Annotated in this window: 55 protein-coding genes (2 of these 55 cut by a window edge); 33 read left to right on the plus strand and 22 right to left on the minus strand. The window is 71.5% G+C overall.

Going from position 1 to position 56,266, the window contains the following annotated elements; genetic code table 11:
* The 3 genes in view from exaC to OVA21_RS17830 are tightly spaced (at most 46 nt apart) and all read left to right on the plus strand, a layout consistent with a single transcriptional unit that may run on beyond the window.
* Positions 1-602 carry the final stretch of an acetaldehyde dehydrogenase ExaC gene (exaC, locus tag OVA21_RS17820; RefSeq protein WP_268092986.1) on the plus strand. 922 nt of this gene lie to the left of the window's left edge, so the window shows 602 of its 1,524 coding nt (coding positions 923-1,524); its start codon lies beyond the left edge, outside the window; the stop codon is at positions 600-602.
* Entirely contained in the window at positions 602-1,084 is a 483-nt protein-coding gene (locus tag OVA21_RS17825; protein WP_268092987.1) for a DUF779 domain-containing protein, read from the plus strand. Before exaC ends, OVA21_RS17825 begins: the two co-directional genes overlap by 1 nt.
* A 46-nt stretch (positions 1,085-1,130) precedes the next feature.
* Positions 1,131-1,766: an HD domain-containing protein gene (locus OVA21_RS17830; protein ID WP_268092988.1), complete on the plus strand. Its 636-nt coding sequence runs from the start codon at positions 1,131-1,133 to the stop codon at positions 1,764-1,766.
* On the opposite strand, the gene OVA21_RS17835 is transcribed toward OVA21_RS17830, so the two are convergent.
* Positions 1,763-3,337: an FMN-binding glutamate synthase family protein gene (locus OVA21_RS17835; protein ID WP_268092989.1), complete on the minus strand. Its 1,575-nt coding sequence runs from the start codon at positions 3,335-3,337 to the stop codon at positions 1,763-1,765. The two genes, OVA21_RS17830 and OVA21_RS17835, sit on opposite strands and share 4 nt — an antisense overlap.
* Positions 3,338-3,441: 104 nt before the next feature.
* Between OVA21_RS17835 and OVA21_RS17840 the strand changes: the two genes are divergently transcribed.
* Positions 3,442-4,086 carry a maleylpyruvate isomerase family mycothiol-dependent enzyme gene (locus OVA21_RS17840; protein WP_268092990.1) on the plus strand — a complete coding sequence of 215 codons (645 nt, stop codon included), beginning with the start codon at positions 3,442-3,444 and terminating at the stop codon, positions 4,084-4,086.
* A 25-nt stretch (positions 4,087-4,111) separates the two neighbouring features.
* Here the strand turns inward: OVA21_RS17840 and OVA21_RS17845 are convergent, their stop codons facing one another.
* Both OVA21_RS17845 and OVA21_RS17850 read right to left on the minus strand, forming a co-directional pair.
* Positions 4,112-5,233, minus strand: coding sequence for a glycerate kinase (locus OVA21_RS17845; protein WP_268092991.1), 1,122 nt, complete (start codon positions 5,231-5,233; stop codon positions 4,112-4,114).
* A 106-nt stretch (positions 5,234-5,339) separates the two neighbouring features.
* Positions 5,340-5,963 carry a hypothetical protein gene (locus tag OVA21_RS17850; RefSeq protein ID WP_268092992.1) on the minus strand — a complete coding sequence of 208 codons (624 nt, stop codon included), beginning with the start codon at positions 5,961-5,963 and terminating at the stop codon, positions 5,340-5,342.
* A gap of 224 nt (positions 5,964-6,187) precedes the next feature.
* Between OVA21_RS17850 and OVA21_RS17855 the strand changes: the two genes are divergently transcribed.
* A complete protein-coding gene (locus OVA21_RS17855; protein WP_268092993.1) occupies positions 6,188-7,702 on the plus strand; it encodes a bifunctional aminoglycoside phosphotransferase/ATP-binding protein in 1,515 nt (504 codons plus the stop codon).
* Between the two features lie 34 nt (positions 7,703-7,736).
* Here OVA21_RS17855 and OVA21_RS17860 read toward each other — a convergent pair whose 3' ends face one another.
* A complete protein-coding gene (locus OVA21_RS17860) occupies positions 7,737-8,888 on the minus strand; it encodes a DUF4185 domain-containing protein (protein ID WP_268092995.1) in 1,152 nt (383 codons plus the stop codon).
* A 110-nt stretch (positions 8,889-8,998) separates the two neighbouring features.
* On the opposite strand from OVA21_RS17860, the gene OVA21_RS17865 reads away from it, so the two are divergent.
* Entirely contained in the window at positions 8,999-9,562 is a 564-nt protein-coding gene (locus tag OVA21_RS17865) for a hypothetical protein (RefSeq protein WP_268092996.1), read from the plus strand.
* 49 nt (positions 9,563-9,611) lie between these two features.
* Here the strand turns inward: OVA21_RS17865 and OVA21_RS17870 are convergent, their stop codons facing one another.
* Entirely contained in the window at positions 9,612-10,898 is a 1,287-nt protein-coding gene (locus OVA21_RS17870) for a DUF4921 family protein (RefSeq protein WP_268093185.1), read from the minus strand.
* 235 nt (positions 10,899-11,133) lie between these two features.
* Here OVA21_RS17870 and OVA21_RS17875 point away from each other — a divergent pair, with 235 nt between their 5' ends.
* The 7 genes from OVA21_RS17875 (at position 11,134) to OVA21_RS17905 (ending at position 20,719) form a co-directional block, all read left to right on the plus strand.
* Positions 11,134-12,552, plus strand: coding sequence for a hypothetical protein (locus OVA21_RS17875; protein WP_268092997.1), 1,419 nt, complete (start codon positions 11,134-11,136; stop codon positions 12,550-12,552).
* Positions 12,553-12,814: 262 nt separating this feature from the next.
* The gene (gltB, locus tag OVA21_RS17880; RefSeq protein WP_268092998.1) at positions 12,815-17,416 is read left to right on the plus strand and encodes a glutamate synthase large subunit; all 4,602 of its coding nucleotides are present in this window, start codon (positions 12,815-12,817) and stop codon (positions 17,414-17,416) included.
* Entirely contained in the window at positions 17,409-18,881 is a 1,473-nt protein-coding gene (locus OVA21_RS17885; protein WP_268092999.1) for a glutamate synthase subunit beta, read from the plus strand. The genes gltB and OVA21_RS17885 overlap by 8 nt, the downstream gene beginning before the upstream one ends.
* 89 nt (positions 18,882-18,970) lie before the next feature.
* The gene (locus tag OVA21_RS17890) at positions 18,971-19,318 is read left to right on the plus strand and encodes a hypothetical protein (protein ID WP_268093000.1); all 348 of its coding nucleotides are present in this window, start codon (positions 18,971-18,973) and stop codon (positions 19,316-19,318) included.
* A 25-nt stretch (positions 19,319-19,343) separates the two neighbouring features.
* Positions 19,344-19,643, plus strand: coding sequence for an RNA-binding S4 domain-containing protein (locus OVA21_RS17895; protein ID WP_268093001.1), 300 nt, complete (start codon positions 19,344-19,346; stop codon positions 19,641-19,643).
* Positions 19,643-20,197 (plus strand): hypothetical protein, encoded by a 555-nt coding sequence (locus tag OVA21_RS17900; RefSeq protein WP_268093002.1) that lies wholly within the window; start codon positions 19,643-19,645, stop codon positions 20,195-20,197. Before OVA21_RS17895 ends, OVA21_RS17900 begins: the two co-directional genes overlap by 1 nt.
* Before the next feature lie 111 nt (positions 20,198-20,308).
* On the plus strand, positions 20,309-20,719 hold the full coding sequence (locus tag OVA21_RS17905) for a hypothetical protein (protein ID WP_268093003.1): 411 nt from the start codon (positions 20,309-20,311) through the stop codon (positions 20,717-20,719).
* A 64-nt stretch (positions 20,720-20,783) separates the two neighbouring features.
* On the opposite strand, the gene rraA is transcribed toward OVA21_RS17905, so the two are convergent.
* Positions 20,784-21,266 carry a ribonuclease E activity regulator RraA gene (gene rraA / locus OVA21_RS17910; protein ID WP_268093005.1) on the minus strand — a complete coding sequence of 161 codons (483 nt, stop codon included), beginning with the start codon at positions 21,264-21,266 and terminating at the stop codon, positions 20,784-20,786.
* Between the two features lie 134 nt (positions 21,267-21,400).
* Here rraA and OVA21_RS17915 point away from each other — a divergent pair, with 134 nt between their 5' ends.
* The 3 genes from OVA21_RS17915 (at position 21,401) to OVA21_RS17925 (ending at position 25,281) form a co-directional block, all read left to right on the plus strand.
* Positions 21,401-22,567, plus strand: coding sequence for an amidohydrolase family protein (locus tag OVA21_RS17915; RefSeq protein WP_268093006.1), 1,167 nt, complete (start codon positions 21,401-21,403; stop codon positions 22,565-22,567).
* Positions 22,564-24,081, plus strand: coding sequence for a phospholipase D-like domain-containing protein (locus OVA21_RS17920; RefSeq protein ID WP_268093007.1), 1,518 nt, complete (start codon positions 22,564-22,566; stop codon positions 24,079-24,081). The genes OVA21_RS17915 and OVA21_RS17920 overlap by 4 nt, the downstream gene beginning before the upstream one ends.
* Before the next feature lie 123 nt (positions 24,082-24,204).
* Positions 24,205-25,281, plus strand: coding sequence for a hypothetical protein (locus OVA21_RS17925; RefSeq protein WP_268093008.1), 1,077 nt, complete (start codon positions 24,205-24,207; stop codon positions 25,279-25,281).
* Positions 25,282-25,414: 133 nt separating this feature from the next.
* On the opposite strand, the gene OVA21_RS17930 is transcribed toward OVA21_RS17925, so the two are convergent.
* Positions 25,415-26,302, minus strand: coding sequence for an oxidoreductase (locus tag OVA21_RS17930; RefSeq protein WP_268093009.1), 888 nt, complete (start codon positions 26,300-26,302; stop codon positions 25,415-25,417).
* 55 nt (positions 26,303-26,357) lie between these two features.
* Entirely contained in the window at positions 26,358-27,152 is a 795-nt protein-coding gene (locus tag OVA21_RS17935) for a MerR family transcriptional regulator (RefSeq protein ID WP_268093010.1), read from the minus strand.
* A gap of 114 nt (positions 27,153-27,266) precedes the next feature.
* Between OVA21_RS17935 and OVA21_RS17940 the strand changes: the two genes are divergently transcribed.
* The 3 genes from OVA21_RS17940 to OVA21_RS17950 all read left to right on the plus strand — a co-directional run bounded on the left by OVA21_RS17940 (position 27,267) and on the right by OVA21_RS17950 (position 30,353).
* Positions 27,267-28,832 carry a succinic semialdehyde dehydrogenase gene (locus tag OVA21_RS17940; protein WP_268093011.1) on the plus strand — a complete coding sequence of 522 codons (1,566 nt, stop codon included), beginning with the start codon at positions 27,267-27,269 and terminating at the stop codon, positions 28,830-28,832.
* Positions 28,833-28,950: 118 nt separating this feature from the next.
* On the plus strand, positions 28,951-29,337 hold the full coding sequence (locus OVA21_RS17945; protein ID WP_268093012.1) for a hypothetical protein: 387 nt from the start codon (positions 28,951-28,953) through the stop codon (positions 29,335-29,337).
* A 14-nt stretch (positions 29,338-29,351) separates the two neighbouring features.
* Positions 29,352-30,353 carry an IS3 family transposase gene (locus OVA21_RS17950; protein WP_268093186.1) on the plus strand — a complete coding sequence of 334 codons (1,002 nt, stop codon included), beginning with the start codon at positions 29,352-29,354 and terminating at the stop codon, positions 30,351-30,353.
* A 116-nt stretch (positions 30,354-30,469) separates the two neighbouring features.
* Here OVA21_RS17950 and OVA21_RS17955 read toward each other — a convergent pair whose 3' ends face one another.
* Entirely contained in the window at positions 30,470-31,150 is a 681-nt protein-coding gene (locus OVA21_RS17955) for a copper resistance CopC family protein (RefSeq protein WP_268093013.1), read from the minus strand.
* Entirely contained in the window at positions 31,147-31,992 is an 846-nt protein-coding gene (locus tag OVA21_RS17960; RefSeq protein WP_268093015.1) for a DUF6474 family protein, read from the minus strand. The genes OVA21_RS17955 and OVA21_RS17960 overlap by 4 nt, the downstream gene beginning before the upstream one ends.
* A gap of 111 nt (positions 31,993-32,103) precedes the next feature.
* On the opposite strand from OVA21_RS17960, the gene OVA21_RS17965 reads away from it, so the two are divergent.
* Positions 32,104-33,783 carry a TM0106 family RecB-like putative nuclease gene (locus OVA21_RS17965; protein ID WP_268093016.1) on the plus strand — a complete coding sequence of 560 codons (1,680 nt, stop codon included), beginning with the start codon at positions 32,104-32,106 and terminating at the stop codon, positions 33,781-33,783.
* Positions 33,784-34,398: 615 nt separating this feature from the next.
* Here the strand turns inward: OVA21_RS17965 and OVA21_RS17970 are convergent.
* From OVA21_RS17970 to OVA21_RS17980, 3 genes are all read right to left on the minus strand, one after another.
* The gene (locus OVA21_RS17970) at positions 34,399-35,166 is read right to left on the minus strand and encodes an SDR family NAD(P)-dependent oxidoreductase (protein WP_268093017.1); all 768 of its coding nucleotides are present in this window, start codon (positions 35,164-35,166) and stop codon (positions 34,399-34,401) included.
* A 77-nt stretch (positions 35,167-35,243) separates the two neighbouring features.
* Positions 35,244-37,292 carry a neutral/alkaline non-lysosomal ceramidase N-terminal domain-containing protein gene (locus OVA21_RS17975; RefSeq protein WP_268093018.1) on the minus strand — a complete coding sequence of 683 codons (2,049 nt, stop codon included), beginning with the start codon at positions 37,290-37,292 and terminating at the stop codon, positions 35,244-35,246.
* Positions 37,293-37,552: 260 nt separating this feature from the next.
* A complete protein-coding gene (locus OVA21_RS17980; RefSeq protein ID WP_067714888.1) occupies positions 37,553-38,155 on the minus strand; it encodes a superoxide dismutase in 603 nt (200 codons plus the stop codon).
* 158 nt (positions 38,156-38,313) lie between these two features.
* On the opposite strand from OVA21_RS17980, the gene OVA21_RS17985 reads away from it, so the two are divergent.
* The gene (locus OVA21_RS17985) at positions 38,314-38,757 is read left to right on the plus strand and encodes an NUDIX hydrolase (protein ID WP_268093019.1); all 444 of its coding nucleotides are present in this window, start codon (positions 38,314-38,316) and stop codon (positions 38,755-38,757) included.
* A gap of 13 nt (positions 38,758-38,770) precedes the next feature.
* Here the strand turns inward: OVA21_RS17985 and OVA21_RS17990 are convergent, their stop codons facing one another.
* Entirely contained in the window at positions 38,771-38,944 is a 174-nt protein-coding gene (locus OVA21_RS17990; protein ID WP_268093020.1) for a hypothetical protein, read from the minus strand.
* A 104-nt stretch (positions 38,945-39,048) separates the two neighbouring features.
* On the opposite strand from OVA21_RS17990, the gene msrA reads away from it, so the two are divergent.
* A complete protein-coding gene (gene msrA, locus OVA21_RS17995) occupies positions 39,049-39,726 on the plus strand; it encodes a peptide-methionine (S)-S-oxide reductase MsrA (RefSeq protein ID WP_268093021.1) in 678 nt (225 codons plus the stop codon).
* 150 nt (positions 39,727-39,876) lie between these two features.
* Here msrA and OVA21_RS18000 read toward each other — a convergent pair whose 3' ends face one another.
* Positions 39,877-40,080: a cold-shock protein gene (locus OVA21_RS18000; RefSeq protein ID WP_268093022.1), complete on the minus strand. Its 204-nt coding sequence runs from the start codon at positions 40,078-40,080 to the stop codon at positions 39,877-39,879.
* A 306-nt stretch (positions 40,081-40,386) separates the two neighbouring features.
* Between OVA21_RS18000 and OVA21_RS18005 the strand changes: the two genes are divergently transcribed.
* The 4 genes from OVA21_RS18005 (at position 40,387) to OVA21_RS18020 (ending at position 44,148) form a co-directional block, all read left to right on the plus strand.
* Complete coding sequence (locus tag OVA21_RS18005) at positions 40,387-41,229, plus strand: DUF4328 domain-containing protein (protein ID WP_268093023.1); 843 nt, start codon at positions 40,387-40,389, stop codon at positions 41,227-41,229.
* A 3-nt stretch (positions 41,230-41,232) separates the two neighbouring features.
* Positions 41,233-42,063 carry a glycerophosphodiester phosphodiesterase family protein gene (locus tag OVA21_RS18010; RefSeq protein WP_268093024.1) on the plus strand — a complete coding sequence of 277 codons (831 nt, stop codon included), beginning with the start codon at positions 41,233-41,235 and terminating at the stop codon, positions 42,061-42,063.
* Positions 42,064-42,173: 110 nt separating this feature from the next.
* Positions 42,174-43,085, plus strand: a complete 912-nt coding sequence (locus OVA21_RS18015) for a DUF5926 family protein (RefSeq protein WP_442778963.1) — start codon at positions 42,174-42,176, stop codon at positions 43,083-43,085.
* A 166-nt stretch (positions 43,086-43,251) separates the two neighbouring features.
* The gene (locus tag OVA21_RS18020) at positions 43,252-44,148 is read left to right on the plus strand and encodes a hypothetical protein (RefSeq protein WP_268093026.1); all 897 of its coding nucleotides are present in this window, start codon (positions 43,252-43,254) and stop codon (positions 44,146-44,148) included.
* A gap of 10 nt (positions 44,149-44,158) precedes the next feature.
* On the opposite strand, the gene OVA21_RS18025 is transcribed toward OVA21_RS18020, so the two are convergent.
* The 3 genes from OVA21_RS18025 to OVA21_RS18035 form a co-directional block, all read right to left on the minus strand.
* Positions 44,159-45,628: an LCP family protein gene (locus OVA21_RS18025; protein WP_268093027.1), complete on the minus strand. Its 1,470-nt coding sequence runs from the start codon at positions 45,626-45,628 to the stop codon at positions 44,159-44,161.
* A gap of 223 nt (positions 45,629-45,851) precedes the next feature.
* The gene (locus tag OVA21_RS18030; RefSeq protein WP_069389643.1) at positions 45,852-46,691 is read right to left on the minus strand and encodes a CPBP family intramembrane glutamic endopeptidase; all 840 of its coding nucleotides are present in this window, start codon (positions 46,689-46,691) and stop codon (positions 45,852-45,854) included.
* 22 nt (positions 46,692-46,713) lie between these two features.
* Positions 46,714-47,406: an APA family fibronectin-binding glycoprotein gene (locus tag OVA21_RS18035; protein WP_442778942.1), complete on the minus strand. Its 693-nt coding sequence runs from the start codon at positions 47,404-47,406 to the stop codon at positions 46,714-46,716.
* Positions 47,407-47,473: 67 nt separating this feature from the next.
* On the opposite strand from OVA21_RS18035, the gene OVA21_RS18040 reads away from it, so the two are divergent.
* From OVA21_RS18040 to OVA21_RS18050, 3 genes are read left to right on the plus strand one after another with little or no spacing between them, the layout of a single operon-like run.
* Positions 47,474-48,013 (plus strand): hypothetical protein, encoded by a 540-nt coding sequence (locus OVA21_RS18040; protein WP_096906249.1) that lies wholly within the window; start codon positions 47,474-47,476, stop codon positions 48,011-48,013.
* Positions 48,014-48,033: 20 nt separating this feature from the next.
* Complete coding sequence (gene pheA / locus OVA21_RS18045; RefSeq protein ID WP_132062207.1) at positions 48,034-48,966, plus strand: prephenate dehydratase; 933 nt, start codon at positions 48,034-48,036, stop codon at positions 48,964-48,966.
* Complete coding sequence (locus OVA21_RS18050) at positions 48,963-49,595, plus strand: histidine phosphatase family protein (RefSeq protein WP_069388730.1); 633 nt, start codon at positions 48,963-48,965, stop codon at positions 49,593-49,595. The genes pheA and OVA21_RS18050 overlap by 4 nt, the downstream gene beginning before the upstream one ends.
* 43 nt (positions 49,596-49,638) lie before the next feature.
* On the opposite strand, the gene OVA21_RS18055 is transcribed toward OVA21_RS18050, so the two are convergent.
* Both OVA21_RS18055 and OVA21_RS18060 read right to left on the minus strand, forming a co-directional pair.
* The gene (locus tag OVA21_RS18055; protein WP_067714854.1) at positions 49,639-49,989 is read right to left on the minus strand and encodes a metallopeptidase family protein; all 351 of its coding nucleotides are present in this window, start codon (positions 49,987-49,989) and stop codon (positions 49,639-49,641) included.
* A complete protein-coding gene (locus OVA21_RS18060) occupies positions 49,986-51,104 on the minus strand; it encodes a septum formation family protein (protein ID WP_256820814.1) in 1,119 nt (372 codons plus the stop codon). Before OVA21_RS18060 ends, OVA21_RS18055 begins: the two co-directional genes overlap by 4 nt.
* Positions 51,105-51,151: 47 nt before the next feature.
* Here OVA21_RS18060 and OVA21_RS18065 point away from each other — a divergent pair, with 47 nt between their 5' ends.
* Both OVA21_RS18065 and serS read left to right on the plus strand, forming a co-directional pair.
* Complete coding sequence (locus tag OVA21_RS18065) at positions 51,152-51,595, plus strand: ankyrin repeat domain-containing protein (protein WP_067714851.1); 444 nt, start codon at positions 51,152-51,154, stop codon at positions 51,593-51,595.
* Between the two features lie 60 nt (positions 51,596-51,655).
* A complete protein-coding gene (serS, locus tag OVA21_RS18070; RefSeq protein ID WP_096906247.1) occupies positions 51,656-52,918 on the plus strand; it encodes a serine--tRNA ligase in 1,263 nt (420 codons plus the stop codon).
* Positions 52,919-52,996: 78 nt separating this feature from the next.
* Here the strand turns inward: serS and OVA21_RS18075 are convergent, their stop codons facing one another.
* Positions 52,997-53,512 carry a PaaI family thioesterase gene (locus tag OVA21_RS18075; protein ID WP_069388726.1) on the minus strand — a complete coding sequence of 172 codons (516 nt, stop codon included), beginning with the start codon at positions 53,510-53,512 and terminating at the stop codon, positions 52,997-52,999.
* A 62-nt stretch (positions 53,513-53,574) separates the two neighbouring features.
* On the opposite strand from OVA21_RS18075, the gene OVA21_RS18080 reads away from it, so the two are divergent.
* Positions 53,575-54,396, plus strand: a complete 822-nt coding sequence (locus OVA21_RS18080) for a lysophospholipid acyltransferase family protein (RefSeq protein ID WP_069388731.1) — start codon at positions 53,575-53,577, stop codon at positions 54,394-54,396.
* Positions 54,393-55,226 carry an HAD family hydrolase gene (locus OVA21_RS18085; RefSeq protein WP_069388725.1) on the plus strand — a complete coding sequence of 278 codons (834 nt, stop codon included), beginning with the start codon at positions 54,393-54,395 and terminating at the stop codon, positions 55,224-55,226. The genes OVA21_RS18080 and OVA21_RS18085 overlap by 4 nt, the downstream gene beginning before the upstream one ends.
* A 180-nt stretch (positions 55,227-55,406) precedes the next feature.
* Here the strand turns inward: OVA21_RS18085 and OVA21_RS18090 are convergent, their stop codons facing one another.
* Positions 55,407-56,266, minus strand: partial view of an N-acetylmuramoyl-L-alanine amidase gene (locus OVA21_RS18090; RefSeq protein ID WP_268093031.1) — the end only. 1,345 nt of this gene lie beyond the right edge of the window; 860 of the gene's 2,205 nt are visible here — the last part of the coding sequence; the start codon falls outside the window, past its right edge; its stop codon occupies positions 55,407-55,409.

A 56,266-nucleotide genomic window follows, 5' to 3' on the forward strand; every position in this document is an offset into this window, starting at 1 on the left:
CGCTGGTGCAGAAGTCGATCATCGATGACTTCACCGACCTCGCGATCGAGCGGGTCAGGCAGATCAAGACCGGAAATCCGCTCGACACCGAGACGATGATGGGCGCCCAGGCCTCGACCGACCAGCTCGAGAAGATCCTGTCCTACATCGACATCGGCAAGCAGGAGGGCGCCGACGTGCTCACCGGCGGCGGCCGCGCCGAGCTCGAGGGCGATCTCGCCGGCGGCTTCTACGTGGAGCCGACGGTCTTCCGCGGCCACAACAAGATGCGCCTGTTCCAGGAGGAGATCTTCGGCCCGGTGCTCTCCCTGAGCTCGTTCACCGACTTCGACGACGCTATGATGATCGCCAACGACACCCTCTACGGTCTCGGCGCCGGCGTGTGGTCGCGCAACGGCACCACCGCCTACCGGGCCGGCCGCACCATCCAGGCCGGCCGGGTGTGGACCAACACCTATCACCAGTACCCGGCCCACGCGGCGTTCGGCGGCTACAAGCAGTCCGGCATCGGGCGCGAGAACCACCGGATGATGCTCGACCACTACCAGCAGACCAAGTGCCTGCTCGTGGGCTACTCGGGCAAGCCCCAGGGCTTCTTCTGATGGACGACGTGTGCGGGTTGCCCTCGGGCGGGAGCGTGCGCATCGCCGCGCGGGCGCTCCCCCCGGAGGGCGCGCCCGCCGACCTACCGCCGCGCCTCGTGGCGACCGAGCCGGCCGTCGAGCTCATCCGCGAGCTCGTCGACCGGCACGGCCCGGTGATGTTCCACCAGTCCGGCGGGTGCTGCGACGGCTCGGCGCCCATGTGCTACCCCGACGGCGAGCTCCGCGTGGGGCAGCGCGACGTGTTGGTGGGGGAGCTGGACCTGGCACCCGGGGTCCGCGTGTGGATCTCGGGCTCCCAGTTCGAGACGTGGAAACACACGCAGTTGGTGCTGGACGCGATCCCGGGACGGGGCTCGGGGTTCAGCCTCGAGAACCCCACCGGCAAGCGGTTCCTGTCCAGGGCCCGCACGTTCGACACCGCCGAGCTCGCCGCACTCGAGGAGTTCCCGCCGAGACTGGGCTCGGAGCTGCAGGAGTAACCCGATCCGGCGCGGATCAGCGCAGGTTCGGCGGTAGAGTCCGACCATGGACACGGATCGCACGGCCTCCGCTGACCCGCTCGACGTCCCCGTCGGGTTCCTCACCCCCGAGCTGCGGGCTGACCTGCTGAGACGCTGGAGCGAGCCGCAGCGGCGGTACCACAACGAGACGCACCTTCGGGCCGTGCTCCGGGCCGTGGACGCGCTCGAGGCGGACGGGGAGACCTTCGACGCCACGGCGGTCCGGCTGGCCGCGTGGCTGCACGCCGCGGTGTTCGATCCCGCGGGCGCGGAGAACAACGAGAAGTCGGCGGCGCTGGCCGAGGAACTGCTCGACCCGGCCGCGCCCGTAGAGGAGGTCGCGCGCCTCGTCCGCCTGATGGGCGGGCACCGGGTCGAGCCCGGGGACCTCGACGGGGCCGTCCTCTCGGACGCCGACCTGGCCGTGCTGGGCGCCGACCCGGAGATCTACGACACCTACGCCGCGGACGTGCGGCACGAGTTCGCCCACGTCCCGGGCGACAGGTTCGTCGCCGGGCGGATCGCCGCTCTCGAGGGACTGCTCGAGCGCAGGTCGGTGTTCCTCACGCGCGCGGGTCGCGACATGTGGGAGAAGCAGGCCCACGCCAACCTCAATCGCGAGCTGGGCCTGCTGCGCGCGGGGGCCGCCGGGGGCGACTAGTCCGGTTCGACGCCCGGCGGGGTGATCGCCGCGGTGTGCTCGGCGACGCCGGCGGCGACCATGATCTCGGTGACTGCCCGCGCGTCGTCCGGCCCGGGCAGCCCCCAGCCGTCGCCGTAACCGTAGATCTCGGCGAGCGTGTGCGAGTCCCGGGTGCCGCGGGCGAGTTCGACATCGGTGGGCCCGATCAGGCCGGGGTGGGGGACGCCGACGGCGCCCGCGACCTTGACGAGCTCGCGTCGTAGCGACCGGATGTAATTGGAGCAGCGTTCGGCCATCGCGGTGGGCTCCACCCCGCGCACCAGCCACGGGTTCTGCGTGGCGACACCGGTGGGGCAGCCGCCGGTGTGGCACTTCTGCGCCTGGATGCACCCCACCGACAGCATGGCCTCCCGCGCGACGTTGATCATGTCCACGCCCAGTGCGAGCGCGACCACGGCGTTCTCCGGGATGCCGAGCTTGCCGGCGCCGATGAACACGACGTCATCGGTGAGTCCCGCCTCGGCGAAGATCGAGTACACGCGCGGGAAGCCGAGGCGGAAGGGCAGGGACACCGCGTCGGTGAACACGAGCGGACCGGCGCCGGTGCCGCCCTCCCCGCCGTCGATCGTGATGAAGTCGACGCCGCGGTCGCGCGGGAGCATCGCGGTGGCGAGTTCCTCCCAGAAGGTCATGTCGCCGATGGCCGACTTGATGCCGACGGGCAGGCCGGTGCGGTCGGCGATGTCCTCGACGAGGTCGAGCATCGAGTCGACGTCGCTGAACGCGGTGTGCCGGGAGGGGCTCGCGCAGTCCTCGCCCATCGGGATCCCGCGGATCGCGGCGATCTCCTCGCTGATCTTGGCCGCGGGGAGGAGTCCGCCCAGGCCGGGTTTGGCGCCCTGGGAGAGCTTGATCTCGATCGCCCGGATCGGGTGCTTCTCGGTGAGCGCGACCAGCTTGTCGATGTCGAACCGGCCGCGGTCGTCGCGGACCCCGAAGTAGGCGGTGCCGATCTGGAAGATGAGGTCCGCGCCGTTCTGGTGGTAGGGGCTCAGGCCGCCCTCACCCGTGTTGTGGAGGGCTCCCGAGAGGGCGGCACCCCGACCCAGAGCCTCGACCGCGGGCGCGGAGAGCGAGCCGTAGCTCATCGCCGAGATGTTGACCAAAGAGTCCGGCCGGAACGCGCGAGCCCGGCCGCGGGCGGCGCCGAGCACCTTGGCGGGCGGGAGCGGGAGCTGCTGTCCGGAATGGGGGAGCGCGGACAGGGTGACGTCACTGAAGGTGCGCTGTTTGATGATCGGGTAGCCCTCGAGGAACTCGATATCGTTGTCCGTACCGAACCCGAACGTGGTCCCCCGGGACTCGGCGGACTCGTAGATCCAGTCGCGCTGATCCCGGGTGAACGGCCGTTCCTCGTCGTTGCTGGCGACGATGTACTGCCGCAGCTCGGGTCCGATGGCGGTCAGCGCCATGCGGGCGTGTCCGAGGACGGGGAACGTCCGCAGGATCGGGAACCTGGTCTGCCGCAGGTCCGTGGCCGCGACCGCGGCCAGGGCGGCCAGGGGCGCGCCGAGGAGCCACTTGCGCATGTCGACCTCCAGTCGGGGGCGGGGACGGTTCCATCATGGACCACACCGCCGGGCGGGGCCGCGTGGTTCGATGAGACCACCCCAACCGCGACGGAGGAGTTCTCATGGGCCGCACCCGTGCCGACCGGGACCGACTGTGGGCGGCGATCCACGTGGAACGCGCGGCCCTGGCCGACGAGCTGGGGGCATTGCGCGACGCGGAGTGGCGCACCGGGTCGCTGTGCACCCGGTGGAGCGTGGAGGAGGTCCTCGCCCATCTGACGGCGGTCGCCCGGACGGGCCGGGTCCGGTGGGTCCGCAGCATCGTGGGTGCGGGGTTCGACACCGACAAGCACAACCGGCGGAGGATGCGGGAGCAGCTCCGCGACAGCCCCGGCGGGACGCTGGAGAACTTCGTCGACTCGTCGTCGCTCCGCGTGTCACCCTTCGGGGACCCCGCGGCGTGGCTCGGCGAGACGATCGTGCACGCGGAGGACATCCGCCGGCCCCTCGGCCTGACCCGTGCCTACCCGGTCGATCCCCTGACCGGGGTCGCGCGGTTCTATGCGTCGCGGGATTTCGCGGTGAACAGCGCGAGGCTCGTGAAGGGACTGCACCTACGGGCGACCGACGGGCCGTTCGAGGCCGGCGCCGGTCCGGAGGTGGAGGGGCCGACGCTGGCGCTGGTGATGGCCATGGCGGGCCGGCCGGTGTACCTCAACGAGCTGTCCGGCGCGGGCGTGGACGACCTGCGCGGGCGAATCGGCTGACCGCACCGCCGTTGACAACGCCGCCTCAGGGCAGGATGCGTGAGACGACCTCGGCCGCGACCTCCTCCAGCAGCGGCCCCGCGTTGGCGATGGAGCTGGCGAGGTCGGGTTCCCGTTCGGTGAGTGCGGCTGCCGCCGCGAAGCCGGCCTCGGCGACCCGGTCGGCCTCGAGATCCAGGCGGCCGCACACCGCGACGACCGGGACGGCGTGTGAGCGGCACAGCGCCGCCACACCCATCGGGGTCTTGCCGTGCATGGTCTGGTCGTCGAGTCGGCCCTCGCCCGTGATCACCAGGTCGGCGGCGGACAGGACGTCCTCGAGCCCGGTGAGGGTGCCGAGCACCTCGAAACCCGGGTCGAGGGAGGCCCCGAGCAGTTCGCGGGCGATGAAGCCGACGCCGCCGGCCGCGCCGGAGCCCGGGGCATCCGGGTCGACGTCGAGCCCTTGGGCGCGCAGCACCCGGACCAGGCGGGACAGGCCTGCCTCGAGTGCGTCGAGCTGCTCCGGAGTCGCGCCCTTCTGCGGCCCGTAGACGCGGGCCGCGCCCAGCGGTCCCAGCAGCGGATTGTCCACGTCGCAGGCGACCAGGATCCGGGCTGCGCGGACGGCCGGGTCGAGACCGTCGAGGTCGATCCGGTCGAGGTCCACCAGCGCGCCGCCACCGTCGGGCAGTTCGTCGCCGGAGGCGTCGAGGAAGCGCGCGCCCAGTGCGGCGAGCATCCCGGCGCCGCCGTCGGTGGACGCACTGCCCCCGATGCCCAGGTGGATGTTGCCCCGGCCGGATCTCAGGGCGGCCAGCATCACCTCTCCGACGCCGCGACTCGAGGCCGCCAGGGGGCGGGCGTGGCCACCGGGAAGTCGCAGCAGGCCGCAGGCATCCGCCATCTCGACGAACGCGGTGTCGGGGTCGATGGCGGCGAACGAGGTCTCGACCGGCTCGCCGGTGGGGCCTGACGCCGTGACGGGCACGGTGCGGGCGCCACCGGCGACCATCACCTCGAGGCTGCCGCCCCCGCCGTCGGCGACGGGGCGTTCCAAGACATCGGTGTCGGGGTGTGCCCGACGGGCACCCTCGGCCGCGTGATGGCAGGCCTCGACAGCGGTGAGGGAGCCCTTGAAGGCCCCGCAGGCCACGACGATGGTCACACCTGCATCATCCCCCATGAGTGTCGGCGGACACACGACGGCCCGGGATCGTGAGGGGAGGGTCACGATCCCGGGCCCGGAAGGCGCGTCGTCGACGCGGGGTTGATCAGCCCAGCGAGCCGAAGTCCATCCCGGCGTCCGCGTTCACGTCGGCGGTGACCGTGCCGGTCTGGCCGGTGGTGTCGTCGCCGTCCTCGGCGCCGGAGCTCAGGCCGGCGAGTGAGTCGCTCAGCGAGCCGGTCTCGGCGGCGGTCGCGACGCCGCCGGGGTCCTCAGCGGTCCCGTCGCTACCCAGCGAGCCGAGATCCAGCGAGCCGCTGTCCGCGTCGTCGGCGGTCTCCTCGTCGTTGGCGGAGCCGGTAGCCGACCCGGTCTGGGTGTCCTCCTCGGACCCGCCGGAGCCGGAGTCGCCGTCGATCAGGGCGCTGCCGGTGTTCGGCGAGACGCCGAGGCTGCCGAGCTCGACCGAGCCCGGGTTGGGGGCCTCGGCGTCGAGGTTGAGGTTGAAGGTCAGGCTGCCCAAGTCGAGCGCCAGGTCGGTGTCGAGGGCACCCTCGAGGCTGCCGTCCTCGCCTGCCAGGTCCTCGAGGCTGGCGGTGGGATCGGTGGGGGCCTCGGTCTCCGCGGCGGCCAGGCCTGGGAACGCGATGGCGGCACCGAGTCCGAACGCGCCGACGGCGGCGATCTTCGCGGTGGTGCGGTTGGTGGTCTTCCGGTGAGTGTTCGTCATAGAGCACGTCTCCGATCTAAATCGACCCCGATGTCTCTCATCGCGGGCACCCCGGTCGGAAGCGAGGTGCGTCGGCGACCCTACAAGCGGTCCGGGAGAGCGCAAGGGGTCCGGATCGTGAGGGCGCGTTGATGTAACACTCCGGTCACTCGCGTGTACCCGGGGGGTCGGGCGGGTCCGTCGGCCGCGCCACGGGTGGCGTCGTGCCTGCCTAGGCTGGGTCCATGACCGTGTCCGGAGCATCCGATCCCGCGACGCCGGGCCCGCCGGGCCTCGTGGAGACCCACAGTGCACTCATCATCCTCTGGGGTGACGAGGCTCACAAATTGCGCAAGCCACTGGATCTCGGCTTCCTCGACAACACCACTGTCGAGGCGCGTGCGGAGCAGAGCCGCCGCGAGGTCGAGCTCAACGGCCGACTGGCCCCGGACGTCTACACCGGCGTGCTGGAGGTGAGGGGTCCCGACGGCGAGGTGATCGACCACGTGGTGCGGATGCGTCGCCTCCCGGCGCATCTGAGCCTCGCCGCACTGGTGCGATCCCGGCAGGAGGGCTCGACCGGGGGCGGCGATACGGACATCGTGGCCGGCATCCGCGAGGTGGCCCGGCAGATCGACCACCTCCACGCCGCCAGCCCCCGCTCGGACGAGATCGACGCCGCGGGCTCCCCCGCCGCGGTGGCGCGGTTGTGGGCGGAGTCCCTCGACCACCTGTGCGGACTCGACGTCGGCAGGGACGCCCCGGAGATCGTCGACGACATCGCGGACCTGGCGTCGGGCTACCTGCGGGGGCGGGCCCCGCTCCTGCGGTCCCGCCTGGCGGCCGGCCGGATCGTCGACGGCCACGGGGACCTCCTCGCCGCCGACGTCTACCTCACCGACGACGGACCGCGGGTGATCGACTGCCTCGAGTTCGACGACCGGCTCCGGTTCGGCGACGCGATGCTGGACGTCGGGTTCCTGGCGATGGACCTCGACGCCGCGGGGGCGCGGGACCTCGCCGTCGTACTCCTCGAGGCCTACCGCGACTTCTCCGGCGACGACGCCCCGCCTTCGCTGGTCCACCACTACATCGCCTACCGTGCCCTGGTCCGCTCCAAGGTGACCGCCATCCGCGCCGAGCAGGTCGGCGACGGGGTCGCCGGCGGCGAGGCCCGCCGGGCGCTGGAGTTGGCGGACCGGGCGGTCGACTCTCTGCTGCGGGGCCGCGTCCGTCTGGTGCTGGTGGGCGGGGTGTCCGGGTCCGGTAAGTCTACGCTGGCCGCGCCGCTGGCCGAGGCGCTGTCGGCGGACCTGCTGCGTTCCGACGTGGTCCGCGGGGAGATCGCCGGCGCCGCCGCCGACCGGTATTCGGACTCGGCGATCGACGCGGTCTACACGGAGATGCTCGCCCGCGCCGCCGGGCTGCTCGCGCAGGGGCGAACCGTGGTGCTGGACGCCACCTGGCTGGAGCCACGGCGCCGCGCGGAGGCCGAGACCGTGGCCGTGGACGCGCACGCCGAGCTGGTGGAGATCGCGTGCATCGCGCCCCGCGACGAACTGGTGCGGCGGATCACCGCGCGGGCGACCGCGGGCGCCGACCCGTCCGAGGCCACGGTGGAGGTCCTGGACTTCCAGCTGGTGGCGACGCCGCCGTGGCTGGATGCGATCGAGGTGGACACCGTCGGACTCGACGCGCGCGACCGCTCCGCCGTGCACCGGTGGGCCGAACGCGAGCTGGGGCCACTGCCCTGGGCGTGAGCCGTCGGGGCCCCTGGTCCACCGGGCCCCTGGCTCAGCCGCGCGGCGGGCGCGGGATCGAACCGACGAACTGCATGGACCGGTACGGCCACCCGGCGGGCCCGGCGGCCGAGTCGTGGGTGTTCCACTGGCTCACCACGAAGTGCCACTCCTCCGGCGTGGATCCCGGCACCGGGCAGCCGCAGTAGAGCTGGGCTACCCGCGCGGGCCCGGCCCCGGGGTCGGAACCGTCGGACTCGTCGCCCCACGCACTCCCGCGCAGGAGCGTGGTGTGCGTGGTGACCGAGCGGTCGAGCAGGTCGGCCCCGATGTGCGGGAACGTCAGACAGTCGATGCGGTAGTGCTCGGCATCGAAGTAGGTCAGGGTCCAGAAGCCCTCGCACCGACGCAGGTACATCTCGCCGATCCGGCCGGGCAGCACGATGGTCGTGGGATTGCCCCAGCCCCAGGCGCCCTTCCGGAAGCCCCAGGTCTGCCACCTGCGGACGTCGGGGTCAGCGAGGTGCTCCTCACGCACCCGCATGAGGATGACGCCCTTGTCACGTTGGAACCCGGTGGACAGGACGTAGACGAACCCGTCCCCGCCGAGCTCCCACGTCCACAATTGGCGATGGCCGCCCTCCAGGAGGGGCGAGAACTCCGCCCCGGTGGGCTCCCAGGTCCGGCCGTCGTCGGTCGACCGGTGGATCCGGGTGCGGGTGACCGCGCCCAGGCCGTCGTTGACCATGACGTGCAGGTACATGGTGTCGCCGATGGTGAGCACGTCGCTCGGGAGGACGGTCGAGCAGCCGCGGCCGTGGACGTAGTCGATCAGTTGGGCGGCGTAGTCCCGCGGGCCCGGGCCGGCGGCGTCCGCCCACTCGAGACCCCGGGACGGGTCGGCGGTGTCGGAGAACAACCCGACCGGGGAGCGCCAGTCCGGGTTTTCGGGACCGGGGCGCTCGTCCGTGGTGGGGGCACACTGCTCGATGCCCGGGTGCGGACGCCCCACATGGGGGGCGCCCATCCCGGCGCCGGCGAAGGTGTCGCCGAAGACCGCGAGCAGGCGACCGGACGGGGTCCGGGTCAGGATTCCCAGATCCGTCCCCTCCATCCCGAATGCCGTGGTGATCGCGGGTCCGGTGAGGTCCCGGACCTTGCGGGTGGCCGGCGAGGGGGCCCCGGTGGGCGGAGGCGGATCCGTCATGGGGCCGACGCTACCGCGCAACCGTTCGGGCGGCACCTGACTCGTTGTCAGGTCACAATTCTGGCGAAGCGGACCCCACGTCCCGATCCGCGAAGCGTATGGTCTTCGGCGTGACCCACCCCTTCGCACGGGCCGAGCGGGAGCTCGTCCCCGGCCACTGGCTCGGCCCCGCCGCCGTTCTGGCGCTCGGGTGTGCCACGGCGTGGACCCTCATAGGGTTCGGACACGGCGCACCCCTGGCCGCCGCGGTCCTCGTGACCTCACTGTTGCTGGCCCTGTGGAACTCTCCGCTGCGGGCCTCCGGTCACGAGCCGCTCCGGGCCGTGCGGTCCGTCGCCGACGCGGGTCGCGCCGTGGTGGTGCTGTGGCGGCCGGGATGCCCCTACTCGTCGGCGCTGCGTCGTCGGGCCGCCCGCGAAGGGCTCGAGGTCCACTGGGTCAACATCTGGCGGGACGAGGACGCCTACCAACTGTGCTGCAGGATCAACGGCGGCTCGCAGGAGACCCCCACCGCGATGCTGCTCGACGGGGGCCTCGCCGCCCCGGTGGTGATCCCGGCCTCGGTTCCGGGCATCCGTGAGGCCACCGCCGCCCCCGCGCGAGCCGTCATCCCCACGCGGGTCATCACTCCCGCCTCCGTTCGACCCCGCAGTCTCGGCGTCCGCGGCTACTGATCCGACCGTCCGCCGGCCGGGCAGTGCGACCGCCTCGTCGTCGTCGCCCTCATCGCCCGTACCGCAGTGACCCCCGCACGTCCCCACACTCGGCGCCCACCGCCATGTCGGCGATCCGGCCCTGCGCCCGCAACTCCACCAGGCGCGGTACCACCCGGTCACGCAGGCCCCACGGGTCGATCGTGTTGACGTAGACGCCGGTCGCGCCCTCGAAACCGGCGGGGGTCGAGATGCGCCACTTGAGGACGACCCGCCACGGCATGGCCACCTCGCCCAGCCCGGGCGGACGGGTGTGCCACTCCTCGTTGCACGGCACCAGCCGACCCGTCGCCGCATGGCAGGCGTGCAGCAGGTCCGAGACGCCGCGCAGCTCGGCAGGCGAGTGCTCCCACGGCGCGCTCGCCGCCGACCGCGAGTAGACCACCAGTGCGGGGTAGCGGTGCCCCACGCCCGCCACCGCGACTGCGTGCTCGTTGGACGCCAGTACCAGCTGCTCGGACGCGGCGTGGTCCACGCCAAGCCGGTTGTAGAGGTCGGGGTCGCCGCCCAGCGCGGTCGCCTCCCGGGCGGTCTTGCCGGGGATCTCGTCGATCGCCACCAGCTGTTTGTGCAGGTGCGCGAAGGAGGCTCCCGCCGGCGCGAGCCAGTTCTGGAACACCGACACGTACCGCGCGTGCGGGTTGTCGCGGTACAGGCCCCGCATCGCGTGAACCGTGAAGGCGGTGAACTGCTCGTGCTCGGCGGGGGCCAGGTCGCCCGACGCGGCGTGGCGGTCGGTGGCGGTGGCACCGTCGGTGAGATGACGGCGCGCGACCACCACGTCGTGACAACCGCCGAAGAAGCTCTCCGAGTGCGCGGCCAGCTGGGCCGAGCCCATGGCGTCGACGGCCGACGGGTCGCCCTGTGCTGCGGCGATGCGGGCGCGGACCAGCGCGCGGACGTGCTCGGCGCCGGACGGGGTCGCGAGGTACGCGGCCTGGTGGGCGGCCGCGCGGGCGGGGATGCGGTAGCCGTGCACGGCCTTCCAGTAGTCCAGCGAGACGATCTCGAAGAGATTGCCGAACAGCCGGAACTCCGGGCTCGTGGCGTCGAGCTCGTCGGCGGCCACCTCCTCGAGCACCCGCCAGGTGTCGCCGTCGCGGACCACGCGCGCCTTCTCCGGGGTGGTCTCGCGCATCCGGGTCACACAGAACGCGCAGTGCGCCTCCGCGGCGGACGGGTCCACCGCCGTGACCCGCCCGGGGGAGTGGTCGATGGGCCTGTGCGCCCGGCCGGGCACGGTCCACACCTCGGTGCCGGTGAACGGATTGGTCTGCTTGACCGTGCCGTCCGCCATGCGGCGAAGCGTCGGGACCGGGGATGACAGGGTGTGGGGCGCAGTGGTCACCCATCGAGCCTAGGCGGCACCAATCCGCTGACGTGGTCAAGTATATTTCGTTTCACCGGTAGTAATGTGATCTAGGTAACAGTAATCTGAGTTTTCACGATGTTTAGGACAGGTAAGGGGATCGGTGCCAGCGATCCGCTGCAGCCTCCGGCAGAAGCAAGGGCCACCGAGAGAAGGATCGACTATGTCTTCGACACGCGCACGACACCTGAGGGCGGCGGCGCTCACCAGCGCAGCGCTGCTCGCTGCCGCCGGTTCGCCGGCGATCGCCACTGCCCAGACCGGATCGCTCAACGGGGAGCTCGGTCTGAACCTCGAACTGCTGCTCGGATCGGCCGGGTCGGGTGAGGGCGGCTCGCTCGACGGAGGCATACCGAGCGGCTCGCTGGATCCCGGCTCGCTGGAGTCGTTGTCCGCCGGTTCCGATGCCGGTTCGGATGATCAGTCGGGGCCCGGTTCACTGGACCCCGGTTCGCTGCAGCCGTTGTCCGCGGGATCAGACGCCGGCTCGGACGACGGGTCCACCGAATCGGATGAGCTGCCGGGGCAGGGCTCGTTGGACCCCGGTTCGCTGCAGCCGTTGTCCGCGGGATCAGACGCCGGTTCGGATGATCGGTCGGGACCCGGTTCACTGGACCCCGGTTCCGCCGAGGGCGGATCGCTCGTGGCCGTGACTCTGCTCCTGGCGCTCGGATCGTCCGGATCCGAGGGGGGTAATGGCTCGCTGGCGCCGTTGTCGGCCGGTTCGGATGAGATGGGTTCGGATGGCGGGTCGGATAACGAGCCCGGGGAGGGGTCAGTCGACCTCGGTTCACTCGCGCCCGGGTCCCTTGCTCTGGGCTCCCTGCCCCTCGCATCGGTAGGAGGATCGCTGGCGCCGCTGTCGTCCGGTTCCGATGCCGGGTCGGATAACGAGCCCGGGGAGGGGTCAGTCGACCTCGGTTCACTCGCGCCCGGGTCCCTTGCTCTGGGCTCCCTGCCTCTCGCATCGGTGGGGGGATCGCTGGCGCCGCTGTCGTCCGGTTCCGATGCCGGGTCGGATAACGAGCCAGGGGAGGGTTCGCTCGACGGGTCGTTGGAGGGGTCCCTCAACGGGGGGTCGCTCGCACCGTTGTCGGCCGGGTCCGATGAAGGATCGTTGGAGGAAGGGTCGTCGGAGGGCTCCCTGCCGATGGGATCTCTCGAACCGGGTTCGGCCGCGGGGTCGCTCGCGCCCCTCGGTTCCCTCACGGCATCGCTGGCTCCACTCGGATCGGCGGGTTCGGCTGCGGGGTCACTGCCGCTGCTGCTGCCTGTCGCGCTCATCGGCGGTTCGGTGGCTGCTGCACCGATGATCCTCCAGGTGGGCGCGGACATGGGGATCGCCCTTCCGCCGCTGCCGGGCTTCCCCGCTCCGGTCGCGGCAGCGCCACCGGTGGCCGCGCCGCCGGTGGCGCCCGGGCCCTCCATGCCTAACGGGCGTGGAGGCGAGCCGGGTGTCGCCGGGGCCGGAGGCGCGGCGGTGGGCATCAATGCCGCCATCGTGATGACCGGATCGTTGGGCGACTACGAAGTGGCGCTGCCGGAGGGTGTCACGTTGCCGCCAATGCCGTTCATTCGGTGAACTATCTGAGAGAAGGCCCGCCCCGGGAGCATGCGCCCGGGCGGGCCTTCCGCCATCTCGGGCGGGCGCGAGGCGCGTACCCTGAGAGAAATCTCACAAGGTGGACTCGGCTTCCCATGTCAGGGGCCACAGTTTGACTTTCCCGATTTGTGTGCTGCGCCCCTTCTCCCCATATTATTTCCGAGCCAGAGAACTTCGGTCCTCTGAGTACGGGTGCTCCAGACACCACGGAGTCCGCCCGTCGACAAGCGAAGGCGATTACATGATGACGACTCCCGGCCCCAAGAGCCTGTACCGCCCTGAATACGAACACGACTCGTGTGGCGTCGCGTTCGTTGTGGATATGTACGGACGTCAGTCCCGGGACATCGTCGAGAAGGCGATCGCCGCACTGGTGAACCTCGAGCACCGTGGCGCCGTGGGCGCCGAGGCCAACACCGGTGACGGCACGGGCTTGTTGATCCAGGTACCGGACTTGTTCCTCCGCGAGGTGATGCGTGAGGAGCAGAACGTAGAACTGCCTGAGGCCGGTGCCTATGCCACCGGCCTTTGTTTTCTCCCCCAGTCCCGCATGCTCGCGATGGACGCGATGCGGATGGTGGAGCGGATCGCCGCCGAACAGGGCGTGACCGTGATCGGTTGGCGTGAGGTCCCGGTCGACGACTCCACCGTCGGCGCGATCTCACGCGACGCGCAGCCCAGCATCCACCAGATCTTCGTCAAGGCCGCCGGCTCCGGCGGAGCGCTGCTCACCGACCTGGACCTGGAGCGCAAGTGCTTCGTCGTGCGCAAGCGCTGCGAGCACGAACTCGGTTCGAAGGGGCCCGGCAAGGGGGACCTCGGCTCGGAGACGGTGTATTTCCCGTCCCTGAGCCCCCGGACCTTCGTCTACAAGGGCATGCTCACCGAGAAGCAGCTCCCGGAGTTCTACGTGGATCTCCAGGACGAGCGCGTGGAGTCAGCCCTGGGCATCGTCCACTCCCGCTTCTCCACCAACACGTTCCCGGCATGGCCGCTGGCGCACCCCTTCCGCTACGTCGCCCACAACGGTGAGATCAACACCGCCCGCGGAAACGAGAACTGGATGCGGGCCCGCGAGTCACTCATGTCCAGCGAGCACATCGAGGACCTGCCGGCGGCCCTGCCCATCTGCACCCCGGGCGGCTCCGACACCGCGCGCTTCGACGAAGCGCTGGAACTGCTGACGCTTGCAGGGCGCACCCTGCCCCACGCCGTGCTCATGATGGTCCCCGAGGCGTGGGAGCGCCACGAGACGATGGACCCGGCCAAGCGGGCGTTCTACGAGTACCACGCCTCCCTCATGGAGGCGTGGGACGGACCGGCGTCGATCACGTTCACCGACGGCACCGTTGTCGGCGCCGTGCTCGACCGCAACGGTCTGCGTCCGTCCCGGATCTGGGTCACCGACGACGGGCTCGTCGTCATGGCCTCCGAGGTCGGCGTCCTCGACATCCCCCAGGACAAGGTGGTCACCAAAACCCGCCTGCGCCCGGGCCGGATGTTCCTGGTCGATACCGCCCAGGGGCGGATCATCGACGACGAGGAGATCAAGACCGGTCTGGCCGCCGAGCACCCGTACCAGCAGTGGCTCGATGAGGGCATGATCCGACTCGGGGACCTCCCGCAGGTCGACCACCCATACATGCCGCACGAGCGCGTCGTGCTGAGGCAGCGGGTCTTCGGATTCACGGAGGAAGAACTCCGGATCCTGGTCTCGCCGATGGCCGCGGCCGGTGCCGAGGCGATCGGGTCGATGGGCACCGACACGCCGTTGCCTGTCCTGTCGGAGCGCTCACGGATGCTGTTCGACTACTTCGCGCAGCGTTTCGCCCAGGTCACCAACCCTCCGCTGGACGCGATCCGCGAGGAGCTCGTCACCAGCTACGGCGTGACACTCGGCCCCGAGGGTGATCTCATCCACCCGGGCCCGGAGTCGTGCCGCCAGATCCGCCTGGACAACCCGATCCTCGGCAATGACGAGCTGTCGACGCTGATGGCGGCCGGCGAGACGCGACCCGGTCTGCGATCGGTGGTCGTCCGCGGCCTGTACAACGTCGCACACGGCGGCCGCGGCCTGCGGATCGCTCTCGAACGGATCCGCCGCGAGATCTCCCACGCCATCGAGGACGGCGCCACGATCATCGTGCTGTCGGATCGTGAATCGGATGAGCGCAACGCGCCCATCCCGTCGCTGCTCCTCACCTCCGCCGTGCACCACCACCTCGTCCGCGAGAAGACCCGCACCCGGGTCAGCCTCGTGGTCGAGTCGGGAGACGCACGCGAGGTCCACCACATGGCGGTCCTGTTCGGGTACGGCGCCGAGGCGATCAACCCGTACATGGCGTTCGAGTCCATCGACGAGCTCGTCAAGGCCGGTCACCTCACCGGGGTGGACACCGCCGCGGCGTGCGCCAACTACCGCAAGGCCGCCGCGAAGGGTGTGCTCAAGGTGATGTCCAAGATGGGCATCTCCACCCTTGCCTCGTACACGGGTGCGCAGCTCTTCGACATCACGGGGCTGTCGCAGGAGCTGTGCGACGAGTACTTCACCGGCTCGATCAGCCCCATCGACGGCATCGGGCTCGACGAGATCGCCGAGGACGTGGCCCGTCGCCACCGCTTCGCGTTCCTGCCGCGGCCTGAGGAGGCCGCGCACCGGGAGCTCGAGATCGGCGGGGAGTACCAGTGGCGCCGGGAAGGCGAGTACCACCTGTTCAACCCGGACACGGTGTTCAAGCTCCAGCACTCCACGCGCTCCGGCCGCTACGAGATCTTCAAGGAGTACACCAAGCTCGTCGACGACCAGTCGGAGCGTCTGGCCACCCTCCGAGGATTGTTCGAGCTGAAGGGGACCCGTCCCCCGGTGCCGATCGAGGAGGTGGAGCCGGTCTCGGAGATCGTCAAGCGGTTCTCCACGGGTGCGATGAGCTATGGCTCCATCTCGGCCGAGGCTCACGAGACGCTGGCGATCGCCATGAACCGTCTCCACGCCCGGTCCAACTCGGGCGAGGGCGGCGAGTCGATCGACCGCTTCAGCCCCGACCCCAACGGTGACTGGCGCCGCTCGGCCATCAAGCAGGTGGCCTCTGGCCGATTCGGTGTGACCAGCAACTACCTGGCCAACTGCACTGACATCCAGATCAAGATGGCCCAGGGTGCCAAGCCGGGCGAGGGCGGCCAGCTCCCGCCGGGCAAGGTCTACCCGTGGGTCGCCGAGGTCCGAGGCTCGACCCCGGGCGTCGGGCTGATCTCGCCGCCGCCGCACCACGACATCTACTCGATCGAGGACCTCGCGCAGCTCATCTACGATCTGAAGAACGCCAATCCCGAGGCCCGGATCCACGTCAAGCTCGTGGCCGAGCAGGGTGTGGGCACCGTCGCGACGGGTGTGTCCAAGACGCACGCCGACGTGGTGCTCATCTCCGGCCACGACGGCGGCACCGGCGCTTCTCCGCTGACCTCGCTCAAGCACGCGGGCGGCCCGTGGGAGCTGGGCCTCGCCGAGACCCAGCAGACCCTGCTGGTCAACGGCCTGCGGGATCGAATCGTCGTCCAGGTGGACGGGCAGCTCAAGACCGGACGCGACGTCATCGTCGCGGCGCTGCTCGGCGGCGAGGAGTTCGGATTCGCGACGGCTCCGCTCGTCGTGGCCGGCTGCGTGATGATGCGCGTGTGCCATCTCGACACCTGCCCCGTCGGTGTCGCCACCCAGAACCCGATCCTGCGCGAGCGGTTCAACGGCAAGGCCGAGTACGTGGTGAACTTCATGGAGTTCATCGCCGAGGAGGTGCGCGAGTACCTCGCCGAGCTCGGGTTCCGTTCGCTCGACGAGGCGATCGGACACTCCGAATGCCTCGACAAGTCGCGGGCGTTCGCCCACAACAAGCGGGTCGCGAAGCTCGACCTGGCGCCGATCTTCGCCCAGGCGGAGTCCCCGTTCATGCACCAGGACCTGCGGAACACCAAGTCGCAGGACCACAAGCTCGAGGGCGTCATCGACCGCCGGCTCATCGAGGACTGCCGCACCGTGATCGCCGATCCCTCGACGGGGCCGTTCGCGGGCAGCTACCCGATCTGCAACGTCAACCGTTCGGTGGGCACCATGCTCAGCCACGAGATCTCCAAGGCGCACGGTGGTGCCGGGCTCCCGGAGGGGTCGATCGACCTGAGCTTCACCGGGTCCGCCGGTAACTCGCTCGGGGCGTTCCTCGCCTCCGGTGTGACGGTGCGGGTGTTCGGGGATGCGAATGATTACGTGGGCAAGGGATTGTCCGGGGGACGCATCGTGGTCCGCCCGGCGGAGGACGCCGCGCCCGATTTCGCGGCCGAGAACAACATCATCGCCGGTAACGTTATCTGCTACGGCGCCACTACAGGCGAGGTCTTCCTCCGCGGCATCGTGGGCGAGCGCTTCTGCGTGCGCAACTCGGGCGTCACCGCGGTGGTGGAGGGCGTGGGCGACCACGCCTGCGAGTACATGACGGGTGGACGCGTCGTCGTGCTGGGGGAGACAGGACGCAACGTCGCGGCCGGCATGTCCGGTGGTGTCGCCTACTTCTACGACCCGCAGGACGTCCTGCCCGAAAACCTCAACGTGGAGCTCGTCGACACCGACGAGCTGACCAGCGAGGACGTGGAATTCCTCCGCGGCATCGTGGAGCGTCACGTGGAGGAGACCGATTCGGCCCGGGGCCGAGAGATCCTCGGTGGTTGGGCCCAGAACGTGAATCATTTCGCCAAGGTCATGCCGCGCGACTACAAGCGCGTGCTGCTGGCCATCGAGCAGGCGGAGAAGGACGGACGCAACGTGGACGAGGCGATCATGGAGGCCGCAAATGGCTGACCCGAAGGGCTTTCTCAAGCACACCGAGCGGGAGCTGCCCGAACGCCGCCCTGTCGACCTGCGAATCATGGACTGGAAGGAGGTCTACGAGTCGACGACCCTCCCGGAGGATCACCTGAAGACCCAGGCCTCCCGCTGCATGAGCTGCGGTGTCCCGTTTTGTCACCAGGGGTGCCCGCTGGGCAACATCATCCCCGAGTGGAATGACCTGGTGCACCGCGGGAAGTGGGACGCCGCGGTCGACCGGCTGCACGCGACGAACAACTTCCCGGAGTTCACCGGCCGCCTCTGCCCCGCACCGTGCGAGGGCTCCTGCGTCCTGGGGATCAACCAGCCGCCCGTGACGATCAAGCAGATCGAGGTGGAGATCGCCGAGGCCGCATGGGCCGACGGCGGCATGGCGCCGGTGATCCCGTCGTTCCGCACGGGGCAGACCGTCGCGGTCGTGGGTTCGGGCCCGGCGGGTCTGGCCGCCGCGCAGCAGCTCACGCGCGCCGGTCACTCCGTCACGGTGTTCGAGCGTGACGACCGCATCGGTGGACTGATGCGCTACGGGATCCCCGAGTTCAAGATGGAGAAGGCGGTCCTCGACCGGCGTCTCGCCCAGATGGAAGCCGAGGGAACGGTCTTCCGCCCCGGCGTCGACGTCGGCAAGGACATCACGGCGACGCAGCTGCGGGAGCAGTTCGACGCGGTGGTGCTGAGCGGCGGCGCCACCATGAGGCGGGACCTGCCCGTGCCCGGCCGTGAGCTGGGGGGTATCCATCAGGCCATGGACTACCTTCCGCTGGCCAACAAGGCCGCGGTCGGCGACCCGGTGGTGGATTCCGACGGGTTGCCCGCGATCCATGCGCGGGACAAGCACGTCATCATCATCGGTGGCGGTGACACCGGTGCGGACTGCCTCGGCACGGCGACCCGCCAGGGGGCCAAGTCGGTCAAGAGTTTCGAGATCATGCCCCGCCCGCCGGCCACGCGTGCGGCCTCGACCCCGTGGCCGATGTACCCGCTGATGTTCCGCACGGCCTCGGCCCACGAGGAGAACGGTGAGCGCGTCTACGGCGTGTCCACCGCCGAGTTCGTGGGCGAGAACGGGCACGTCACCGCGCTCAAGGGTTCCGAGGTGAGGATGGTGGACGGGCGCTTCGAGCCCGTTCCCGGTACGGACTTCGAGTACCCGGCGGACCTGGTGCTGCTGGCGATGGGCTTCACAGGTGCCCAGAAGGCCGGACTGTGTTCCGACCTGGGGGTCGACTTCACCGACCGCGGAAACGTGGACCGTGACGGCACCTACGCGACCAATGTCGACGGCGTGTTCGTCGCCGGCGACATGGGCCGCGGGCAGTCGCTCATCGTGTGGGCCATCGCGGAGGGGCGGGCCGCCGCCGCCTCGGTGGATCGCTTCCTCATGGGGGAGACGGCGTTGCCGGAGCCGGTCCGGCCGACGGACGTGGCACAGCGCTGAGATCCGCCGTGGCGCCTGACCTTAATGGAACCTAAGATCAGGTCTATTCTGATAGCAGGCCGCCCGGCCTGGCGTCCCGGAAGGCATCCATGGTCCGCCGTCGCCCCGCCAGCATGATCGCCGCGCTCTGCGCTGCGGTCGTCCTGGCCGGGGCTCCGATGGCCTCGGCCCAGCTTCCGGGACCGGCCGGCCGGGCGGTGGTGACGGACCTGCCCGTGCTCAGCGAGTTGCCACCGCTGCCGTCCAGGGGCGCGCCGGCCGACGTGGACGAGCAGGAGGTCGACGACACCTCGGGCATGTCCGGCGTTCAGATCATCGCGCTGACGCTCGCCGGTGCGGCACTGGTGGCGGGTGGGACGGGGCTGGCCCTGGTGACGCGGCGAGGCCGCGGGGACCTGCCCGGCGAGCAGCCCGCGAGGACGGGTCCGCCCGCGTGACGGCGCGCCCGATAGGCTCGGGCGTATGAGCCGCCACATCGCAGGACGAGGACGGACCGGCCGGGCGACACCCCCGCCGGCCGGTCCGCCCGTCGACGACGTCGAATGCGACCTGAGCAGCAAGCTGACGCTGGGGCAGTTCCTCAAGCTGGCGTCGCTGCTCGATTCGGGCGCCGAGGCCAAGGACGCGGTCGCCTCGGGCGCCGTGAGCGTCAACGGCGAGGTGGACACCCGTCGTGGTCGCGGTCTGGTCGACGGCGACGTGGTGGAGATCGGGGGCCGCGCAGCCCGGGTGGTCGCGCGCGACGGACGGGGAGAGGCCTGATGACGGACGAGGCGCGGCGAACGATCCAGGCTCCGGTCGTGCTGCACGATGATGACCCCGGCGCCAAGCGTTACGCCGCCTGGCTCGCCGAGGAGTTCGACACCCGGGCCACCCATCACGACTCCGTGGACCCGGCCGATCTCGTCGTCGCCGGGACGGTCGTCCTCGTCACCGGGATGCGGGCGGCCGGTGGGCTGGGTGGTTCGGCGTTCATCCGCGACAACTGGGAGGCGCTCGTCGAGGCCGGCCGCCGGGTCGCGGTCGTCATGGTGGGCCCGACCCCGGTCACCGATGACGCCCGGATCGAGCTCATGTCGAGTGAGTTCTCGGGCGATCAGCTCCGCGATCTCAAGCTCTTCCAGCTGCGGGGCGTGGTCACTCCGGACCAGCTGGGATTCCGGCAGCGACTGGGCGTGAAGACCGCTCTCGCGGCCCTGCGGCGCAAATCCGAGCGCACCCCGGAGGAGGAGTCCATGCTCGAGCTGGGTGGGTTGGACCTCACCGACCGGGTCTCGCTCGGGCCTCTGCTGCGCTGGATCCGCCGCGAAGCCTGATCGGCCGAGCGGGCCGGAAGGCCGCGTCGCGCGCCACCCGGGTGTGACCCCCGATACCATCTCCTGGGTGAGACCCCGCCGTGGGGCGGGGCGACGACCCGGAGGTTCCCGATGCGCACGACCACCCTCGCCGCGACCGTCTCGGCACTCGCCGCCGCCGCGCTGCTGACCGGAGCCGGCACGGCGACGGCACAGCAGATCGATCGCGTGGAGCCGGTGGATCTCGACGACGCCGCCGGATGCCTGTACATCACGATCCACACCAAGGCTCTGCGGTGCATGAACCTCGAGCCCGCGGCCGTGGCCGTCTCCCCCCTCAGCCTCGGCTACGGGTCGCTCGGGACCGGGTCGTTGACGGACCTGCTCAGCGGGCTGATCAACACCGGTTCGATCATCCTGTCGGTGGAACTGCCCAACGCGACGGGCTCCTACGCGCCCGGTTCCCTGGGCAGCTACGGGCCCGAGGCCTCGATCGGCGACGTGCTCACCATCCCGGTCGCCAGCCTCGGGGGAGCCTCCTGAGCAATCCCGTCCGCGAGCACACCCCGCGGGGACCCGGGCGAGTAGGACGAAGGACCCGGGCGGGTCAGCGCACCACGATCCCGTCGGAGTCGGCGTAGAGCGTGTCGCCGGGGACGAAGTCGACCCCGCCGAAGCTCACGGTCACGTCACGCTCGCCGTCGCCGCTCTTGCTGGACTTGCGCGGGTTCGTGCCGAGGGCCTTACAGCCGAAGTCCATGCCGCCCACGACCGCCGAGTCACGGATCGCGCCGTTGACCACGACCCCGGCCCAGCCGTTGGAACGGCCTAGCTCGGCGATGAGGTCGCCCACCAGCGCGGTGTGGAGGCTGCCACCGCCGTCGATCACCAGGACCCGGCCCTCGCCGGGCTCGCCGAGCACACTCTTGAGCAGCGCGTTGTCCTGGAAGCACCGGACGGTCGAGACGGGGCCGAAGAACTCCGTCCGGCCACCGAGGTCGCGGAACTGGGTGTCACAGCTGCGGACGTCCTCGCCGATCTCGTCGACGAGGTCCGCGGTGGGAACGAATCCGGCGGGGGTGTCGGTCATGCGGGGCCTCCTGGGACGTGGTCTGGTCATGGCAACGCTATCCGGCCGCGCTCCCGCGGGGGAGCCCGCCCGTGGGGGACAATAGCGGGCGAAGGGTGCCCCGCCATCGTCCGAGAACCCGGAAGGAGCCACTCGTGGCCCAGTACGAACTCCTTATCCACGCCCGACGCGCGGTCGTCGACGATCGCATCCAGCAGGCGGCGGTCACGGTGGACGGGGGAGTGATCTCGTCGGTGCGGACGGGGTCGGAGGCGCGGGACATCGGCCTGGCGGGGGATCACACGATCGCCCTCGGTGATGACGTGGTCCTCATGCCGGGGCTGGTCGACCCGCATGTCAGTACCGAGGACGTCGCGGTGGGCACGCGCTCGGCGGCCCAGGGCGGGATCACCTCGGTGATCGACTACGGGACCGACGGTGATCCGGTGGCGATCACCCCCGAGGACGTGGATCGCTGGCGGCAGGACGTGACCGGCGAGTCCACGGTGGACGTGGGCCTGTGGGGCGCGGCGGTTCCGGGGAATCTCGGCAGGCTCGGGACGTTGCTGGATCGTGGCGTGTTCGGGGTGTCGGCGGTGGCCGCCGGTAAGGGCGTCGTCGGCGCGCCGACCCTGGACTCCGCACAGGTGGTGGCGGCCGCCGAGGAGGTCGCGGAGGCCGGCGGGCTGTTCGCGGTGGACGCCGGAGTGGACGACCTGCCCGGACTTCTGGAGGTCTGCCGGCGCACGGGTGGTCGGTTGCACGTCCGGGCGGTGTCCGACCACGAGGAACTGCCCCTGCTGCGCGAGGCCAGGGCGGACGGGCTGGGTGTGACCGCCTCAACCAGCCCGCACATGCTGGCGTTGGTCTCGGAGGTCACCCACGGCGGCGCTGCGGTCGCGCGGCTCGACCCGCCGATCCGGGACGCCGCCAACCGCGAGTTGTTGTGGGAGGCGTTGCGCGACGGCACGATCGATGCCGTGGCCTCGGCCCGGCTCGGGCTGTCGGTCGTGTGGACCGAGGCCCGTCGCCGGGGGTTCGATCTCTCCGACGTCGCCGGGTGGATGGCCACGCGCCCCGCCGGGATCGTGGGCCTGCGGGATCGCGGTGAGATCCGGGTCGGCCTGCGTGCGGACCTCGCTGCGGTCGCCGACGACGAAGCGTTCGTCGTCCTACCCGGGACCCGTGAGCTGGGTTCTGCGGATTCGGTGTACGCCCAGCGTGCCCTGGCGGGCGTGGTGCGGTGGACGATGCGGGGCGGAACGGTGGTCGACCCCCGTGCCCTCGCCCTCGGGACGGTCCTGACCCGACAGTTGTCGTGAACCCGACACCGGTGGGTCTCGACCTGTCCTTCCCGGCAGGGGTCACCTCGGGCCTGCTCATCACCGAGTACGTCATCAAGATTCTCGCGCTGGGGATGGTCCCCGAGAACCGGCAGCCGTCGTCGTCGCAGGCGTGGCTGCTCGCCATCCTGTTCATCCCGGTGGTGGGCGTGCCGTTGTTCCTCCTGTTGGGCAATCCCTACATCACCGGTCGACGGCACCTCATCCAGGCCGAGGCGAACCATCTCTATGCCAGGGCGCTCGAGAAGCGGCCCACCGTTCCCGACCGGGTACGCGTGGACCCGGGGGTGCGGACCATCCTGGAGATGAACCGGACTCTCACCGCGATCCCCGCCATGTCCGGGGACTTCATCGGCCTGCATTCGGACTACACGCGGTCGTTGGCGGCGATGACCGAGGCGGTCCGTGCCGCACGGGACCACGTGCACATCGAGTTCTACGCGCAGTCGTGGGACTCCGAGACCGACGAGTTCTTCACCGCCGCGGTGGAGGCCGCCGAGCGGGGGGTGGCGGTCCGGGTGCTGGTCGACCACCTCGGGTCACTGCGCTACCGGGGGTTCACGAAGCTGCGGACGCGGCTGCGGCGGACCCCGGTGGAGTTCCATCTGATGCTCCCGGTGAACCCGTTCCGCGGCCGGTTCAGGCGGCCGGACCTGCGCAATCACCGCAAGATGCTCATCGTGGACGGGGTGCACGGGTTCATCGGGTCGCAGAATCTCATCGAGCGCCACTACGGCAGTTCACGCAACGCCCGGCTCGGCCGTGAGTGGGTCGATCTGATGATGGAGGTCCGCGGGGAGATCGTCCAGGCGATGGACAGCGTGTTCGCGGTGGACTGGTATTCCGAGTCCGGCGAGGTGATCGGCACGCTGGAGGACGTGGCGCAGGGCGCGCCACTGGCGCCCGGACGCAAGGGCGGGGACCCCACGGCGGGCGACCCGGTGAGCGCGTTCCAGCTGGTCCCGTCCGGCCCGGGATACAGGACGCAGCCAGGGCTTCGGATGTTCACCCAGCTCATCGGCCAGGCACGGGAGCGGGTGCGGATCGTCAGCCCGTACTTCGTGCCGGACGACGCTCTCCTGCACGCCATCACGTCGGCGTCGTTCCGCGGGGTGGGGGTGGAGTTGTTCGTCCCCGAGCACGCCGACCAGTTCCTCGTCCACCACGCCCAGCGGTCCTACTACCGAGCACTGCTCGAGGCCGGGGTGGTGATCCACCGCTTCCGTTCCCCGGCGGTCCTGCACACCAAGACGGTGCTGATCGACGACTACGCCGGGATCGTGGGCTCGAGCAACATGGACCAGCGTTCGTTCAACCTCAACTTCGAGATCAGCCTGCTGGTCCTGGGCGGGGAGGCGGTCGCGGAACTCAACGACGTGGTGGACTCCTACCTCGAGGACTGCACCACGCTGGAAATCGAGACGTGGATGAGCCGACCGTGGCCGGGGCGGTACGTCGACAACGTCGCGCGTCTCACCTCGGCCCTGCAGTAGGCCGGATCCGGAGGTGGGTCGGGTCCGGTCCGGCAGCGGGCTCTACAGGCGGGCGGCACCGCAGTAGTACGCTCAGCGTGCGCGGGTCGCACAGGCCCGCCCTTGCGACGAGAGGCTGTCCCGATGCCCCAGACCCGTGGTTCCGGAGTCCGGACCAGGCGCCTCGGCGCCGCCGTCACGACCGCCGTGGTGGCGGCCGTCGCGGTTCCCGCCGTGGCGTACGCGCAGGGGGACTCGGGGTCGGGTTCAGCGCTGCCCGCCGAGACGGGCAACAGCAGTGTGGACCAACTGATCGGCCAGCTTCCCGAGGAGATCGTCATCGGCGGTGGGGCGCTCGGGTCCGAGGGGCTGCGCGAGACGGGCAGCGCCCCTGTGGCGGACGCCGGACTGTCCCTGGGGCAGACCCTCGGTTCGGTGGCGCCGCTCGAGGCACTGGGGTCGGCCGGAGGGTCCGCGGCGGCGTCCGTGGCGTCCTCGGGCAGCCTGCCGGGGTCCGTCTACACCAACCCGACCGGGTCGCTCGGGTCGGGCACCATCGGGCTGGGATCGATCGCGATCCCCGAGTACATCTTCCCCGTACTGAGCGTGCAGTTCGCGGGCGGTTTCTTCGCGGCGCTGGGGGAGCGGCAGCAGGCCGGCGAGCTCTATCCGCACGAGCTGGACTTCTGGCACGGTGTGGTCGAGGGCTCGGCCGAGGGCGGCGCGCTGCTCACTGACGCCGCGGACGCCGCCGGCACCGAGCTGCCCGGCGCGCTGGCGGGGAGTATCGAGGCGGTGCAGATCGCCGCGCTGCAGGATCCGTACGAGGACAACGAGCGCCGTCGCGCCGAGGCCGAGACGGCGGCCGCCGACGGTGGGCAGGGCGCGACGAGCGAGGTCGACGACGACGAGGTTGACAACGACGAGGTTGACGACGACGAGGTTGACGACGACGAGGCCGACCTCTCCCCGGTCGGCGCGAACGGTCCCGCCGCGGCCACGCAGGGCGGAACCGGTGGTGTGGGCGCGACCCTCGGCGCCGCGGCCGCGCCTGCCGCCACTGCGACGACCGCGGGGAACGCCACCGCCGGACCCGGCGAACAGTCGGCCCCCGCCGAGCTGGCCGTGACCGGCGTGGGGACCACCGCGCTGGTCGGCCTCGCCGCCGGGACGATTCTGCTGGGCGGGCTGGTGCTCGCCCTCGCCCGCCGGCGCGCGTAGGGCCCGGCCTCGCCGTCGTGCCCTCCACGCGGCCCCGGGCGGATCGTTTTGAGGCCCCTCGGAAGGCCGGGCGGAAGGCCTCTCGGTAGGCCGCGCCGCCAGCGGTTACCCGCGGGCGGTCACCCCTACGCACTCACCCCTGCGCGCTCATCTCCCGGCAGCGGTCCCACAGCGCGGCGGCGACCTCGCGGTCGTGCGAGGCCTTGGTGGAATTCACGGTCGTCGGGTACCCGGTGAGCTCGCCGGGGCCGTCGGGGCCGATGTACGCGCCGCCGGGGACGGACTCCACGGTCGCGGCGTAGAGCTGCGGCAGGGCCCCGCGCTCGGCCGGCTGCGCGAGGAACGGGACCTTCTCCACGCCCTTCATCAGCAGGTCCTGTACGCGGCTGCCGCTGCGGTACTGCAGATTGGTCGCCGAATAACCGGGGTGTGCGGCCACCGCTCTCAGCGGCGACCCCGCGGCGTCGAGGCGACGCTGCTGCTCGTAGGCGAGCATGACGCAGGCCAGCTTGGAGGCGGCGTACACCGGCATCGGCGCGTAGCGGCGGCGGGTCCAGTCCAGGTCGTCGGGGTCCACCGTGCCGAACCGGTGCATGATCGATCCCAGCCACACCACCCGGTCCGTCAACGCGGGTGCGAGGTGCTCGGTGAGGGCGAAGTGGCCGAGGACGTTGACCCCGAACTGCATCTCGTGGCCCTGTGCGGTGCTCGAACGCGGGATGTTCATCAGGCCCGCGTTGTTGACGAGCACGTCGGGCGTCCGGGCCGCGATCGTCTCGCCCGCGGCGTGGACGGAGTCGAGGTCGGCCAGGTCCAGCTCGACGACCTCGGCGCGGTCCGGGTGCGCGAGCCCCGCGCGGGCGTTCTCCGCGCGGGGCCTGTCGCGGCAGGCCATGACCACCCGGGCGCCCGCATCGGTCAGCGCCCGGGTGGACTGAAGGCCCAGCCCGGAGTTCGCGCCGGTGACCACGAAGGTCCGGCCGGTCTGGTCGGGGATGTCGGCAGTGGTCCATCGGCTCATGCGGGCCAGGATACGTCCGCCGTCCGACATCGCCCACCGGCTCGTGCGGGCCGGCTCACTCCCAGGTGGCGGTGTCGGGATCGACACCGTGCGCGCGGGCGTCGGCCTCGACCGCCGCGATGAGCCACTCGGTCAGGCCCGGCTCGAGCTTCTCGTAGCTCTCCGCGTACCGCTCGTCCTGCCGGTACATCCGCACGAGCAGAACCTGCATGGAGCGGGAGCAGTCGTAGAACTCGCCGATCGAGGCGCGGTGCCGCTCGGCCAGGGTCGCCGCCTCGGGCGAGGCCGGGTCGACGCCGGCCCGCTTGGCCGCGGCCAGGTCGGCGTTCAGGGCGTCCGTCCCGGCCTTGACCCGCCGCCAGTCGTCCTTGGACATTCCGCGGGTGCGCTGCTGCGACTGCTCCCACTGCGGGGTGTCTCCCCAGCGCTCTTCGGCTTCGTCCTGCCATTCCTCTTTCCAGTCCGTGCCGAAGATCTCGGCCCGGTCCTCCGGGGTCAGCGGTGCGTTCACTGCCATCGCCTCCTTCAGGCGGTCGACTGCGGAGACCATCTCCTGCAGGTGCGAGATGCGTCCGACCAGCAGCTCGCGCTGGCGGGTCAGGTGGGCGTCGGCGTCGACGTCCGGGTCATCGAGCAGGTCGCCGATCTGCGCCAGCGGGAAGCCCAGCTCGCGGTAGACCAGGATCCGGTGGATGCGGGCGACGTCGTCGTCGTCATACACCCGGTAGTCCGACCACGTCCGTCCGCTCGCCGGCGCCAGCCCGATCCGGTCCCAGTGGTGCAGGGTCCGGACGCTCACGCCGACCAGCGCGGCGACCGCACCCACGGTCAGCCCGTCCCTCGTCGTCATGTCTCCAGCATCTCTCACATGCTCGATCGTGGGGCCTGACACAACGTCAGGGTCAAGCCCCCGGTCGGCCCGAGGCGGTACCGCTCTTCCTTACCCGCCGGTAACCTCGGTGCCATGAGCCGACCCGCGCCCCATGTGTACGACCGTCTCCGCGACCTCGTCGCGATCCCCGAATTCCGGGCCGACCCCTCGAGCCGCCCGTCGTCGGTGATCACCGAGGTCTTCACCGGCGAACCACTCGCGGAGATCCCCGCCGGCACCGCCGACGATGTCACCGCCGCCGTCGAGCGGGCCCGTGCCGCGCAGGTCGCGTGGGCCGAACGCGACGTCTCCGACCGGGTCGCCGTCATCACCCGCTTCGCCAAGCAGATCATGCGCAACCGCGGCGAGCTCATGGACATCGTCCAGGCCGAGACCGGCAAGAGCCGCGCCTCCGCGCAGGAGGAAGTGCTGGACTGCCTCATCACCGCGCGCCACTACGCCCGGACCGCGCCCGGACTGCTCGCCCCCAAGCGGATCCAGGGCATGCTGCCGGGACTGACCAAGGCCGTGGTGCGCCGCCAGCCCAAGGGGGTCGTGGGCGTGATCGCGCCGTGGAACTACCCGCTCAACCTCGCAGTCACCGACGCGCTGGCCGCCCTGCTCGCGGGCAACGCCGTGGTGATCAAGCCCGCCTCCATCACGCCGTTCTGTGCCCTCGCCGCCGCCGATATGCTCTACCGGGCGGGCCTGCCGCGCGAGCTGTTCCAGGTGGTCCCCGGCTCCGGCGGGACGGTCGGCGGCGCGATCGTCGAAACCGCGGACTACCTCATGTTCACCGGCTCCACCGCCACAGGCCGCACGCTGGGCCGTCAGTGCGGCGAACGCCTGATCGGCTTCTCGGCCGAACTCGGCGGGAAGAACGCCATGATCGTCACCGAGGGTGCCGACCTCGACGAGGTGGCCGAGGTCGCCACTCGCGCGTTCTTCTCCAACTCGGGTCAGCTGTGCATCTCGGTCGAGCGGGTCTACGTGGAGCGCTCCGTCGCCCCGCAGCTCATCGAGAAGCTCACCTCGCGTGTGCAGTCCATGAGCGTCGGGCCCGGTTACGACTTCGAGGCCGAGATGGGCAGCCTGATCTCCCGCGACCAGCTGGACACCGTCTCCGCACACGTCGACGACGCGGTGGCCAAGGGCGCGCGCGTCCTCGCCGGCGGACGCGCCCGGCCGGACCTGGGACCGCTGTTCTACGAGCCCACCCTGCTCACCGATGTGCCCCCCGGCGCGACCTGCCACGGCGAGGAGACCTTCGGCCCGGTCGTGTCGATCTATCCCGTCAACTCCGTCGAGGAGGCGATCGCCCGCGCCAACGACACCGAGTACGGGCTCAACTCATCGGTGTTCGCCGGGTCCGACTCCGAGGGCGAGCAGATCGCCGCTCGCCTGCGGACCGGCACCGTCAACGTCGGCGAGGGCTATGTCGCGGGCTGGGGCTCCGTCGCCGGCCCGATGGGCGGCATGGGCGCGTCCGGGGTGGGGCGACGCCACGGCGACGAGGGACTGCTCAAGTACACGGAAGCCCAGACGATCGCCACGCAGCGCGTCGTGCACATGGGCGGGCCGTCGTTCGTGCCGCGCACGCGGTGGCAGCAGCTCCTCGCGCCCGCCACCGACGCCATGCGCTTCCTGCCGGGGCGGTAGGCCGGAGCCCGCGCGGGCGGCCGCTGCCCCGGTGACTTGCGCGTGGGGAATGTACGTTTCCCCTCTTTGCCAGACTGCTTGTGAGTCACTGACTGCAAGAAGTCTGGAGTGTTCACTGATGTCTATTGCGCCTGGTTACACGGATGACGAGATCCGGTCCATCGTGTACGAGTACGAGCGACTGCGCTACGGGACGAAGTATGCGTGGGTCGACAAGCAGTCGTTCTCGATGCATCAGCTTCGGCGGTGGCGTGACGCGGTCTATGACGGCGACCTCGACCGTGGTCTGGTTCCGCGAGAAGGTGGGAGGATGACCACTCCCAACCAACGACGCCATATCGCGAAGAAGGACGTCCAAGAGGAAGCAGACAACGAGCAGCTGCGTGCCCGGATCCGGGAGCTGGAGGCCACCAACGAGGCATTGGGAAAAGCTATCGGGCTCTTGCATCAGCTGAGCGAGCACGAGCCCGATACCAGCCAGACGAACGAGCCGAAAAGTTCCTGACCGCCGAGAACCAGCTGGTCCGTGACCTCACCGCATCGATGGGCTCGCAACGTCAAGCACTCAAGATGACCGGCCTGTCGAGCGGGACCTGGCACTACCGGCACAATCCACGACCTGCCGTGGTCGAGCCCCTTGCGCAGGCCGACCGGGACTACCCCTCGCGGATCAGTCAGGCCGACTGCGAGAAGATCGGCGAACACATCCTTGCCGGCTGGGCCCGCGGCGAATCGGTCGATCACTCCTTCGCCGCTGCGTGGGACGACGGGGTGATGCTGGGCTCGCGTCGTCACTGGTGGCGCGTGGCCGCCGATCTGGAGCAGGAGCTGCGCCCGACGATCCCTCAGCGCAAACACCAAGGCCGCGCGGCCAAGGCGCCGGTCGTCAGCGCCACTGGCCCGAACCAGGCCTGGTCGTGGGACATCACCGACCTGAAAACCCCCTGGCGGGGCGTGGCGTTCAAGGCGTACAAGATCACCGACATCTACTCCCGCGAGATCGTGGGATGGCGCGTTGAGCAGCGCCAGTGCAACGAGTTGGCAGTGGAAATGTTCACAGAGGCCATCGACAAGCGGGGCGCGCCGCAGGTCGTGCACGCCGACAACGGCTCCGCGATGACCTCGAACACGCTGAAGGAATACCTGGACGAGTGTGGTGTGGACCTGTCCTATAACCGGCCGTACGTCTCCAATGACAACCCGTTCTCCGAGGCCGGATTTCGCACGATGAAGTACCGGCCCGGATACCCGCGCGTGTTCGACACGATCGAGGCCGCCCGCGCCTATCTCACCGACTACGTGGCCTGGTACAACCACGAACACAAGCACTCCGGGATCGCTCTGTTCTCACCTGCCCAAGTCGGCGACGGCTCCTGGACGGACACGTGGAAGACCCGCGACCGGGCCCTGCAGCGCTACTACAACCGCCATCCCGAACGCTTCCACACCCGCCCCCGAACACCGACTCCCGCCGACCTCGTCGGCATCAACCTCCCCAACAAAAAAACACCAACAAAGTAGCCCCTACCGACTCACAACAGGTTGACAGAGAGCGTTCAGCAGGGGTTGCGCTGGGGGAGTGGTCCAGAAAGGGCGCGTAAGCCGAAGGCGCTCGGGGCCGGGAGCGACCTCGCCGGTCAGTTACCGCGGCGCAGCAGCACGAACGCGCCGCCGATGAGCAGGATCGCCAGACCGCCGACGACCCAGATCGCGGGGTTGACGCCGGTGTCCTCGCCCGAGGTCTCGTCGGCGACGTCCGCCTCGTCGGCGACGTCTGCCTCCTCGCCGGCCCCGGCATCGGACCCTCCCGCCGGGGAGGCGTCCCCGCCGGCCGTGGGCTGCGAGCCGGGCTCTGCGCCTGCCTGCGCGCCGGACTCACCGCCTGCTTGCGCGCCGGACTCACCGCCGGACTCCGCGCCCGCCTCCGCGCCCGCCACGGTGAAGACCGACGATCCGCTCACCACGTGCCCGTCGGACGAGGTCACCCGGTATCCGACCGTGTAGGCACCGGGCCCCAGATCATCGACCTCAACAGTGACGACCTCGCCCGCCACCGAGGGGTCGCCGACGACCCGGGTGGCGCGGTCGTCCCCGGCGGTCACGGCGACGGAGGCGAAGTTCTGGTTGATCTCCTCGTTGAAGGTCAGGACGATCTCGTCGGGCGGGGTGTCCAGCTCGGATCCGTCCTCCGGGTCGATGGAGACCAACACCGAGTGGGCGACGGCGACCGGTGCGAGCACCACCGAGGGAGCGGCCGCGCCGCCGACCAGGGCGGCGGCGACCGCGACGGACGCCAACCGCCCCCGGAGCGCCGTCACGCCTTGACGCCCAGGCGGGCGAAGATGTCCTTGTTGATGCGGTCGAGCTCGCCGGAGATCGACGAGTGGATCTCGCGCCGCTGCGCGGTGGGCGTGGTCTCGGCGGTCTCGACCGCTGTCCGCAGATCGGTGAGACGGGTCCGGGTCGAGGAGATGAAGTCCTTGACCTCATGCTCGCTCCCGCGGCTCACGTCGAGCTGGTCGAGGGTCTGCTCGAGGCGGACGATGCGGACAGCGAGGGCGGCGCCGGGGCCGGTGGCGTTGATGCCGGCGGCCTCGAGGTCCACGCCCCCGGGGCCGGCGGGCTTGCCCGGCGACCCCTGCACGTTGGAGACGGCCTTGTAGACCATCGGCAACAGCACCGGGGTGGCGACCTTGGCCATGCTCAGCCACCGCTGCAGGTCATCCTTGGTGAGCTTGGTGCCCTCGAGCTTCTTCAGCTCCATCTCGGCGAGTTCGTACTCGTGTTTGCGACCTGCGGAGTCGATCTTCTCGGCGAGCTTCCGGTCCTTGGCCAGCAGCTTGGCCTCGCGCTTGATGGTGGCGCGCTCCTGCTTGGCGTGGACCTTCTCGTTCTTGCGGTTCCGCTTGGCGGACCTGCGGTCGAGCTTGTCGCGCTTCTCGGCGCGCTTCTCGGCGCGTCGGGCCTTGCGGTCGGCGTTCTTGCGCTCGAGCTTGGCGCGCTCCTTGGCCTCGGCCAGTTCCACGCGGTGCGCCTCCTTGGCCTTCTTGCGTGTCTCCTTGGCCGCGAGCTTGGCCTCGGTCATGGCCGTGGACTTGAGCGCCGAAGCATGGGCGCGGAGTTCGGCACGCTTGTCGCGGTAGGTCGTCAGCTTGCCCATGGGCGTCGATCCTTCTCTCGTCGCGGACGTCAGGTCTCCAGCCTATGCGAATCGGCCCGTACTGAGGACCGGACCGTCGTGCGGGGCGTGTCTGGTCCATGATGGACGGCGATGGAGGACGCCGGGAGCACCACGCACCGCGCCCCCGACGCGACGGTGGTGGGGCCGGCCTCGGGGGCCAGATGTCTGCACCGTGTGGCCCGGGAGCGCGACGCCCGGCCGGGGTGGTGGCGGACCGCGCCGATCGACGAGGGCGTCAGGCTGCGGGCCATGGCTGCGGCGGATCGCCGCGCGGGACTGAGGGAGCGCGCACTCGCGGGCGCTCGCCCCGACGCCGCGGTGGTGGACGTGGTGGGGGACCACTGGACGGATCTGCCGGGGGACGTACCGGGCGACGACGACGAGAGGTCGACACTCCGGGCCCTGGCCGACGGGGCGACCCTGGTGTGGGGCGCGGCTCTTCCCGCCGATCCGCACGGGGGCCGGGCGGGCCTCCGGTGCACCCTGGCGGCCGTGCCCGGAGATGGGTACGCGCCGGTTCTGGTGGTCAATCACAAGGTGGTCGATCCGCGACGGGGGAGGAGTGCCTCGACGGCGACGGTGACCCGGTTGCTCGACTGGGCCCCTTCGCCCGATCCCTCTCTCCGGGTGCGGCGTCACCCCGCGGATCTGGACCGGCTCGTCCACGCGTGGCGACTGCTGCGGGCGGTGGGGCACGCGGCGGAGTCGCCGGTCGGTGCGGTGCTGGGGCTGGGGTCGGCGCGCGCGGTGGTGCATGACCTCGGGCCGGTACTCGACTCGGCCGAGCGGACCCACGCCACGCGGTTGGCCGTGGTACGTGGTGAGCTGGACACCGCGCCCAGCCGGATCGGCGAGTGCCGCACCTGCCCCTGGTGGGAGGGCTGGGACGACCGGGACGGGCCCGTCGAGGGCTGCCGCGACAAGCTCGTCGTGGCCGACGACGTCAGTCTTGTCGTCGGCGGGGGACAGGTCGGGGCCCTCCGGGCCCGGGGGATCCGGACCGTGGCGGAACTCGCTGAGGCCGGGCCGGACCGGCCCACGGACTGGAACGGCGAGCCGTACTCCGACGCGGTACTGCGGGCGAGAGCACACCGCGATGGCGAGGTCGTGGTGCCCAAGGTGGCCCGGCCGAGCATCCCGCGTGCGGACATCGAGGTGGACGTCGACCTGGAGAGCCACCTCGACGACGGTGCCTATCTGTGGGGGACACTGCTCACGCTGAGGGACGGGCGGCCCCTGGAGGCCGAGGGGTACAGGCCGTTCGCCACCTGGGCGCGGTTGCCGGATCCGGACGAGGGGCGTTCCTTCGCGGAGTTCTGGCGCTGGCTCACCGCCATCCGCGACAGGGCGGCAGGGCAGGGGCGGTCGTTCCGGGCCTACTGCTATTCACGATCCGCGGAGAACGGGTGGCTGCTCTCGTCGGCCGGCAGGTTCGGTCCGGAGGGCACCGTTGCCGTCGTCAAGGGGGTCCCCTCCGTCGCCGAGGTCCGGCGCTTCATCTCCTCCCCGCTCTGGGTGGACGTCCACGAGTCGGTCACCACCCAGTTCGTCTCCACCTCGGGTCTCGGGCTGAAGGTGGTCGCCCCTGCCGCCGGGTTCACGTGGCGGGATCCCGAGGCCGGCGGCGAGGCCTCGCTCGGGTGGTACCGCGCCGCGCAGGCGGCGCGGGGCGTCGAGCGGAACGCCGGTCGCGAGCGCATCCTCACCTACAACGAGGACGACGTGCGGGCCACCTGGGCCGTGCGTGAGTGGATCTCCCGCCTCGGCTGAGTGCGCGGTGATATCCGCAGTGCGTGAGCGGTTTTCGGGAGGTTGCGCAAAGCGGCTGCGGTTCCGGCCGCCGCTGGCCTGGCCATCCCGGGCGCCACGGTCGTCGCCACCGCGCAGGACGGCGACGCGTCCGGCAGCATCGACCTCGGCAGCCTCATCGGCGGCTCTACGGAGGGCAACACCGATTCCGCGGATAGCGGCGATTCGGTCGGTAGCGGCGAGTCCGCCGGTAACGGTTCGGTCCCCGAGGACCTGGGTTCGCTCATCCTGGATGCCAACGCCACCGGCGAGGGTTCCCTCGACACCTCGGGTTCGGCTCCGTCGCCGCGGTCGGTGCGGGTATCTACTTCCTCCCGGTGGTCCACGCGTCGCCCACCGCCGCCGGTATCGTCCTGCCCCCGCTGCCCCCGCTGCCGTGGGCCCCGGCTCCCGACGCCGCCCCGGCACCGGCTCCGGCTCCGGCTCCGGCCCCGCGCTCGACAACGGCCGCGGCTGACCCCGGTTCGCGCCGACTGATCCAGGCGCAGCACTGAGGCCCGCCCCCGTCGCAGGGGGCGGGCCTCGGTCGTACCGAACCGGGCGGCCGGACGCTGAGTCCGGCCCCCGGGCAGGCTGCTAGCGCGGCGCCATGCGCAGCGCGCCGTCCATGCGGATCGACTCGCCGTTGAGGTAGTCGTGCTCGACGATCGCGTTCGCCAGCTGCGCGTAGTCCGACGGGCGGCCGAGGCGCGACGGGAACGGGATCGCGGCCTCGAGAGACTTCTGGAACTCCTCGGTCAGGCCCTTCAGCATCGGGGTCTCGATGGTGCCCGGGGCGATGGTGTTGACACGGATACCGAACTGCGCGAGGTCGCGCGCGGCGCAGATGCCCATCGAGTACACGCCACCCTTCGAGGCGGCGTAGGCGATCTGGCCGACCTGGCCCTCGTAGGCGGCGACGGAGGCGGTGTTGATGATGACGCCGCGCTGGCCGTCCTCGTCCACGGTGTCCTGGGTGGACATGGCCTCGGCGGCCAGGCGCAGCACGTTGAACGTGCCCACGAGGTTCACAGAGATGCAGGTCTGGAACAGGTCGAGCGCGTGCACGCCCTTCTTGGAGACGATGCGTGCGGCCGGGGCGATGCCGGCGCAGTTGACCACGACGCGCAGCGGCGCGGCCTCGGTGGCCTTGGCGATGGCGGCCTTGACGTCGTCCTCGCTGGTGACGTCGGCGGCGATGAGGGTGATGCCCTCATCGATGCCCTGCTCGACCGCCTTGTCGATGGACTGCTGGAGGTCGAGGCCGAACACGACCGCGCCCTTCTCGGCGAACGAGCGCGCGGTGGCGTTGCCCAGGCCGGAGGCGGCGCCGGTGACGATGACGGAAGCACCCTTGATGTCCACGGGCGATGTCCTTTCTGTTGACGACGCAAGCACTAGGAAGTGCAAGCATTAACGTCTCCAGTGTCCCAGACCACGCCTCAGCGCACGTCGAAGGCCGGGCTCTCCCCCCTTACGGGGAACAGGCGCCCGTCGATCCCGCGGCCCGACGCCGTGTAGACCACGCGATACTCCCCGGCCGGGGTGCCCGGCGGGATGTCCCACGTGATGACTGCGTTGGTCACGGTGAGCAGCCCCTCGAACACGATCATCGTGGACCAGTCGCCGTCGTCGTGCACCCGCACCCACCGGACGCCCTCCCGACGCTCGACGGCCAGGTAGGTGTCTCCCCGGCGCAGGTCGGAGTTGGGGTGGGTGCCACAGAACCGCACCACGACCCGCTGTCCGACGCGGTACTCCGCGAGCGGCGGGTCCAGGACGTCGCCGAAGTCCCGAAGCGGTGCCGGTGTGTCGACGAGCGGGTTGCCCAGCGGGGAGACGGGGATCTGCCCCGTGAGGTCCCTCTCGGAGGTGCCGGGGTCCAGCGGGGTCCCGGCCCGCATCGAGCGGGCCAGGTCGGCGGCGACCTGCTGGATCGCCGACAGGGTCCACGGGCCGAACGCCGTCGCGCCGCCCTCGTAGTTCTGCGCCGAGTACTCCTCGGGCGTGGTGACGTAGTGCCCGTAGGCGTTGGAGTATCCCTGGACGGTGACGTGGTCCTCGCGCACACCCAGTTCCGCCGCCAGGGTCCGGCGCAGGCGCAGGCCCGCCACGACGGTCGGTTCGAACCCCAGGGTGAACAGGTAGTGCGTTCCCAGTCGGACCAGGTGGAACGGGTACACGCGCTGGATCGCGTGGGGGACCAGGCCCACCGGGAGCAGGACGTCCTTGGCGCCGTGCGCCTCGCGGAGCCAGGCCGGGATCACCACGTCGGTGATAGCCGCGATGACGGGGTTGCCGCCGCGGTCGCCCTCCGCGAAGGGCAGCTCGTCCCCGCCGCCGCCGTCCTCCTGGCTGCCCGACGCGAATGACGCGCCGAGGGCCGCCACCGCCGTCCGGTGGGTGCGCCCGTCGCCGGTGAACTCGGGCCGCACCTCGACGGCCGACATGTCCACCCAGCGGTGCCGGACGTCGATCCCGCTGCCGAGCGGCCGGACCCCCTTGTCCACCTGGTCCCTCGCGGCCGCGAACTGTCGCTCGCCGATGATCTGGGTGTTGAGCCACTCGTCGGGCGTCGGTCCCCGGCCGGGGGAGAGGTCGAGGTTGGGGCTCACGTCGCCGGGGTTGGTCTGCGCGAACGCAGTGACCAGCTCCGGCGTGCGGCCGTCGAGATAGTCCTGCCCGGCCACCTCCCGCTCCCAGTGCCATGCGGCGAAACCCTTGTTGTCCGAGGACGCGATCGTGTTGTGGGAGGTCATCGAGGTGGCGTGGACGCCGAACCAGTTGAGCACGCCCACGAGTCGGCCGTCACGGGTGACCTGCAACGACTGAGACCGCGGGTCGATCCCCGCCGGGAACTGCGCCCGCTCCTCGGGCGTGTCGCGGTCGAACGACCCGCGGGAACGCTGGACGCCGGCGTCGTGCAGCGCGCCGGTGGTGACACCGACGCTCGAGGGCGCGAGATCGTGGTGGGCCATCCGGGCGGCGTCGACGATCCCGGCCACGTTGGCCTCGAACGTGACCGGGCGGAAGCCCAGCATCGACAGGTCGACCATCGGGTGGCCGGATGTCCCGCCGGGGGCCACGTGGGTGTGCGTGGCGGTGATGACCACGTTGCCCTCGTGGTAAGTGTCGCCGAACTCGGCGGCCAGTCGGCGCAACACCTCCTGCTGGATCGACTGGAAGACGAGGCCGATCTCGGCGGTGACGTGGAGGAACCGGGTCGACGACGGCGAGTCGGCAAAGATGAAGGCGCGGGCCCGCTGCCGCAGATGCAGCCCGACGGACTGCTGCTCGGTGTCCGCGTACCCGTTCATGCCCGCGCCCAGCGGCTCTCCGGTCATGTCCCCGATGCCGCGGCCGACGTACATGGCCGTGGACTGGGCCGAGGCGACGGTCGGCAGGAGCGACTGAAGCGCGGCGACCCCGCCGAGTGCGGCGGCCCCGCCCAGGACGGTGCGGCGGCTGACGGTGATCAGGTTGTCGGACATCGTCTCTCCCCGGGTGCGCGTGGCGGTGACTCCCCTCACCGCATCGTGGGTGACGCTACCCAAGTGGACGCTCGTCCGGGGCCGGCACGCGCCCGGGGCGCCCGACGCGCACACCGGGCACGACAAAGCGCTCGGGAGCACCACGCCGACATCGGTCGGCGGTGGTGCTCCCGAGCGCCTGGATCACGGACCACCGCGACCCGGGGGAGTGCTACCCGGGCTGCGGTCGGCTCACGTGAGCCGCGGGATCGGACTCGTCGTCAGCCCTTGGCGGCGGCGTAGCGCTCGGCCACGTCCGCCCAGTTGATGACGTTCCACCAGGCCTTGACGTAGTCCGGCTTGACGTTCTTGTACTGCAGGTAGAAGGCGTGCTCCCACATGTCCAGCATGAGCAGCGGGGTGATGTTGATCGAGATGTTGCCCTGCTGGTCGGTGAGCTGCTGGATGATCAGGCGCTGCCCGATGTGGTCCCAACCCAGGACGGACCAGCCCGACCCCTGCAGGGTCGTGGCGGCGGCGTTGAAGTGGGCCTGGAACTTGTCGAACGACCCGAACTCGGCGTCGATCGCGGCGGCCAGCTCGCCCTCGGGCTTGTCGCCACCGTTCGGCGACATGTTCTTCCAGAACACTGAGTGGTTGGTGTGGCCACCGAGGTGGAAGGCCAGGTTCTTGCTCAGTAGCGGGGCCTTGGCGGCGATGCTGCCGTCCTCGCGGGCCTCGGCGAGCTGCTCGATGGCGTCGTTCGCGCCCTTGACGTAGGTCGCGTGGTGCTTGGAGTGGTGCAACTCCATGATCTCGCCGGAGATGTGCGGCTCGAGAGCGCCGTAGTCGTAGTCGAGATCGGGAAGAACGTACTCGGCCATAGTGGAGTGTCCTTTCAGTTGGGTGGCGGGCTGCGCAAGGGAGTCCCCGTGGCGCCCGTCACGACGTCCACCTCCACCATAGTGATCCGGCCACCGGTGCGTCGTGCTGCGCGACCGCGGGCCGCCGCCCGAGCCGATGGCCTGCCATGATCGGGGTCATGGATCACTCTGATACGGCCCCGGTCGGCGGCATCATCTCCGTATCGGCCGTCGTGCTCACCCGCCCCGACGGTGCGGTGGCGACCGTCCGCAAGGCGGGCACCGACCGGTTCATGTTGCCCGGCGGGAAGTGGGAGGCCGGGGAGTCGCCCCGGGCGTGCGCAGCCCGGGAGATCGACGAGGAGCTGGGGGTGACCATCGCCCCCGATCTGCTCACCCACCTGGGGCGGTTCGACACCGCGACCGCCAACGAGCCCGGCTTCTCCCTGGTCTCCGAGGTATTCGCCGCCGAGGTGGATGGCGGGCAGCAGCACCGGGCCGAGATAGCGGAGTTGCGCTGGGTCCCGGCCGCAGAGATGGCCCACATCGCGACGCTGCCGGAGGACGCGTGTGCGCCGTGGGCTCCCCTGCTGGTGCGCGTCGCCCGCGACTGTCTGGCGTGATGACCGTGCCTGGTCAGATCACCAGGAGGACGACGAGCACGATCAGGAGCGCGAGGGCGACCGCGACACTCGCGTGGAGGTTGCGGCGGCGGACGTGATCGCTGCAGCCGGATCCCTCGAAGGGCTGCGGCGGCTCGCCGTCGAGGATGGCGCGCAGGCGCTGCGCGGCGGGCTGTGTAGCGGTCACGTCGAGCCTCCCCTCGGTCGAACTGGTCACCACTCTAGCGGCGACTATGGCATTGGTCACATCACGTCCCGATCACAGGTGGGCCAGAGGGTTACCCTGGCGGCATGGGCTGGCTACAAGACGCGATCAGACAATCCGCCATGCGTACCGCGACCACGGTCGTCGACGCCGAGGCGGCGCTCCCGGGCCGCGCTGACCCGGTGCGGGTGGCGCCCGCGAACATCGTCACCGGAAACCCGATGGTCCCGCCGTTCCCGGAGGGCCACGAGACGATAGTGCTCGGCATGGGGTGTTTCTGGGGCGCGGAGAAGATCCTGTGGCAGCTCGACGGAGTCTGGACCACCGCCGCCGGGTACGCCGGCGGGTGGACGCCCAACCCCACCTACGAGGAGACCTGTACCGGGGCGAGCGGCCACACCGAGGCCGTGCTGGTGGTCTTCGATCCGCAGGTGCTGCCGGTGGAGAAGCTGCTGGCCACGTTCTTCGAGTGGCACGACCCCACGCAGGGGATGCGCCAGGGCAACGACAGGGGTACCCAGTACCGCTCGGCCGTCTTCACCACCACGCCGGAGCAGCTGGAGGCGGCCCGCCGCATCGCCGAGGGCTACCAGAAGGAGCTCGCCGCCGCCGGCTACGGACCGCTGACCACCGAGATCGGCGAGCTGGGGGAGGTCCGGTCCGGCACGTTCTACTACGCCGAGGACTACCACCAGCAGTATCTGGTCAAGAACCCGGGCGGCTACGACTGCCACGTCCGCAGCGGCGTCGCCTGCCCCATCTGACCGGGGGGGGCTCCCGCGCCTGTTCGGGCGCGGGAGCGGATGGTCGGACCGAGGGGTCACACCATCGGACATGCGAAAGGGCCCGGCAGGATCTCTCCTGCCGGGCCCTCTCGTCGATTCCGAAGGACGTCAGATCACTCTGACGTCAGATCACATCGGGGTGATGTTCTCCGCCTGCAGGCCCTTGGCGCCCTGCGCGACGTCGAAGGAGACCTGCTGGTTCTCCTCGAGCGAGCGGTAGCCCGTGCCGTTGATGGCGGAGAAGTGAGCGAAGACGTCGGCAGAGCCGTCGTCGGGGGCGATGAAGCCGAAGCCCTTGTCGGCGTTGAACCACTTCACGGTACCGGTAGCCATAATGGCGTCCTTTCGAGAGTCGGTGCCCCGCTTGTCGGAGTACCGGGTGCTGCAGCAGAGAGCGTGCTGTGTGTTTCCCTGCGGTGCCGCACTGCCCCCTCGAGGACGGTGGATCTACAGAAATACAACGAACGTTTTCAACTACTGAACACGAACATACACACGCCGTTGCGTTCCGTCACCCCTGATGTGACGTCGGCGACATGGACCGCCGGATCTCGTCCGCCGGAACGAGCGCGTGAGCGGACCCGCGGACCGCGGCACACCGCCGTCCGACGCCACCCGGGCTGTGCCAGCATGGTCGCCATGACCACACCGCGTCGGCAGGGGCAGTGGCGCTGGGTCGCCCACCCGCCGTGGCGACCCCCGACGCCCGTGACGCGGCCGCCCGTCCCGCGGCACCGCACCGGGACGGCGTGGCGCAACCCCACCCCGGCCTACCCCGGCACCCCGCGGTGGGGACTGCCGCCGGTCGCGATCCCGCGCCACCTCGAGCAGCCGGCAGGACCGGCACCCGCCCGCCTGGCCACCGCCGCCCCCGGGATCATGCGGGCGGCCGGCGCCTGGTTCCTCGCCACCGCGGTGGCCCACGGGCTGCGCTACGCCGCCCTGGTCTGGTACGCCGACCGGCTCGCGCCGTGGTGGCTCGAGGCCCTCACCACCGCCCTGGTCTGGGTGGCGGGGATCGTCGCGATCGCCGTGGGCATCGCCGCAGCCGTCACGGCGACGGCCTGGCTGGTGGAGATGCGGCGACGGGCGTACGCACCGGTTCGGGACCCCCGGTCACGGGCGGGCCTGTGGGTGGGTGCCCTCCTCGTCGTCGTCAACTTCTTCCGCCTGCCCGTCTACCTCGAGGAACTGCGCCGGGCATCGACCCGCGCCCCGTCCCGCTCGGACCTCCGGCGGTGGTGGGCGGCCTGGGCCGTCAACACCCTGGCGGTCGCGGTCGCCCTGTGGCGCGGCACCGGGGAGGGCCCCCAGGCCGCAGCGGACACCGTTCTGCTCACCGCCCTCGCCGCACTCGCCGCGGCGTGGGCGGTCCGCGAGACCCGGGGCGTCATGAGGAGTTTCAGTGACCCTTCCCCGCGGTTCACCCGCAGGTTCATCGCGGCGGGGATCCTGGAAGCGTCAGCAACCCGGAAGGATTGAGACGTGACGGTCCCCGCGACCACCCACCTGCCCTCGCCCGTCTCCACCCGCAGCGGCGTCGTCGCACACCGCGGCGCCTCCGCGGAATTCCCCGAACTCACCCGGGTCGCCTACCAGCAGGCCCTCGAGCAGGGCGCCGAGGCGCTCGAGGTGGACGTCCGCCTCACCTCCGACAGCGTGCCCGTCCTGCTCCACGACCCGCGGACCACCCGCGTCGCCGACAGGGATCTCTGGGTCCACGCCAGCACCCTCGAGCAGATCTCCGCGCTTGACGTGGGGTCGTGGCACCCCGTGCACCGCACCCCCGAAGCGGTGCTCACGCTGCGCAGTTTCCTCGTCATGGCAGAGGCGTACCCGGACGTCCGGTTGTTCCTCGAGACCAAGCACCCGGTGCCGTCCGGCGGTCGGGTCGAGACGGCCCTGCACGACGAGCTGAAGTACTTCGGCCTCGACCGGGCCACGTCGTTCGCCGACTCCCGCGCGGTGATGATGAGCTTCTCGGTGACGGCCGTGCGGCGTTTCCGGCGGCTCGCCCCGGACGTGCCGACCGTCCAGCTGCGCGACCGTCGGAACGTCCTCAAGTCGTGGCCGGCCGAGGGGTTCGGTGCCCAGCTGATGGGACCGAGCATCGGGACACTGCGGGCGCGGCCGTGGCTGGTCGAGTACTGGCGATCGCGGGGGATGGGCACCTACTGCTGGACCGTCGACGACCCCGCCGACCTGCTGCTGTGCCGCGACCTCGGCGTGGACTGGGTCGGCACCAACGTCCCCTCGCGCGCACTGACCGTCCTCGATGGCGGCGCGCCCCGGACCGAGGGGCCCGCGGGCGCCTGACGGGCGGACCGGCCGGGTGCGGATGCGCCCGAGTCACAGTCCGGGTGCGAGCCCGGACCCGAGTCCGACGCCTACGCGGGCGGTCGGCGGGGGCGCACCGTATCGTGGTGATCGTGGGTAGACGCAATCGGAACAACGAGCCCAAGGCCGGTGGCAACCGCCAGGCCAAGATCGCCGCGCGCGCGGCCGAGCGTGAGGAACTGAGCGTCGAGCCGCGGCCGTTCGCCGGGTTCGCCGGGGAATGCGACATGGTGGCGATGCGCGAGTTCGTGCCGTCGGCCACCGCGCGCCTCACCACGGTCGACGGTGGGCGGGACGTCACGCTGGCGACCGTCCTGCCCGGCGCCATCGCGGGCCTGGTCCGCGACGAGGAGCTCGGCGGCCAGGCCATGGTGGGCCTGCAGGTGCAGGTCCACGGACCGGACCCGGCGGTCGATCTCGCGTACGCGGTCGACTGGGCGACCCGCGCCGGTGGCGGGCAGACCCTCACCTCGTCGCACCCGACCGACTCCACCCCGACACTGGCCGACGTCGTGGTCGCCGATGCGCCGCTGGAGATCGTCGTCCACGACGACTTCTCGTGGTGGGTCGCCGACGGCGTGGACGTGGGGCCCGAGATCGAGCAGGCGATCCGCAACGCCAACGAGGTCATGATGCCCTCGGCGCGCGTCTCCGCTGACGGCATCGAGGCCGCCTGGTGGGTCGACGCCGGCGAGAAGGCACACATCCGCTGGGTGCGGCCGGAGGACGAGGACGACCTGTTCGAGGCGCTCGCCCGCGTGCACGCCGCCGGCGCGCTCCATCTGGGTGAGGGGTCCCGCTTCGCCGGGTCGTTCCGCACGCACGGGGTGCTGGTGCCGGTGTTCGACCTGGATCGCGAGATGCACCACCAGGAATGGGCGCCGGGTCTGCAGGCACTCGACGCCGCGCTGCGTGACGCCCTGGCCGACGACACGCCCCTCACGTCGGACGAGCGGTCCTCCCGCGACGGTCTGCGCGCCCGTCAGGTGACCCTGCGCTAGACGGCGGCTCCCCGAAAAGCACCACGCGCCCGGCCCCCGCGGTATGAACCCCCGGCCGGGCGCGGCGGCCTCTAGGATCCACTCCGATGGCGACCGCGGTCGCCCGTGACGCGATGACCCGTGTCGCGATGAGTCGACGCGGAGTGGAGTGAGGGGGTGGGGCGGCGTGGCCGACCGGCCGAGGGCGGGCGACGACGACGAGGCCCCCAGGCTCCCGGAGGTGACGGTTCCGCCGTGGTTGCGGACCGGGCCGACCCCCGATCACGCGATGCCCGGCGTCCCCGCGGCGGGCCGGTCGGCCGGCGAGGCCGGTGGCCCGGATGCCGGGCGGGCCGGGTCAGGTGAGCCCGAACCGTCGGCCGATGCCCCGCCCCCCACCCGGATCACCCTCGGCGCCGCCGGCGGCGACGCCCACGCCCCGGCGACGGGGGAGCCGCGCACCTCGGCGGCGCCGGCCGGGACCGGCAGCGCCCGGCGCGAGGCGGACGACCTGTCCACCCTCTCGCTCGGGGCCCCGTCCGCGGACCGGGACCTCCCCGATGACGAACCGTCGCCGGCCCCCGTGGTGCTCGACCGCCGCCCGGCGCGGATCGCCCTGCTGGCGGCCGCCGGGGTCGCGGTGCTGGGTGGGTCCGCGGTCCTCGGGTTCGTCGTCACCCGTGGAGCCGCCAGCCCGGCGGCCGAGCGGGACGCCGGGTGCGTGGAAGTGTCCGGACCCGGCCGGGTGGCGGGGTCCGGACCGGGCTCGCTCGAGACACCGGCCGGGGCGGTGCTGGCCTTCGATCACGCCTACTACGTGGAGCGTTCGGCCGAGAAGGCCTTCGAGGCGGTCGCCCCCTCCAGCCGGATGACCGAGGAGCAGCTGCGCGTCGAGGGGGTCGAGCGGGTCCCCGAGGGCACCACTCACTGCGTGGACGTACGCGAACTGTCACCGACCCTGCTGGAGGTGGACCTCACCGAGTACCCGCCGGGGGCCGACCCGGTGCTGATCCGGCAGCGCGTCCGCGTGGCCGAGAACCCCGGCGGCACGTGGGGGATCGTCTCCATCACCCCGGCCGGCTGAGCTCCGCCGCTCACGGCCCGGTGTCGAGGAACTCCGGTCCCGGGGTCCGCCCGGAGGCCACCGCGTCGAAGAACCCGGTCGTCGTGGGGCCCCACACGAGGTAGGAGCCCACGGACCCGGAGGCCATCCCGTCGTGGGGCGCGGTCACGGTGAGCGGGTCACCACTGAGTCGACGCATCACCATGGCGAGGTTCCAGATGTGGTCGCCGGTGTCCACGGTGACCGCCTCCGACGCTGAGTTCACCAGCGGCACGGCCGTGAACGGATTGAGCAGGTTCCCGGGCGAGAGCGTCTTGCGCATGAGCGCACCGAGGAACTGTCGCTGGTTGCGGACGCGCTGCAGGTCTTGCTCGGCGAAGCCGTAGCGGGTGCGCACGAAGCCCAGCGCCTGCGGGCCGGCGAGCGTCTGACACCCGGCGGCGAGGTCGAGTCCGGCGAGCGGGTCGTTGATCGGCTCGTCGAGGCAGATGTCCACGCCGCCGACCGCGTCGACGATCCCGGCGAAGCCACCGAATCCGATCTCCGCGTAGTGGTCGATCCGCACCCCGGACTGCTGTTCCAGGGTCTGCGCCAACAGGGGTGGACCGCCGAAGGTGTAGGCCGCGTTGAGCTTGTTCTCGCCGTAACCGGGGATGTCGACCAGCAGGTCACGGGGTAGGGAGATGAGCATCGTCCGGTCCCCGCCGCGGGGGGTGTAGACGAGCATCATCGTGTCGGTGCGCTTGCCGCCGGCGTCCGATTCGGACCCGGTCGACAACTGGGCCTGCTGCTCGGCGGTCAACCCCTCGCGGGAGTCGGTGCCCACCAACAGGGTGACGGTGCCGGGCGTGTTGCCGCCTCGCCCCGGGTAGTCGGTCAGCGCGTCGATCCGCTGCAGTTTCGAATCCGCCCACAGCACGCTCACCACCCCGAGCGTGAGCACGACGACCAGCACCAGTCCGAGGATCCGCAGGGGCCCGATCCGGCGCCGCGGGGTGCGGCGGCTGAGGGGGCCGCGCGGCATCCCCGCCGCCCCGCGCGGGGGACGACGGTCGGGCCGCCGGCCGCGGCGGTCGACGGTCCCCCGGTAGGGGTCGCGCGAGCCGGCCCGGGCACCGGCGGGCTGCCGCGGGTCGCGCCCGGCTCGCGGGTCGCGGGGGTCGCGGGGATCGCGCCCGGCTCGCGGGTCGCGCCCGGCTCGCGGGTCGCGTCCGGCGCGCGGGGCAGCGGGGTCGCGGCGGTCCCGGGCGGCGTAGCGGGCCCGCTCCTCCGGGGACAGCGGCTCCGGTTGCTGGCGTGGCTGATAGCCGGTGCGACCCACGGGACGCTCACGGCCCGCGGCGCGGGGGTCCCGCCGGACGCCCCGGTCGCCCCGGTCGGGCCTGGCCGACGGGTCCCGCGGCGCGCCGGGGTCGGCGTAGCCACGGCGTTCGCGCGCGCGTCGCCGGAGCTCGGCGGCCTCCTCCGGGGTGAGGTGCCGGCGCCTGGAGTCGTCGGTCATGGGATCGGACTCTACTTGGCCGGTGCCGCGGTCGGCGGGTCCCACGGCCCCGGCGGGACACGCGTCACAACCGCGTGGGCCGCCCCGCTGTGCCGGGGTGCGCTGCCCCTATGTCCGCAATTCGGCCAGGTGCGCTGCCCGAATGGACCAATCGGGACGCGCAACCTGAAGCGGTACGGGGCGCGGAGCGGTGGCCGGGCGGTCACAGCGACGAGTCGGGCGGTCACAGCCACGACAGGTGCGGGGCGAGCAGCGCGTAGCCGAGGAACGCGACCACGTCGAGCAGCGTGTGCGCCAGCACGAGCGGCCACAGCCGGCGGGTCCGCATCCACCACAACGCGAACACCACACCCATCGCCAGGTTCCCGAGCCCGCCGCCGAACCCCTGGTAGAGGTGGTACGACCCGCGCAGCAGGGCGCTGGCCGCCAGGGCCAGTGCGGGCGGCACCCCCAGCTGGCGCAGCCGGATGAGCAGGTACCCCACCACGAGGATCTCCTCGGCGGCGCCGTTGCCGGCAGCGGACAGCACCAGCACGACGGGCCGCCACCACGTCTCGCCCAGACCCGATGCCGACACCTGCAGATTGACGCCCGCGGCGACCGCGCCGAGGTACAACGCCAGCCCGGGGACGCCGATGACAGCGGTCAGCGCGAGCCCCCACGCGATCTGACGGCCCGGACGGTCGCGCACGAGCCCGACGGCCCGCGCGCCGAGCCCGGAATGGGCGAGCAACACCAGCGGCAGCAGCGCCCACGCCAGCAGTCGCAGGACCCCGAGCGCCTGGTAGGCCAGGTCGAGCCACGAGTGCTCCGAGCGTGAGACGTTGAGGGCGGCGGTCTGCTCCCCGAGGTCCGCCGGTGCGAGAAGCGCGGAGACCAGGTCGAGGACGGCGTAGGCGCCGGACAGGCCGAAGGTGACGGCCAGGACGACGACGAGCTCGGCCACCAGCAGCCGGCGGACACGGGGGTCGGTGACCGGGTCGAACCGAGCCGCATACCGGGCGAACGCCTCGCGGGGCGAGAGGGCTGCGCGGACCCGTCCCGCGCCGGAGGCCGGTGGCATCGACCCGCTCACCTCCCCCCGGTCACTCGGGGAGCCGGACGTGGTCGACGATCCGGTCCATCCACCGGACGCCGGGAGCGGACTGCTGCGCGGTGGTCACGTACGCCACCCACCACCGGCTGTCCTCGGAACCGAATACGGCGGTGTACACCAACCCGCCGGAGTCCTGGTCGGGGATGCCGTCCGGGACCACCACGTAGGAGATCGCGGCGCCCGTGCCCGCCTCGTTGTCCACGGGGACCACCCGTTGTTCGTCACGGGTCCCGGACACGCCCAGGACGTACAACTGGATGGTCTCCGCGAGCGCGGTCGCGGCCCCCTGGTCATCGGTGATCGCGGCGGCGGCGATCCCGGCGTCCAGCGGACCGGCGAGGATGCGGGTGTCCAGGGCCCGGCCGGTCCCGACCGGCCTCAGCTGCACACTGCCGCACTCCGGGTCGTCGATCACACGCCAGCCGACCGGCACCTGCAGCTCGAGCCCGGAGCCCTCGTCGACGTAGTAGGTGCCGGACAGGGTCGAGTCCCGGGGCAGCACCGACGCGGGGTTCGTGGCCACGGCGGCGACGAGCAACGCGGCCAGCAGGCCCAGTGCCACGTGGACGGTGCGCGGCCCGCGCTTCTCCTCAGGCGTGAGGTGAGAGGCGTCCGGGGCGTCGTCCGGCGCGGGGGTGTAGTCGGCCGCGTACCCGGGCACGGGGGAGTCGTCGGTACCCATCGGGGAGAGCGTAGCAACGTGCGGGGTGTGGCCCTGGGGTCATCGCGGGGGGTGTAGACCTGAGGCCATGACGGTGTCGCTCGAACTGCTCGGTCGCGGGCCCTCCCGGCCGGATCTGCTGGACGACCTCGTGGTGGACGAGGCGTCGATTGTGTCGGCCCTGGCGCGCTGGTCGGCGCCCGCCCCGGTCGAGGTGGAACCCGCGGCCGCCGCCGGCCTGCCCGCGCTCGACGCGGTGGCCGGGGTGCTCGCCGCGGGAACGCCCGCGGTCGTCGACGTGGCACCCGGGCTGGCCGGCCCCGGGCCCGCCGCCGACCACCTCGCGGACCTGCTGGCCGTGGCCGCGCACTCCGGGGTCGGGTTCGGATCCGGGCTGGTGCCCCGCTGCGCCGACGCCGATCAGGTGTGGGCGATCCTGGCCGGAGCCGTGGCCGCCATGACCGGGGCGGACGTCCGCGCGGCGATCGCCGGACCGGACCCGGCCCGGATCCTGGGCCTGTCGAGGTCGGCCCGGGAGGCGATCCGCGACGTGGTCACGTGCGCCCTCGTGCCCGGCGGGCGGGTCGATGCCGTCTCGGCGGACCTCGCGTCGGTCGACGGTCCCTGACGCTGGCTAGGCTTGTCGTCGTGGTCACCGTCGCCTACCTGGGCCCGCCCGGCACCTTCACCGATGCCGCCCTGCACCGACTCCGCTCGGACGCGTGCACCTCGGTGCTGCTCGCCGATGCCGAGGCGGTCCCCGCCGGCACCCCCGACGAGGCGCTGGCCATGGTCCGCGCCGGCACCGCGGACTACGCGTGCGTGCCGTTCGAGAACTCCGTCGACGGCACCGTCAACCCCACCAGCGACGCGCTCGCGGTGGGGGACCGGCTGCAGATCTTCGCCGAGACCGAACTCGACGTGGTGTTCTCCATCCTGGTCCGGCCCGGCACCGCCGCCGACGACGTCCGCGTCCTGCGGACCCACCCCGTCGCCGCCGCGCAGGTCCGCCGCTGGGTGGGGATGAACCTGCCCCGGGCCCACATCGAGACCACCTCCTCCACTGCGGCCGGCGCCGAGGAGGTCGCCGCCGGCACCGCCGACGCCACCGCCGCGCCCGGCCGGGCCGGCGAGATCAACGGACTGGTCCCGCTCGCCGAGAACGTCGCCGACATCGGCGGGGCGCGCACCCGGTTCGTGCTGGTCGGACGGCCCGCCGCGCCGCCGCCGCGCACCGGCAGCGACCGCACCTGCGTGATCTTCGGGCTGCCCCACGAGCCCAACTCCCTCGTCCAGGCGCTCACCGAACTGTCGATCCGCGACATCGACCTCACGCGCATCGGTTCCCGGCCCACCCGCGTCGAGCGGTTCACCTACCTGTTCCACGTGGACCTCGTCGGGCACATCGACGACCCCGCGGTGGCGGAGGCGCTCGTCGCGCTGCGTCACCGGACCGCCGACCTGCGCTACCTCGGGTCGTGGCCCGTCGCCGGCGGCGGTGAGGCCGGTGCGCCCCCACCGGACCGCGCCGAGGAGATCGACTGGCTCGACCGCCTGCGACGCGGGGAGGACGCGGGGTGAGCGCCCGCCTCCACCTGGTCCGCCACGGGCAGACCCCGTCCAACGTCGCCGGCGCCCTCGACACCGCCCTGCCCGGCGCACCGCTCACCGACCTCGGCCGCGATCAGGCACGGCTGGTGGGCGGGGAGCTGGCCGGGTCGGGGATCAGGCCGTCCGTCGTGCTCAGTTCCGAGGCCGCGCGCGCCCGCGAGACCGCCGGGCTCATTGCCGGGGAGATGGGCCTGCCCACCCAGGCCGTGCCCGGCGTCCACGAGGTGCAGGCCGGCCGCTACGAGATGCAGACCGGTGCCGAGGCGCTCCTGGCCTACAACCGGGTGGTGCGTGACTGGTTGGAGCTCGGCGACCTCGCCTCCCGGCTCCCCGACGGCGAGAGCGCCCTGGACGTGCGGGACCGGGCGATGCCGCTGATCGCCGAGCTGCGTGAGTCCCATCTCGACAACGCCGTGGACGTGGTGTTAGTGGTGCACGGCACGCTCATGCGGATGCTCGCCGTGTTCGCCGGCGCCGTCCCCTCGCAGTGGGCGCTGGACAACCGGATCTCCAACTGCGGGGTCATCGAGCTCGCTCCGGACGGCGGCGGCTGGTCGTGCGAACGGTGGGGCGACCACCCGGGGCGGCCGGGGTACTGACGGCGGCGGGCTCGGCCCCGATCGAGCTCGGCCCAGATCGAGCTCAGCCCCAGCCGAGCGCGTGGAGCGTCTCCTCGTCGATCCCGAAGTGGTGCGCGATCTCGTGGATCACCGTCACCGCCACCTCGTGGACCAGCTCCTCCTCGGTGGAGCAGAACGCGCACAGTGCGCCCCGGTAGATCGTGATGGTGTCCGGGAGGAACCCCGAGTAGGTGGTGTCACGCTCGGTCAGCGCCACCCCCTCGTACAGGCCCAGCAGGTCGGGCTCGTCCGGGTGGCGGTCGGCGATGAGCACGACGACGTTGTCCATCGCCTCGAACAGCGCGTCGGGCACCGAGTCCAACGCGTCGTCCACCAGTTCCTCGAATCGCGTCTCGGTGACGCGGAGGCTCACGGCGTCCCGCCGGGCACCGGTACCGACACCGTGCCCTGGCCCGTGTCGGTCGGGGCTCCGGGGACGCCCCCCGGCGGCTGACCCGGCGGCGGGATCTGCGTGGTGGTGGGAGCGACCGGGGTGGCTCCGTCGACCAGCACGCCCTGGCGCGCCGATCCCCGGAGTACCGCGAACGGGCCGGGTTCCGCGGCCTTCATCAACCCGCAGTTGACGGTCCGGCTACCCGTCTGCCACGAGACCTCCGAGATCGGGTTGACCAGCGTCGAGATGAGGGTCGTCCGCCGCAGTGCCTCGGCGTCACCGAGGTAGGCGACACCGGCCTCCCGGCAGGCGTCGGCCGTGAGCTCGGACTGCTGGCGGGGGTCCGGCGGGACCGGCCCCTCCGGGAACACGGCGGAGACGTCCACGTCGGCGACGATCTCGATCGAGTGGTCCTCCGAACAGGGCGTGGTCGCGCCGGGCAGGCCCTCGTCGGTGAAGCCCAGACAGGTACCCGGGTCCCACCGACGGTGCTGGTCGGCCTCGGCGAACGTGCCCGTCGACAGGGCGGAGCGCCCGTCGAGTTCGGCGGCGGCGACACCGCACAGCACGCTGCGGTCGCCCTTGTCCCAGCCCTCCTCGGACGGCGGCACGACGAGCCCGGTGAAACGGCCGTCGGGGTCGACCTCGCGCCCGTCGGCGTACCTGGAGATCAGCGGGAGGCAGCGCTCGGTCCCCACCGGCGCCAGCTCGGCGCTGACCGGCAGCGGCGCGCCCTCCCCGAAACCGGGGACCTCCGACAGGTCGATCCGGGCCGCCACCTCGAACCGGTGCGGCTCGGCGCAGTCCACCGTGTCGAACGAGGTGACGCGGTCCGCGGCGTCGAGCGACCAGGTCAGGCAGGTACCCGGCGCGGCCTCGGCGTACGCGGGCCCCGACAGGGTGCGCGGGTCGACCTGCGGGACGACCGCCGCGATGCGCTCGGCGCGGGAGGAATTGGGATCGTTGATCGCCGACGCCATGAGCGCACCGGTGACCGCCCCGCCGGACAGGATGGCGAGGAGGGAGGCCATGACCGCGCCCCGTGTGCGGAGCAGCGATCGACCACGGCGCGACGATCGGGTGGAAGTGGTCATCGCCTTCCATGATGCCGCAATCGCGCGGTCCCGATAGGATCCACTGCATGAGCGGACAGAACCACGACGAGCCGGCCGGTGCGGACGGCGACGTGCGCTCGCCGCGGGACGGGGTGGACCCGGAGGTCCTCGAGTTCGCACAGATGCTGTTCCAGCTGGCCCGCGACGGCGAGACCGAGCGGCTCGCGGCGTATGTCGACGCCGGGGTGAGCCCGGACCTCACCAACGAGCGGGGCGACGCCCTGCTGATGCTCGCCGCCTACAACGGGCACCCGGACACCGTCCGCGCCCTGCTCCAACGCGGCGCCGAGGTGGACCGCGCCAACGACCGGGGCCAGACGCCGCTGGCGGGAGCGGTGTTCAAGGGGTACGGCGAGGTCGTCCGCGCGCTCTTCGAGGCCGGTGCGGACCCCTACGGCGGGACACCCACCGCGGTCGACACCGCGCGCATGTTCGAGAAGGACGCCTTCCTCGAGCTGTTCGGCGTCTGATCCACCCGCGGCCACGGTCGCGGCTCGGGCCGGCCGGGTGGGGCCGCTAGGCTGAGGTGCGTGATCGATCTCAAGCTGCTCCGCGAGAACCCCGACGTCGTCCGCGACTCCCAGCGCACCCGTGGTGAGGACCCGTCGCTGGTCGACCAGCTGCTCACCGCCGACGAGGCCCGCAGGTCCTCGATCGCGGCCGCGGACGGGGCCCGCGCCGAACAGAAGGCCCACGGCAAGAAGGTCGGACAGGCCTCGCCCGACGAGCGTCCCGCGCTGCTCGAGGCCGCGGGTGCGTTGAAGCAGGCGGCCAAGGACGCCGAGGAGGCCGAGAAGACCGCCGCGGCGGAAGTCGAGCGACTCCAGCGGCTGCTGTCCAACGTCGTCGAGGAGGGCACGCCCGCCGGCGGCGAGGACGACTTCGTGGAGATCGAGCGCGTCGGCGAGATCCCGACCTTCGACTTCGAGCCGAAGGACCACCTCGAGCTCGGCGAGAGCCTGGGGCTGCTCGACATGGAGCGCGGAGCGAAGGTCTCCGGCGCGCGTTTCTACTTCCTCACCGGCTACGGCGCCCTGCTGCAGCTGGGCATGCTGCAGCTGGCGGCGCAGAAGGCGACCGCCAACGGCTTCACGATGATGATCCCGCCCGTCCTGGTGCGACCGGAGATCATGCAGGGCACCGGGTTCCTCGGCGCGCACGCCGACGAGGTCTACAAGCTCGACGCCGACGACCTCTACCTGGTCGGCACCTCCGAGGTGGCGCTCGCCGGCTACCACCAGGGCGAGATCCTCGACCTGTCGGACGGCCCGAAGCGGTACTGCGGTTGGTCCTCCTGCTTCCGCCGCGAGGCCGGGAGCCACGGCAAGGACACCCGCGGAATCATTCGCGTCCACCAGTTCGACAAGGTGGAGATGTTCTCGTGGTGCAGGCCCGAGGAGGCGCACGCCGAGCACAAGCGTCTGCTGGGGTTCGAGAAGGAGATGCTCGAGGCGATGGGCCTGCCGTACCGCGTCATCGACATCGCGGGTGGCGATCTCGGTTCCTCGGCGGCCCGGAAGTACGACTGCGAGGCGTGGGTCCCCACCCAGGGCACCTATCGCGAGCTCACCTCGACCTCCAACTGCACGACGTTCCAGGCCCGCCGCCTGGGTGTGCGGTACCGCGATGACGAGGGTCGGACGCAGACCGCCGCCACCCTCAACGGCACCCTCGCCACGACGCGGTGGCTGGTGGCGATCCTCGAGAACCACCAGCAGGCCGACGGCTCCGTCGTGGTGCCGGAGGCGCTGCGGCCGTTCGTCGGCAAGGACGTGCTCGAGCCGATCCGCTGACCACGAACCGCGGGTGGTCGCCGGGGTGTCCGGGGACGACGACGAGGTCGTCGGACGCCTCGCGGGCCGCCGCCCGGGTCACGGGCGGAACAGCATCATCACGCCGCTCGCGCTGGCGCACGTCCGGCCGTCGGTGTCGGTGACCCGGACCTGCACCACGCACGTCGACCGGCCCGCGTGCTCGACCTCCGCGCGGATCGTGGCGGGCGTGCGCTCCAACCGAAGCGCCCGGATGTACCGCACGGTGAGGTCGAGGGTGCTGTAGCCGACGCCCTCCTCCACGACCGTCGCCGTCGCGTAGCCGAGCGCCGTGTCCACCCACCCGGAGACGATCCCGCCGTGGACCGTCCCGCCGTTGTTCAGCGCCCACTCCGCGGGCTCGGCCGTCATGGTCACCGCGCCCACCTCGGCCGCGGACAAGCGGACGCCGAGCGTGTGCGCGCCGGGGGAGAGGTGTCGCTCGCCGTCGATGATGAGGCGCAGCGCCTCCAGACCCGCGTGCACGCTGCGCTCGGCCGCATCCGGCAGGGCAGGCCAGGAGTAGTGGCGGCCGCGTGCCACCGGGTCGACCGAATCGAAGGGGGCGTCATCCACCCCGCCGAACCTACCGGCAGGGGCGGGCACCAGTGTCGGTGCGGGCGGCTACGCTGGTGGCCGTGGAGCTGCTCTATACGGGGATCATCGGGTTCGCCCGCACAATGTTCAAGGTCCAGGGCCTGGACCTCACGATTCGCGGGGAGCGCAACTTCCCCGAGGTCGGTGGGGCGGTGGTGGTGATGAACCACACCGGGTACCTCGACTTCGTCTACGGCGGCATTCCGGCGCGCGTGCACAAGCGGTTCATCCGCTACATGGCCAAGGTCGAGGTGTTCGACCACAAGGTGTCCGGGCCGATCATGCGCGAGCTCAAGCACATCCCCGTCGACCGGACGGCGGGCAAGGCGTCCTTCGACGAGGCTGTCGCCCGTCTCCGGGCCGGCGAGCTGGTCGGCGTGTTCCCCGAGGCCACCATCAGCCGCAGCTTCGAGGTCAAGGGCTTCAAGTCGGGCGCGGTGCGGATGGCACTGGCGGCCGATGTCCCCATCATCACCGTGACCCTGTGGGGATCGCAGCGGGTGTGGACCAAGGGCCTGCCCAAGAAGCTCCTGCGCCCCAAGGTGCCGATCATGATGGAGGTCGGCGAGCCGATGCGGGCCTACGAGCCCGTCGCAGAGTGCACCGAGGAGCTGCGCTCCCGCATCCAGGCCACCCTGGAGCGCCTCCAACAGGAGTACGCGGAGCGCTACGGCGCCTACCCGGCCGGCGCCAACTGGGTGCCCGCCCGCCTCGGCGGTTCCGCCCCCACGTTGGAGGAGGCCACCGCCCTGGACGAGGCCGAGCACGCCGAGCGCATGCGACGCCGTGCCCAGAAGGCAGTCGACCCGGATGCCGATGCCGGTGACGAGCCGGAGGGACCGGCGGGCCCGGACGCTCCGTGACCCGTTCCCGACCGCTGCTCGTCGCCTCCGACGTCGACGGGACCCTGATCGACAACGATCACCTCGTCCCGGCCGCGAACCGGGCCGTCGTGGCGGACCTCGTCTCGGACGGGGCCACGTTCGTCCTGGCCACCGGACGCCCGCCACGCTGGCTGCCCCAGGTGGTCGACCAGTTGCCCGTCGCGCCCCTGGCGGTCTGCGCCAACGGAGCCGTCATCATGGACACCGACAGTGGCGAGTTCCTGGCCACCAGTCTCCTCGATCCCGAAACGCTCGCCGCGATCGACGAGGTGCTGCGCAGGCTGCTGCCCGGCAGCGGGATCGCGGCCGAGCGCCTGGGCGCCGACGCCGCGGATGCCGATTTCGTGGCCAGCCCAGACTACGAACACGCCTGGATCCATCCCGCGCACCTCGAGGTGGGTCACGACGAGGTCCTCTCCGAGCCGGTGCTCAAACTGCTCGCCCGGGTCCCCGGTATGCCGAGCGCCGACATGGCGGCGGCACTGCGCGGGGAGGTGGACCACCTGGCGGATCTCACCTACTCGACCACCGACGGGCTGATCGAGTTCGCGGCCCGCGGTGTGACCAAGGCGAGTGGGCTGTCCCGGATCGCGGCGGGGACGGCGGCCGGCGCGGCCGTCCCGTCCGACGCGGTTCCGGTCACCGTCGCGTTCGGCGACATGCCCAACGATCTGGAGATGCTGCGCTGGGCAGATCACGGGGTCGCGATGGGCAACGCGATCCCCTCCGTGCACGCGGCCGCCGACGAGGTCACGCTCACCAACGACGAAGCCGGGATCGCGCACGTCCTACGGCGTTGGTGGGGCTGAGCGGCGGACCCGACCGAGGCCCTGTCGAAATGGGTCGAAATGGGATGCGGACCGGTCCCCACCACTTCCCCGGTGTGCACGCCGCCCCGGGTGGGGGAGGGGTGCACACCTGGTGGGACCCGGTCCGCACGATGTGGTCGGCCGGCGCGCGCCCGGTGATCGGGCGGCGCCGGCCGAGGATCAGGGGTTCGGCTCGACGGTGAGTTCCCGGGTCGCCGGGTCGTAGACCAGCGTGCCGCCGACGAACCGCTGGGCGACCGTCCCGTCGGCGCGCTCGGCCTCCGCGGAGACCGGCAGTCCGAGCGGGCCGTGCTCGAAGCCCTGGGCGGCCCACGCGTCGCCGATCACGCCCCACACGGGGTGCGTGCCCGTCTCGGGTGAGGAGTACAGCGCGCCGTTCTCGTGCTTGACCAGGGAGACGTCGCCGAAGCGCTGGACTCCGGACAGTGCCTTGCCGAGCGGGCCGGCCAGCTTCTGGGCGAGCCCGGAGAAGTCGCGGCTGAGCACGTTCTGTGCCGAGCCCGCGTCGAGGCCGATCGCGTCCTGCACCGAGCCCGCGTCGATCGGGATGTCGGCCAGCGACCTGCCGCCGGTGAGGATCCGGGTCAGGGTCGCGGGATCGAGCTTGCCGCCGGTGAGGACGGTTCGCAGCGCGGAGGTCACGGCCTCCTGGACGCTGCCCTGCGTGATGACCGACGGGAGATCCGCGCTACCGGTGCCGCCACCGCCGCCACCGCCGCCACCGCCGCCACCGGTGCCACCGCCCGTGCCCGGGCTGGGGCTCGGCTGGGTCGGGGCCGGGGCGCCGCCCCCGCCGCTCTTGGCGTAGGAGGCCGCGATGTCGCGGATCTGGCCCATCTTGGCGTAACCGGAGTTGCCCGGGCAGGACGTGAGGCCGACGTCGCGGTGGGCGAAGATGTTGGGCAGCCGGACGGCGGTCCCGTACGAGTACTTGGTGTACGAGGTGCCCTCGGAGTAGTGGGTGTCGGTGCCCTTGGGGTCGACGCCGGCGACCGACAGTCGCCAGCCGATGATCTCGC

Source organism: Dietzia sp. SL131, from assembly GCF_026672565.1.
Lineage (GTDB): Bacteria > Actinomycetota > Actinomycetes > Mycobacteriales > Mycobacteriaceae > Dietzia > Dietzia kunjamensis.

Bases quoted from the DNA above. Each gene is read 5' to 3' on its own strand.
- OVA21_RS17825 (WP_268092987.1), top strand. From the start codon at position 602: ATGGACGACGTGTGCGGGTTGCCCTCGGGCGGGAGCGTGCGCATCGCC.
- OVA21_RS17830 (WP_268092988.1), top strand. From the start codon at position 1,131: ATGGACACGGATCGCACGGCCTCCGCTGACCCGCTCGACGTCCCCGTC.
- OVA21_RS17835 (WP_268092989.1), bottom strand. From the start codon at position 3,337: ATGCGCAAGTGGCTCCTCGGCGCGCCCCTGGCCGCCCTGGCCGCGGTC.
- OVA21_RS17840 (WP_268092990.1), top strand. From the start codon at position 3,442: ATGGGCCGCACCCGTGCCGACCGGGACCGACTGTGGGCGGCGATCCAC.
- OVA21_RS17850 (WP_268092992.1), bottom strand. From the start codon at position 5,963: ATGACGAACACTCACCGGAAGACCACCAACCGCACCACCGCGAAGATC.
- OVA21_RS17855 (WP_268092993.1), top strand. From the start codon at position 6,188: ATGACCGTGTCCGGAGCATCCGATCCCGCGACGCCGGGCCCGCCGGGC.
- OVA21_RS17860 (WP_268092995.1), bottom strand. From the start codon at position 8,888: ATGACGGATCCGCCTCCGCCCACCGGGGCCCCCTCGCCGGCCACCCGC.
- OVA21_RS17870 (WP_268093185.1), bottom strand. From the start codon at position 10,898: ATGGCGGACGGCACGGTCAAGCAGACCAATCCGTTCACCGGCACCGAG.
- OVA21_RS17875 (WP_268092997.1), top strand. From the start codon at position 11,134: ATGTCTTCGACACGCGCACGACACCTGAGGGCGGCGGCGCTCACCAGC.
- gltB (WP_268092998.1), top strand. From the start codon at position 12,815: ATGATGACGACTCCCGGCCCCAAGAGCCTGTACCGCCCTGAATACGAA.
- OVA21_RS17885 (WP_268092999.1), top strand. From the start codon at position 17,409: ATGGCTGACCCGAAGGGCTTTCTCAAGCACACCGAGCGGGAGCTGCCC.
- OVA21_RS17890 (WP_268093000.1), top strand. From the start codon at position 18,971: ATGGTCCGCCGTCGCCCCGCCAGCATGATCGCCGCGCTCTGCGCTGCG.
- OVA21_RS17895 (WP_268093001.1), top strand. From the start codon at position 19,344: ATGAGCCGCCACATCGCAGGACGAGGACGGACCGGCCGGGCGACACCC.
- OVA21_RS17900 (WP_268093002.1), top strand. From the start codon at position 19,643: ATGACGGACGAGGCGCGGCGAACGATCCAGGCTCCGGTCGTGCTGCAC.
- OVA21_RS17905 (WP_268093003.1), top strand. From the start codon at position 20,309: ATGCGCACGACCACCCTCGCCGCGACCGTCTCGGCACTCGCCGCCGCC.
- rraA (WP_268093005.1), bottom strand. From the start codon at position 21,266: ATGACCGACACCCCCGCCGGATTCGTTCCCACCGCGGACCTCGTCGAC.
- OVA21_RS17925 (WP_268093008.1), top strand. From the start codon at position 24,205: ATGCCCCAGACCCGTGGTTCCGGAGTCCGGACCAGGCGCCTCGGCGCC.
- OVA21_RS17930 (WP_268093009.1), bottom strand. From the start codon at position 26,302: ATGAGCCGATGGACCACTGCCGACATCCCCGACCAGACCGGCCGGACC.
- OVA21_RS17935 (WP_268093010.1), bottom strand. From the start codon at position 27,152: ATGACGACGAGGGACGGGCTGACCGTGGGTGCGGTCGCCGCGCTGGTC.
- OVA21_RS17940 (WP_268093011.1), top strand. From the start codon at position 27,267: ATGAGCCGACCCGCGCCCCATGTGTACGACCGTCTCCGCGACCTCGTC.
- OVA21_RS17945 (WP_268093012.1), top strand. From the start codon at position 28,951: ATGTCTATTGCGCCTGGTTACACGGATGACGAGATCCGGTCCATCGTG.
- OVA21_RS17960 (WP_268093015.1), bottom strand. From the start codon at position 31,992: ATGGGCAAGCTGACGACCTACCGCGACAAGCGTGCCGAACTCCGCGCC.
- OVA21_RS17965 (WP_268093016.1), top strand. From the start codon at position 32,104: ATGGAGGACGCCGGGAGCACCACGCACCGCGCCCCCGACGCGACGGTG.
- OVA21_RS17975 (WP_268093018.1), bottom strand. From the start codon at position 37,292: ATGTCCGACAACCTGATCACCGTCAGCCGCCGCACCGTCCTGGGCGGG.
- OVA21_RS17980 (WP_067714888.1), bottom strand. From the start codon at position 38,155: ATGGCCGAGTACGTTCTTCCCGATCTCGACTACGACTACGGCGCTCTC.
- OVA21_RS17985 (WP_268093019.1), top strand. From the start codon at position 38,314: ATGGATCACTCTGATACGGCCCCGGTCGGCGGCATCATCTCCGTATCG.
- msrA (WP_268093021.1), top strand. From the start codon at position 39,049: ATGGGCTGGCTACAAGACGCGATCAGACAATCCGCCATGCGTACCGCG.
- OVA21_RS18000 (WP_268093022.1), bottom strand. From the start codon at position 40,080: ATGGCTACCGGTACCGTGAAGTGGTTCAACGCCGACAAGGGCTTCGGC.
- OVA21_RS18005 (WP_268093023.1), top strand. From the start codon at position 40,387: ATGACCACACCGCGTCGGCAGGGGCAGTGGCGCTGGGTCGCCCACCCG.
- OVA21_RS18025 (WP_268093027.1), bottom strand. From the start codon at position 45,628: ATGACCGACGACTCCAGGCGCCGGCACCTCACCCCGGAGGAGGCCGCC.
- OVA21_RS18030 (WP_069389643.1), bottom strand. From the start codon at position 46,691: ATGCCACCGGCCTCCGGCGCGGGACGGGTCCGCGCAGCCCTCTCGCCC.
- OVA21_RS18035 (WP_442778942.1), bottom strand. From the start codon at position 47,406: ATGGGTACCGACGACTCCCCCGTGCCCGGGTACGCGGCCGACTACACC.
- OVA21_RS18040 (WP_096906249.1), top strand. From the start codon at position 47,474: ATGACGGTGTCGCTCGAACTGCTCGGTCGCGGGCCCTCCCGGCCGGAT.
- OVA21_RS18060 (WP_256820814.1), bottom strand. From the start codon at position 51,104: ATGACCACTTCCACCCGATCGTCGCGCCGTGGTCGATCGCTGCTCCGC.
- OVA21_RS18065 (WP_067714851.1), top strand. From the start codon at position 51,152: ATGAGCGGACAGAACCACGACGAGCCGGCCGGTGCGGACGGCGACGTG.